The organism is Microlunatus sp. GCM10028923 (genome assembly GCF_042666975.1).
In the GTDB taxonomy this organism is placed as follows: Bacteria; Actinomycetota; Actinomycetes; order Propionibacteriales; family Propionibacteriaceae; genus Microlunatus.
Genome location: NZ_JBHTFF010000021.1, coordinates 1 through 57,106, shown reverse-complemented (window position 1 = coordinate 57,106; position 57,106 = coordinate 1). Strand labels below are relative to the sequence as shown.

Sequence of the window (57,106 nt, the reverse complement as noted above, 5' to 3'; positions counted from 1 at the left end):
CCTGCTCCGGTCCGAACTGGCCAGCCGGCGGGTGTTGTTGATCATCGACGACGTCGGTACGGCGAGCCAGGTGGAGGAACTGCTGCCCGGCACCGGCGACACGGTGACCCTGCTGACCAGCCGGCGCCGGCTCACCGAGATCGCCGGCATCCGCTCCCTTGAGCTCGGCGAACTGGAGCCGGCCGAGGCGGAGGCGCTGATCGAGGAGATCGCGCCGGGCCGGGAAACGGCGGACAGGCAACGGCTGGCGACCGCCTGCGGCCGGCACCCGCTGGCGCTGCGGATCGCGGCGGCCCGGCTCAGCCGGCGACCGGATCTGAGCGTCGCCGAACTGGTGCGCCGGCTCTCCGATCCCGACCAGGCGCTGAACGAGCTCACCCTGGGCGAGACCGCGTTCCGGTCCAGCGCCGACCTCAGTGCCCGGTCCCTCGATGCGGCCGACGCGACCGCGTACCGGGTGCTCGGCGCGCTGGAGGCGACCGAGTTCCCGGGCTGGGTGGTCGAACTGGCCAGCGGCTCCTCCCGTACCGCGGACAACCTGCTGGAGGAGAACCTGCTCCAGCTGGTCAGCCGCGGGCAGGCCGGGACGGCCGAGTTCCGGATGCACGACCTGCTCCGCTGGCACGCCCGCGAGTGGGGCGCCGAGCATCGGCCCGAGACCGTCGAGGGCGTACGGCGAGTGCTGCTCGGCTGGCTGGTGCGGGCCCGCGAGGCCGCCGCCGCTCTGCCGTTCGAATTCCTAGGCGTGGCGTTCCCGATGCCGGACGAGGCCCCGGACCCGCCGGCCGACGCGACCGCCGAGGACTGGTTCGCCGGCGAGCAGGGCCGGCTGATCGACCTGGTCGCGACCGCCCGGCGGTACGGCGCCGACGACCTGGCCTGGCGGCTGGTCTGCACCTGGTCGGCGTACTTCGACCTGCGCGGGCACACCCAACTCTGGCACCACGCGCTGACCGCCGTACTGCCGTCGTCGAACGGCCTGGACGATCCGCTGGGCGAGGCGACCGTGCTGCGCGATCTGGCCCAGATCGATCTGTACCGCGCCGACCTCGATCTGGCCGCGGACAAGTTCCGTCGGAGCCGGTCCCTGTTCCAGCAACTGGACCACCTGCCCGGGGTCGGTGTGACCGAGATCGGGCTGGCCACCACGCACCGGATGATGCGCCGGTTCGACGTCGCCGAGCAGCACGCGAAGGCGGCCCTCGACTGCTTCCGTACGCCCTCGGAAAATCATCTCAAGGCCACCGCGATGAGCGCGATCGCCGCGATCCACATCGCCGCGAATCACAAGGACCAGGCGGAAACCTGGCTGCTCCGGGCCCGCGACCTGGCCGCCCGGATCGGTGATCAACACCGGGTCGCGACGGTACTGCGCCGGCTCGCCGCGCTGCATCACGCACGGGAGGACTACCCGGCCGGCCGGGCCGCGATGACCGAGGCGCTGGCGATCTTCGACGCGCTGAGCGACGACCGGTGCGCCACCCAGACCCGGGTCACGTTCGGCATCGTGCTGACCAAGACCGGCGACCTGGCCACCGCCCGCCGGGAGCTGAACCGGGCCCTGGGCTCCGCCGAGCGGGCCGGAGAGCTGGACGATCAGGCGCTGATCCTGGAGTCGCTCGGCGAGGTCAGCCTGCTCGCCGGACGGCGCAACGAGGCGATCCGGCTGTATCGCCGGGCGGCGCGGCAGTGGCAGGTCTGCGGCCTGCAGTCCGAAGCCGATCGCGCCGAGCGGCGCAGCCTGGACATCTCCTCGGGTGAACGCGGGGCCGTGCAGTAGCTCGCGGGATGTGCCAGAAATGTACGAGGCCGGTCCACATTGAGCCCATGCGGGAGATCCAGGGGGAATCATCGGGTGCACCACGTGCCGACCAGTCCACGGACCTTCCACGTCAGGACTCACAGCACACGTCGGGGGTTGCGGTGATGATCACCGATGCCACACCACGCTCGGCCGAAGAGGCCCTGCGCTGGCAGTTACGGCGGATCGGCAGCTCGGCCTGGGAGGGCTGGGCCCTGCGGTTCCAGCGGCTCGCCTTCGGCTACGCGTCCGAGGCCGGCTGGCGCCGCTGTGACGAGGGTCTCGACTGGTTCAGCGATCATGATCTGATCTCCCAGGGAAGTCCCCCGCGCGGTGCTCTCGCCTGGTTCGAGGTCGGCGGGAAAGTGACCGTCCGCGGCAGCCTCGGCGACGGCGAGGTGATCGGCCCCGGTGTCGAGGGCCGGATCGGCATCGTCCCCCACGACACCCTCGGCCGCTACCTCGGCTGGACCCCCGCCATCTTCCCCTTCGCCCGCTGACCCCTCCGCCGACCCGGCACAACCGCAGGCGTTTCTGCGGCGTGTCGCTGCGCTGGTGCCCGGTCGGCAGGGATCTGGGGGAGACTCGGGTCCGGCCAGGCTGAGGTCCGGCCAGGGCTGAGATCCGGATGGGCTGAGATCCGGATGGGGCCAAGATCCGACTGGACCGAGATCCGATCATGGCGCTGCCCGGCGCGCTCCGCGACCACCGCATCGGCTGACCATGCCCATCCGATGTGCGTCCTCGGCGTCGTGAACTCGCCGCGGAAGAAGATCTCCCAGACGCGCTTCTGGCCGACCTGGCGGGCCAGGTAGGCCGAGCCGAAGCCGGCGTCGAAGGAGCCGACGTCGGCGTCGGTCTGCTTGAACCGGGTGTGCTCGGCGCTGGCCGGGGTCAGGTCGCAGACCAGGTGCGGGCTGTGCCCGCCGCCGGGTGCCCAGCCGTTGACCAACGCGATCACCTCCCTTGGCGGCGCGGCACGCACCAGTGCTGGCTCCGGCGCCAGCCGGCTCAACCCCGTACCTCCGACAGGTCCGCACGCCGTACGCGCGCGGCAAGCGACCGCCGAGACCGCACGCCGAATCAACCCGATTGCAGAGTCTTCTGCCGACGCGGTCACCTACGCCGAGTGGACGCAAAGGACGCCCCGCACTGCGTCGAGAGCGGTCAAAGCGTCCACTCGGCGTAGCCAGCACCGGGGCTGGATTCACGCCGGCGCTTCGGTTCCGCGGTCCGGGGCCGAGGGGTCAGGCCGGGTCGGCTGTCCCCTCGCCAGCTCCGCATCCGCCGGTTCGAGCCCGCTCGTTCCGGGGCCGTGCACGTCGCTGACCTCACGGATCCACGGCTCCTCACCGACCGCCTAGATCCGACCCGCCGCTCCGCACGATCTCGATCGTGCAGGGTGCCTCCGCGTCACTGCCGGGGGTTGACCCTTCGCGGCTGCTGGAAATCACGCGGGCCCGGAGGCGTTGGAGGGTGTCCCCTTTACTCCCCGACCGGCTCAAAGCTCCCCGACTGGCTCCGACCTCCCTGACCCGACCCGACCCAACTCCCGACCCAACCCAACTCCCGACCCAACCCCCGACCCTGCCCAACCTTCCGACCCAACTCCCCGACCCAACTCCCCGGCCCGACCCGGCTCCCCCGGCCCGACCCAACTCCCCGACCGAACCCGCCTCCCCGGCGGCCTACCTCCCCAGGTTCTCGACCTCCCCACCTCCTCACAGTCGTCCACACCTCCCCAACCGCCCGCCGACTCGTCACCTCTGCTGCGACACGCCGCAGAAACGCCTGCTGTTGTGCCGGGTCGGCGTTTCTTGGGGGTGGTGGGTCGGGCGTCGTTAGGGTCGTGGGCATGCGATCCGACGACGAACGCGAGCGGTTGCGGCAGACCTTCGGCGCGGCGGCCGAGCGGTATGACCGGACCCGACCCTCCTACCCCGAGTTGATCTTCGACCGGCTTGCCGAGCTGGGCGGGCTGACGGCCGGGGACCGGGTGTTGGAGATCGGCTGTGGGACCGGTCAGCTGACCCGGTCGCTGGTCGCCCGCGGCTACCGGGTCACGGCGGTCGAGCTGTCCGAGGACCTAGCCGCGGTGGCGCGGCGCAACGTTCCCGACGCCGAGGTGATCACCGGCGACTTCGAGCAGTGGGAGTTGCCGGCCGAACCGTTCGCCGCGGTGGCCGCGGCGACCTCGTTCCACTGGATCGACCCGGCGGTCCAGTTCAGCAAGACGGCGGCGGCGTTGCGGCCGGGTGGCGCGCTGGCGATCATCGGTACTGCGCACGTCGACGGCGGCACCAGCGAGTTCTTCGCCGAGGTCCAGAAATGCTACGAGCGTTGGGATCCCGAGCACACCAGGCCCGACTTCCGGCTGACGAAGGCGGAGTCGATCAAGGACGACTTCGACGTCACGCCGGGAGGATTCTTCGAGCCGGTCGGTACGGCGCGCGAGGTGGTCGAGATCCCGCACGACACCGAGACCTACCTCGACCTGCTGCAGACGTTCTCCGGCCACCTGGCTCTGCCGCCCGAGCGGCTGGACGGTCTGCTCGGCTGCATTCGTGGCCTGATCGACGACCGCTACGACGGCCGGGTGATCAAGGCCAACCTGTTCCGGATGATGGTGGGCCGCAAACGCTGAGGTACGGTCAGCGACTCGGCCACTGCCAGGACGGGCGCTCGAAGCGACCCTGGCCGGCGATCATGGTCTCACCGAGTTCCTTGATCAACTCGATCCGGACCAGATCGTCCGCGTGCTCCGCGATGATCTTGTCCACCAGTCCCGGCGCGTGGCTGACGATGATCACCTGGGACCGTTCTGCCGCGGCCACGATCAGCCGGGCCAGGCTCCGGGTAGAGGTCCGGGTGCAGGCTGACCTCCGGTTCGTTCAGCACCAGCAGCTCCGGCGGCCGGGGCGACAGCAGGGCCGCGACCAGCATCAGGTAGCGCAGCGTGCCGTCGGACAGCTCGGCGACTCCGATCGGCCGCAGCATCCCGGGCTGCCGCAGCGCCAGCGCCAGGTCAGCGTCGCCGGAGACCAGGCTCGACCCGTCGAACGCCTCCGCGATCGTCGCGGCCAGCAGCCGGGAGTCGCCGACCTCCTGGATCGTCGCCAGCGCCGCCGCGACATCGCCGCCGTCATGCCCCAGCACCGGGGTCCGGGTCGGGATCCGGGCCGCCCGCGCCGGTGCCTCCGGGTCCGTCCGCAGCTGGTCGTAGCAGCGCCAGCCGCGCAGCCGTTCGCGTACCGCGGCGATCTCCGGCGACGCTCCCGCGTATTCGCTGAGCAGCGACTCCGAACCGGCCAGGGTCCGGCTCAGTTCCGTCCAGGACCGGCCGTCCCGCATCCGGACCAGCGGCCCGGCCCGGTCGATCAGGGTCGCCGCGGGCCGCAGGATCGGGCCGGACCAGATCGCCTCGGCCTTGATCCTCGGGTCGTACGGGAACGCGCCCGCCTCGGCCGGGGTCGGCAGACCAAGATCAATTCCGTACCCGAAGCTGTCTCCGGCGACACCGAGCCGCAGCCGGACCGGCCCGGTCCGGACGGTGCCCTGGACCGGCACCTCGCCGGACCGCATCCGTTCCGAGATCTTCTCCGGGCCGGCCCAGCGCACCGAGTCGAGCCCGCCGGACCGGGCCAGGCTGCCGATCAGCTGACCGTGCCCGGCGTCGGCGAGCAGCCGGATCGCCCGGTACAGGTTGGATTTCCCGGTCCCGTTGGCCCCGGTGATCACGGTCAACCGACCCAGCTCGACCACCACGTCGCGCAGTGATCGGTAGCCCTCGACGGCCAGCGTGGTGATCATGACGTGCTGATCATGGATTCGGGCCGGGTCGGCGCCCAGAACCGCTTCTTGCCGCGCCGGGTGTCCTCGTAGACGCCGCCACCCTTCCTGATCACCTTCTCGGAGGCGACGTTGTCCTCGTCACAGGTGATCAACACCGGATCGAGGCCGAGTTCGTACGCGATCGGCAGCGCGGCCAGCAGCATCGCGGTGGCGTGACCGCGCCGCCGGGCGGTCGGCCGTACGTCGTAGCCGATGTGGCCGCCCCACTCGAGCAGGTTGGCGTTGAGCCGGTGCCGGATCGCCAACCGACCGAGATATTGATCACCGTCGACGTACCAGAGCGTGGTGCCCGGCACGTAGCCCGCCGGCCGCGGCGAATCCTCCTCCGCGTCTGCGCGAACCTTGATCACGTACTCCGCGAACGCCTCCGGCGCGTGCCAGCGGTCGGCATTGCTGCGGATATCGCTGCCGACCATGGAGTTGTCGCCGGAGTCTCCCCGTCCCTCGGCCTGGAATTCGTTCATGGCCTCGACGAAGGACCGGTGGACTCGGGTCACTGGCGCGATCAGTTCAGGCATCCGCCCATTCTGGTACGCCCCACTGACGCTCGGCGACCGGTTAAGCCGCCCGCATGGGGTCGGCGGGTGCCAGCTCGGGAATCGTCGCGCGGACCGACGGCCGCATCAGCCACGCGGCGACGGCGATGAGCAGCACCCAGCCGAGGAGCTCGGCAGCCAGGTGATCAACGGGCCGCAACGGCACCGACTGCAGCAGGTACACCCGAACACTGTTGATCGCGCCGTGGGCCAGCACCGGCGGCCAGACCGAGCCGGAGCGCAACCGCAGGGCGAACAACAGCGGCGCCCAGGCCCCCATTCCGAGGAAGTAGATCACCTTCTCGCCCACGGTCTGGTCGGCGAGCGTGCCGAGGACCGGAAGATGCCAGATCATCCACACCGGGACGAAGATCAGCGAGAGTCGCCAGAAGCCCCAGTGCGCGGCGCGGTCGACCAACCAGCCGCGCCAGCCGAACTCCTCGCCGATCGCGAACACGGACTGCATCGCGAACACCAGGACCAGAATCGGCAGCAGGCCGACGATCTGGCCGACCGGCGCCAACTGCGCCGTCCCGGTGGCGAGGGCGAAGATCAACTCGGCGGCCGCGACCGCGGCGATGATCCCGACACCGATGGAACCCCAGCGCAGGACTCCGGCTCGGCGAACGGCGAACACGTCCCGGAACCGGCCCGGTCGCAGCACCCGGAACATGATCAACGCGACGATGAACGGCGTGTACTGCAGCACCGGCACCACGGCGTTGAGCAGGTCGGCCGGGATCAGCCCGGTGATCATCGGGATCCCGAGCAGATTCACCACCACGACGGTCAGTCCGAGGTACGCCGCGACCTCAGTCCAGCGGGCCCGGCCGCCCGCCCTCGTCATTCCCGCACTCGACGCCCTGCCCGCATCGGCCTCTGCCATGCCGCAACCGTAGACCTGCGAGCACCCTGTCGGTGGTGATCTCCGACACCTCGGTCGTCGGGCCGGCTCTACGGCTCGGCCCGACGGCTCCGAAGGCTCTCGGTTCAGGCAGAAGGTGCTTCCTGAAGGGCACGGACCTCGACCCGGCTGCGCAGGGCCTTCGAGGCCTGCTTGGTCCACTCGATCGCGACGTCGTCGTTCTCGGCCTCGATGATCCAGAACCCGCCGAGGTACTCCTTCGCCTCGACGAACGGGCCCGGGGTGAGGACGGGGCTGTCGCCGGAGTAGTCCACCGTGGTAGCGGTCGAGGGCGGCTGCAGGCCGCCGGCGGTCACGAAGGCCCCCGCCTCCTCGAGCGCGGTGTTGAACGCACCGACCGCGGCGAACAGCTCCTGCAGCTCCGCGGGGTCGATGTCGGCCATCGTCGGCTCTTCTTCGGAGTCGTGCGGAAGGCTCAGGAAGTACTGCGTCATGATCGTCTCCTTGTTGTCCAACTGGTGTGAGCATCGCGTCCGGGGACGCGCCCTCTGATACCGGAAACGTTAGGCGGGAACGGATCGGCGCCGCATCAGTCATTGTGACTGGTGTCCGAGCCCCGATGACTGACTCAGACCAGGCTGCTCAGTTCGGCGCGGGCGGTGACGCCGAGCTTCGGGTACGCCTTGTAGAGGTGATGGCCGACCGTTCGCGGGCTCAGGAACAGCTGGGCGGCGATCTCCTTGTTGGTCCGACCGGCCCCGGCGAGCCGGACCACCTGCAGTTCCTGCGGCGTCAGCAGGTCGAGCGGTCCGTTGCTCCGCGGCTCGTCGTCCCGCTGGCCGAAGGCGGCCAGTTCGCCGCGCGCCCGCTCCGCCCACAGCTTCGCGCCGAGCCGGTCGAACGCCGACACGGCCGCCCCGAGCTGCGCCTTGGCTTCCGTACGACGACGCCGGCGGCGCAGCCATTCGCCGTAGACCAGCTGCGTCCGGGCGCGCTCGTACGGACCGCCGCTGCGCTCGTGGATCCGCAACGCCTCGGCATACAAGGGCCAGGCGTTGGCGTCGTCGGCGAGCAGGGCCCGGCAGCGCAGCAGCAGCGCCGTGGCCACCGGCCGGTCGACGTGCTCGGCCCAGTCCCGCAACCGTGCCATCGGCTCGTCGGCGCGATCAGGCCGACCGCTGCGTACGGCGGCCTCCACCAGGTCCGGCAGGGCCCGGATCAGGAACGGGTCCTGACCGCCGGGGCTGCGCGAGACGCGGTCGAGCCCGTCGAGAGCAGCCGAGAACCGCCGGGCGGACAGCTCGAGCATGCCGAGCCCCCACTCGGCGATCGCGGCATTGACCCGGTGCCGGGTGCGGGCCTGCGGCAGGATCTGTTCCGCGAGCCCACGGCAGCGTTCCTCGTCACCCGCCACGGCGTGCAGCCACACCTCGAGCGAGCGGTTCGCCAGGCGCTCGGTCACGTTCCCGAGTTCGTCGCTCACCGACGCACCTTCGGCGGCGCACGCGCGGGCGTCGGTGAACTCGCCGCGGAACAACCGGGCCGTTGCGAGCAGGTTCAAGGTGTACGGAATCCAGGCGGCAGCTCCGGTCGCACGCACCTCGGCCAGCAGGTCCTCGACCTGGCCGACCACCAGCTCGTCGTCGGCGATCATGAGCCCGCCGATGCCGGCGGTGATCCGCCACATCAGGTCCTGGGTGCCGCCGGGAGCCGCCGGATAGAGCTCCCGGATCCGGTCGGCGGCCCGTTGCGGCCGGCCGTCGTACAGCTCCACCCACCCGAGCAGGGCCGCAACCACGGGCGCCCAACCCGGCGGCGCAGCGAACTCCTGCATCAGTTCGGCCGCCCGCTGCAGCAGGTCGTGGGCCGCCGCGTGCCGGGCGGCGTGCACGGCCTCGTACAGATTGAGGGCGGCCCGTTCCGGATCGGCGTCTCGCACCAGCGCGGCGGCCTCGAGCGTGAGCTCCGCGTCGACCCGGGGATCGGTGCGCTCGTACTCCACGGCGCCTCGGGTGTAGCTGGCCGCTGCCCGTACGCCGGGATCGGTGGTCAGGGACATCGCCTCGGCCGCCAGCCGGGCCGCGCGGTCGGCCTGGCCGGCATCGAACGCGGCCTGGCTGGCCTGGGCGAGCCGCCTGGCCTTCAGTTCCCGGTCGGCGCTGAGCCGCCCGGCGCGGTCGTACGCGGCGGCCACGGCGATCGCGCCGCCCCGGTGCAGGGCGCGTTCCGCCACGCGTTCGAGTTCGACGGCCACCGACTCGTCGGGGGCGGTCGTCGCGGCGGCCAGGTGCCAGGCCCGCCGGTCGGCATCGGCGTCGGCGCGCAGCCCGTCGGCGTACGCGCGGTGCACCTCGATCCGCCGGTGCAGCGGCGCGTCCTGGTAGGCAGCTGCCCGGACCAGCGGGTGCCGGAAGGCGATCCGGCCGTTGATCTTGATCATCCGGCTGCGCTCGGCGGGGGCCAGGTCGTCGGCGGCACCGCCGAGAGCCTCGATCACGTACAAGATCGTTTCGAGAGGAGCGGCGGTGTCCGTGGCCGCCACCAGGAGGGCGCGTTGGGTGGGTTCGGGCAGGTCGACGATCTGACGACGGAACGTGTCCTGGACGCGGCGCGGTACCGGCAGCGGACCGACCGGGTCGGACGCGTCGGCGTCACCGGCCGCGAGGCGCGACGAGCCGAGCTCGATGATCGCCAGCGGATTGCCGGCGGACTCCGCGAGCACCCGGCTCCGTACCGGTTCGACGAGACCCCGAGCATGATCATCAAGCAGTCGGGCGGCGTCGGGCGCGGCCAGACCGGACAGCTCGACGACCTCGACTCCGGTGGTCTCGACCGGCATCGGCGTCTCGCGCATCGCGAACAGCAGGGCGATCGGGTCGGCCACGAAGCGACGGGCCGCGAACAGCAGTGCCTCCGCCGAACCCTGGTCGAGCCATTGCAGGTCGTCGATCACGCACAGCAGCGGGGCGTCCTCGGCCACTTCGGCGAGCAGCGACAAGGTCCCGGCCGCGATCAGGAACCGGTTGGTGTCCTCTCCTCCGGCCAGCCCGAACGCGCACCGCAGCGCCGCCGCCTGGGGCGCCGGAAGGGCGTCCAACCGGTCGAAGTGAGGAAACAGGAGCTGGTGCAGTCCGCCGTACGCCAACGCGGCGTCGGATTCCACGCCGGTCGCCCGGACCACCTGCATCCCGCCGGTCCTGGCGATCGACACCGCGTGGTCGAGCAGCGCCGACTTCCCCATTCCGGCCGAACCCCGCAGCCCCAGCGCACCGCTGCGTTCCTCGCGCGCGTCCGCCAGCAGGCGCTCCACCCGTGACTGTTCCGACCCCCGTCCCACCAGCGACATGCGGTCACAGTAAACGAGCAGGGTCCGGGCGGAGGCATGCCCCCGCGACCCCGTGACTAGGGTCGGCCCAGTGAGAATCGGCCTCGGTCACGACATCCACCGGCTCGTCCCGGGGCGCCCGCTGGTGCTCGGCGGCGTGCCGATCGAGGCGGACGTGGGCTTCGACACCCACTCCGACGGTGATGTGCTGTGCCATGCCCTGGTGGACGCGCTGGCCGGGGCGCTCGCGGACGGCGACCTCGGCACCCACTACCCGGAGGACGACCCGGCCGCCGACGACGCCCGCAGCCTCGACTTCGTGATCGAGTTCGCCGAGGTGGTGGCCGCCGCCGGCTACCGGGTCGAGTCGGTGGACAGCTTCGTCGTGCTGGGTACGATCCGGCTCCGGCCGCACCTGGACCGGATGAAGATCAACATCGCGAGCGCGCTGGGCCTGGACCCGGGCCGGGTGTCGGTGAAGGCCAGGTCGAACGACGGGATCGGCCCCGAAGGCGAGGGTACGGCGGCCAGCGCGTCCGCCGTCGTCCTGCTCCGGGAGCCGGCCGAACCCGGCTGATTTGCCCGCCTGCAAGGGATGTGAGAATCTGGAGTTGCCTGACTGGCACCGGACGAGGTGCGTCGTACCCGGCCAGCGACAAGACGACGCAAGAAAGCCTGTCATGTCATGGGTCATCTTGATCATCTCGGGAGTCCTGGAAGCCGTCTGGGCCACCGCCCTCGGTAAGTCCGAAGGATTCTCCAAGCCGATACCGACCGTCACCTTCGTGGTCGGACTCCTGCTGTCGATGGCTGGTCTGGCCTTCGCCATGCGCGACCTGCCGACCGGCACCGCGTACGCGGTCTGGGTCGGCATCGGCGCCTCGCTCACCGTCACCTACGCCATGATCACCGGCGCCGAGCCGTTCTCGGTGCTGAAGTTGATCTTCATCCTGGGCATCGTGGCGTGTGTGATCGGGCTCAAGCTGCTGCACTGAGCCCGCGGCAGGTGCGGCGTCAGCCGTGGCTGATGTAGGCCTCCAGCTGCTCGGTGTTGTCCTGCAGTTCCCGCATCCGCACCTTGACCACGTCGCCGATGCTGATGATGCCGAGCAGCCGGCCGTCCTTGACCACCGGCAGGTGGCGGATTCGCCGGTCGGTCATCACCGCGTTCAGCCGGTCCACCGCGTCGTCGAGGGCGCAGGTGGCGACGTTGGTGGTCATGATCTCTGCGACCGGGCGGTCCAGCAGCCCACCGCCGAGGTCGTTCAGCCGCCGCACCACGTCCCGTTCGGACACGATGCCGACGATCCCATCCGGTGCCAGCACCACCATGGCCCCGATGTTGTGCTCGGCGAGCCGAGCCAGCAGCTCGGCCACGGTCGCGGACGGACCGATGGTGGCGACCGCGGCGCCCTTGCCCCGCAGGATGTCGGATACACGCATGGCAACCTCCTCGATGTGAGCCGTGTCACACAGGTTACGGCGTCGGGCCTGTCGGCGGAACCCCTTCCGGCGGCTCCCCGGATTCCCCCGCGGGCACGGCTCACATTTCGGGGTACGGCAGCGTCTACCGGGCATGGATCTCCAACTGAACGACAAGATCGTCATCGTGACCGGCGCCTCGAAGGGCATCGGGCTGGCCACCGCCCGGAGGTTCGCCGCCGAAGGAGCCCAGGTGGTGGCCGTCTCCCGGACCCCGAGTTCCGCGCTGGCGGAGTCGGGCCCACAGATCCGGCACCTCGCGGTCGACCTGGCGTCGCCCGACGGGCCGGCCGAACTGGTCGACGCGGTGGCTCGTGAGCACGGCCGGATCGACGTCGTGATCAACAACGCCGGCGGGCCGCCGCCCGGCACCCGGATGCCGGTGTTCGGCTTCCTGGACCGGACCGACCGGGACTGGCAGGCCATGATCGACTTCAACCTGCTGTCCGTGGTCCGGCTCTGCCGCGCGGCGATCCCGGTCATGATCAACAGCGGCGGTGGCGCGATCGTCAACGTGAGCTCGACGCACGCTCTCGTACCGTCGGCGATCAACGTCGACTACGGCGCCGCCAAGGCCGCCCTGCGCAACCTGACCCAGGCCCTGGCCGAGGAGTTCGGGCCGCAGGGCATCCGGATCAACACGGTGACGCCGGGGCCGGTGCTGACGCCGTGGTGGACCGATCCCGGTGGCGCCGCCGACGTGCTGGCGGAGCAGACCGGGCGCACCCGCGATGCCGTGATCGCCGAGCTGGCACCCGAACTGATGTCCCTCACCACCGGCCGGCTGGCCCACGCCGAGGAGATCGCCGACGGGATCGCGCTGCTCGCTTCGCCCCGCTCGGGCAGCACGGTCGGTGCCGAGCTGGTGATCGACGGCGGGCTGGTGAAGACCGTCTGAGCTAGCCCTGTTCCTTGATCACCACGACGCCGCCCGGCTCGACAGTGACCTGGCCGGCATGGCGCTGCCCGGTGAGCAGGTCGGTGCCGGTCGCGGTGAGGTTGCGCGGGGCGTCGTCGTGGTTGATCCCGAACAGGTAGCCCTGCTCGCCCTGCCGGCGGCGGACCACCTGGAGTCCGTCGTCGGCCGCGGCAACCACCGGTACGTCGGCCCGGCCGAGCAGGTCGTCGACGAGGGCCTGAAGATCATCGTCGGTGGGCCGGGTGGCCAGGTAGTTCGCGGCGCCGGCGCCGAGCTCGAGCCGGGTGTACGCGGGCGTACCGGCGAGCGGTCCGTCGACGTAGTGCGCGACCCCGGTCGCCGTGGTGGTCTGCAGCAGCTCGGTCCAGGATCCGCCCGTCCAGCCGTTGTCCAGCGGTTGGGTTTCGCCTTCCAGCAAAGGGAAGAACTCCTCGCCGCGGATCCCGAGCAGGTCCCGGTAGGCGCCGGGGTAACCACCGGTGATCACCCGGCCGGTCTGGTCCGCGATGCCGGAGAAGTAGGTGATCAGGACCTCAGCGCCGGACTCGACGGCCGCGGCCAGGCGCTCCGCGAGCCCGTCGTAGGCGAGGTGCAGCATCGGCAGGATGATCAGCCGGTAGCCGTCCAGCGAGGCGTCCGGCCGGACCACGTCGACCACCCGGTGCCGCCGGGTGCAGGCCCGGTGCAGCACCGACGGCAGCTCGAGCGGATCCAGCTCGACGGTCGGCTTGCCCCAGGAGCGCAGCGCCCACTGCGAGGCGTAGTCCATGATCATCGCGATCCCGGGCCGTTCCACCGTGCTGCCGCGCAGTTCGGCCAGCGACCGCAGGTGATCACCCAGCCGGACCACCTCGCGCCACACCTTGGTGTCGGTGCCGGCGTGCGGCAGCATCGCCGAGTGGTACTGCTCGGCCCCGGCCGTCGACTGCCGCCACTGGAAGAACATCGCGCCGTCCGCGCCGCGGGCGACGTGGCTCAGGCTGTCCCGGATCAGCTCGCCCGGTGCCTTGGCCCGGTTCCGCGGCTGCCAGTTCACCGCGCTGGTGGAGTGTTCCATCAGCAGCCACGGCCGGCCCCGGCTGACCCCGCGGGCCTGGTCGGCGGACAGGGCCAGCGACCAGTGCCGGTGCGGATCGTCCGCCGTCGTGTAGTGATCGTTCGCGACCAGGTCCACCTCGTCGGCCCAGGCCGCGTAGTCGACCGGGGCCAGGGTCGGCTTCACCATGAAGTTGGTGGTGATCGGGACATCCGGGGTCAGCCGGCGCAACAGCCCTCGTTCCAGCCGGAAATGATCAAGGAGCACGTCCGAGGAGAACCGGTGATAGTCGAGCACCAGGGCCGGGTTGTGGTTGCCGCTGATCGCCCGCGGCAGCGGTACGTCGGCGAACTGCAGGTAGTGATGGCCCCAGAACGCTGTGCCCCAGGCCTGGTTGAGGGCTTCGATGTCGCCGTAGCGCTGCTCCAGCCAGCGCCCGAACGCCGCCGCGCACGCGTCGCAGTAGCAGCGCCCGTTCTCGTTGCCGATTTCGTTGCTGACGTGCCACAGCCGTAGCGCCGGATGATCACCGTACCGGTTCGCCAGCGCCTCGACGATCTTGGTCGCCCGCTCCCGGAAGATCACCGAGCTCGGGCACCAGCCGAGTCGCGCACCGGGTCCGTTGCGGCGCCCGTTCGCGTCGACGGTGAGGACCTCGGGATAGCGGCGCAGCAGCCACGGCGGCGGGCCGGCGGTCGGCGTCGCCAGCGCTGCACCGATCCCGGCGCCGGCCAGCCCGTCCAGCACCCGGTCCAGCCAGCCGAACTCGAAGCTGTCCTGATCGACCTCGAGCAGGCTCCAGGCGAAGATGCCGACGCTGACCACCGAGACACCGGCCTCGGTCATCAGCCGCAGGTCCTCGGCCCACACCTCCTCGGGCCACTGCTCGGGGTTGTAATCGCCGCCGTAGCCGAGCCCGTCGGCCAGCCAGCGGAACGTCCGCGGCGCCGTCAGGTCCGCCGCGTGGCTGGTGAAATCCCGAGGTGCGTTCACTGGGACTCGTCGATCCACTGCCAGGTGGCGGGCAGCGCCTCGGCCAGCGGCGGCAGGTCCGGATGCCACTTCCGCTCCCACTCCAGCGACTGCGCCCAGGCCGGGTCGATCACGGCCATCAGATCGGCCATCGGATAGTCACCGGTGCCCGGGAACACCGGCCGGTACTCCTGCCGCGAATCCGTGTCCTTCACTTGTACGTAAGCGATCCAGGGCCGCAGCAGCTCGATCGTCTCGGCCGGGGTCTCGCCGGCCCGCCAGGAATGTGCGGCGTCCCAGATCACGCGTACCGGATGATCACCGAGCCGGTCGTCGACCGCCCGCAGCAGGCGCGCCAGCCGGGCGCCCGCCGAGTGCGAGTCGTGCAGTTCGACGAAGATCGAGACGCCGAGCTCCTGGGCCAGCGCGGCGGCCGGCTCGAGCCGGTCCAGCGCGGCCAGCTCGCCCGCGGTCAGTTCCGCGGCCCCGTCCCGGTCCGGATCGCCGGGGAACACCCGTACCCCGTCGGCACCGAGCGCAGCGGCCAGCCTGAGGTGAGCGGCAAGATCATCGTCGACGTCCTCCTGCCCGCAGATCCGGACGTAGGAGGCGACGCACAGGACGTGCAGACCGGCCGCCGCCAGTTCACTCCGCATCGCGGCACGATGATCATCGTCGAGCTCGGTATGGACGACTTCGTCGATCGCGGACCGCAACTCGACCCCGGTGCACCCCGACTCCGTCGCCAGGCTGATCACCTCCGGCAGGGTCGCCCCGGAACAACCAAGCGTCGAGAACGCACGCATCGCCATGATGGCTGATCCTAAACTGCTGCCAGTTCCGGTCTGGATGCGGGCCGGTTCGGAACGGCTGGCACAATCGAGTCGTGACCGAACCGAGCGAGACCGACGTCCTCGTCGTCGGCGCCGGTCCGGCCGGCTCGGCGGCCGCCGCCTGGGCGGCCCGGCAGGGCCTCGACGTGGTCCTCGCCGATGCGGCGGTTTTCCCCCGTGACAAGGCCTGCGGCGACGGATTGACGCCGCGCGCGATGGCCGAACTGGACAAGCTGGGCCTGGGCGACTGGGCCCGCGGCCACGTGACCAATCGGGGGTTGCGGGCGCACGGTTTCGGGCAGGTGCTGGAGCTGCCGTGGCCCGGCGGCTCGCTGCCCGGCTTCGGCTCGGCGGTGCCCCGGACCGAGCTGGACGCGCGGATCCGGCAGGCCGCACTGGACGCCGGCGCGGTCCCCGTCGACGGTGCCCGCGCGGTCGACGCCACCCGGACCGGCAGCCGGGTGTCGGACGTGATCTTCACCCGGGCCGACCAGTCCACCTGGACGATCCGCTGCCGCAGGCTGGTCGTCGCGGACGGCGTCCGGTCCCCGCTCGGCCGGGTGCTCGGCCGGACCTGGCACCGCGAGACGGCCTACGGCGTCGCCGGCCGCAGCTACGTGGACAGCGGCCGCGACGACGACTGGATCTCCTCCCACCTGGAGCTGCGCGGCGAACGCGGCGAGCTGCTGTCCGGCTACGGCTGGATCTTCCCGCTCGGCGGCGGCCGGGTGAACCTCGGCGTCGGCACCCTGGCCACCGCGAAGCACCCGGCCAACCTCCAGCTCCGGCCGCTGATGGAGTTCTACGCGCGGCAGCGGCGGGACGAGTGGCAACTGGGCGACCGGCTGGCCGAGCCGAAGTCGGCGATGCTCCCGATGGGCGGCGCGGTGTCCGGCGTCGCCGGCTCCAACTGGGCCCTGATCGGCGACGCCGCCGCCTGCGTGAATCCCTTGAACGGCGAGGGAATCGACTACGGACTGGAGACCGGACGGCTGGTGGCCGACCTGCTGTCCGCCGAAACTGATCTTGCCGAGGCGTGGCCGGCGTTGCTCCGTGATCATTACGGGAAGCCGTTCTCGATCGCCCGCCGGCTGGCCGGCCTGATCACGGTCCCGGGTCTGCTGGCCCGGCTCGGGCCGATCGGGATGCGGTCCCGGTTCCTGATGACGATCGCGCTCCGGGTGATGGGCAACCTGATCACCGACGAAGATCACGACCTGGTCGCCCGGCTCTGGCGGCAGGCCGGCCGGCTGTCCTCCCGGTTCGACCCCCGGCCACCGTTCGCCCCAGCCTGAACCAGGCAGCAGGACGGCGACCGATCAGGGCCACCAGGCCTGGGGAAGGTTCTTCCGAATGGTTCGGTCCTTGGTCATCAGCGGTGTATCGGTGGCTGCGGCCTGCGCGGCGATCAGCCGATCGAAGGGATCGCGCGTCCAATCAAGCGTCGCGGCAACCTCGCAGATCAGTGCCGACGGTGGATCACTGATCACCAGTTCCAGCTTCGGAGCAAGCTCGTCGATGACAGCCTTTGCCGGCGCGTTGATCTTGCCAGCCTCGTACAAGAACTGAAGCTCAAGCGACACGAAGGGCGACAGCACCAGTGTGTCCCTGTCCAACCGTCGGCGGACCTTTTCGGGAAGAAGGCGTTCCGGATCCTTGCCGAGCCAGAGCACAACGTGCGTGTCCAGGATCGTCACGGCCGCCACTCACTGGACCAATCAACATGCACCAACTCTTCAGGGTCACCATCGAACAAATCCGGATGGGGAGTGAGCCGTGACAGTTTGCTCACATCGTCGGCCACCACGATCCGCAGTCGCCGACCAGCCCGCTCGATCTCGAGCGGCATTCCGGTGTCCAGGACCTCATCGAGCAGCCGATAGACGTTCTGCCGGAGTTCCGATGCGCTGACGGCCATGATGACCTCCTCACGTACGTACCCCCAGGATAACACGTACGTGCGGGTGACCTCAGGGGACGATGATCAACTTTCCGCGGGTGTGGCCGGAGCGGCTGAGGTCGAAGGCCTCGCCAACCTGGTCGAGGCCGAATGTTCCAGAGATCTCCACGGTCAGCTGTCCGGCCTCGGCCAGGGCGGCCAGGCGGGCGGTCTCGGCGCCGTCGGGCCGGACCCAGACCACCGAACCGCCGTGTTCCGCCACCGAGGCATCGGCGATGGAGGCGTGCCGGCCGCCCTTCCGCAGTACGGCAAGCGTCGTGTCGAGCTGACCGCCCACGAAGTCGGCCACGGCGTCGACGCCGTCCGGGGCCAGCGCGCGCACCCGGTCGGCCAGCCCGTCGCCGTACTCGACCGGCTCGGCGCCGAGGTCCTTCAGGAAGTCGTGGTTGCGGGCGGAGGCGGTGCCGATCACCCGGGCCCCGCGGGCGACGGCGATCTGGACGCCGAGGCTGCCGACGCCGCCGGCCGCACCGTGGATCAGTACGGTCTCGCCGTCGGTGAGCTCGATCCGGTCCAGCGACCGCAGCGCCGTACCGCCGGCGAGGGGCAGCCCGCCGGCCTGCTCCCAGGACACCGAGGCCGGCTTCCGTGCCACGTACGCGGCCGGCACCGCGACCTGCTCGGCGAAGGTCCCGGCGTGCACGACGTCCTTCCGCGCATAGGCCAGCACCTCGTCACCCGGCGCGAACTCCGGCGTGTCCGGCCCGACCGCGATCACCGTACCTGCTACGTCCCAACCGGGGATGACCGGGAAAACCGTCTCCAGCAAGGGATCCAGGCCACCGGCGAGCACCTTCCAGTCGACCGGGTTCACGCCCGCGGCGTGCACCTTGATCAACACCGAACTCGGCGCGACCTTCGGCGGATCCACCTCGCGAACCTCGAGGGTCGAGTTGTCCTGGCTGTAGGCCGAGTAGGTGACGGCGCGCATGGGCTTCCTTCCTGGTTGTTCGTGACTCAGGAAGAGACACCGCCGAGCCCGCCGGTATTCCCGGCCTGTCAGATCCCGGTCTTGCCGTACCCCTCGGGCATCCGGAACGGGCAATAGAGATCCATCTGCGGCGACACCCTGGCCTGCGCCACCCGGAGTGCCTCGATCGGCGACGCCGAACCGAGCTTGATGCTCTCCTGGGCGGCGAACATGGCCTCCCACCAGACCTGGCTGACCGGGAACGGCGGCCGCGAGGTGGAGTACGCCAACTGGTCGATGAAGAACTTCGCGTCGCCGAACGCCGGATCGCCGAGCAGGTCCCGGTACGTCGGCAGCTCACCCGTCTGCGGGATCATGATCGACTGTCCCGCCCGACCGGCGTAGAACTTCATGAAGTCCCAGGCCGCCTTCGACTTCGACGAGCCCTTCGGCATCACCAGCGAGAACCCGCCGGACCAGGTGTAGATCGGGTCGTTCGGGTCGAACACCGGCAGGTGGGTGTAGCCGAGCTCAAGATCGGGAGCGTACTTCTTGACCGAGGTCCGGTAGTTGTTCGTCTGGATCACGAAGCCTTGCTGCTGGCCCAGGAACGAGGTCTGCGCCGGCGGATGGTTCGGCGGCTCGTAGGTCGCCTTGAACGCGTCCACCCGGTTGTAGTCCTTCTCCCGGGTCCACTGGTCCAGATAGACGTACGCATCCAAGATCGGCTGCGCGGTCAGATCCACCCCGCAGGTCTCGTCGTCGAAGAAGCTCGCGCCGTTGCCCAGCGAGTAGAGGTAGCCGGAGCCCTGGTCGGACCACGGGATCAGACCGAGCTGGGCGTAGTTGCCCCGGCTGTCGGTCTTGATCAACTGGTCGCTCAGTTCGTCCAACCGGGCGACCGTGGGCGCACCGTTCGCCGGGTCCAGTTCGTCCAGGTCGATCCCGGACTCCCGGAGCACCTTCTTGTTGTAATAGAGAACTCGGGTGTCGGTGGAGGTCGGCAGCCCGTACGTCTTCCCGTTCAGCTTCAGCTCGTTCATCGCGAACGGCAGGTACTGCTCCCGCAGGTCGTCGTCCTCGTACTTCTCGATCAGGTCGTCGATCGGTTCCAGCAGGCCGAGCGCCGCGTACTGCGCGCCGCTGAAGCGGTCCATCCACCACAGGTCGGGCGCGGTACCGGCCCGCACCGCGGTGATCACCTGCGTCGCGTCGCCGGTCCCCGACGACGGCACGTTGTTCACCGTGATCTTGACGTCCGGGTTCTCCTTCCGGAACGCCTCGACCACCTCGGTCTCGTACTGCCGGGTGCTGCCGCCGACACCCCAGACCAGGATCTCGTTCTCCCCGCGCTCCGGCCGGGTGCAGCCGGTCAGGGCGCCGCCACCGGCCACCGCGACACCGGCCGCGCCGGCACTGGTCAGGAATCCTCGCCGATTCATCATGTGAAGCCTCTCGATCATTTGAAGCCACCGAGGGAGATCCCGCGGATGAAGTACCGCTGGAACACGAAGAACAAGATCACCAACGGCAAGATCACCAGGAACGAGGCCGCCATCAGCTGGTTGAACTGGATGTCCTCGGACTCGGTCTGCCGGAAGCTCTGCATGCCGATGGACAGCGTCTGGACGTTCTCGTCCTGCAGGTAGATCAACGGACCCATGAAGTCGTTCCAGGCACCCACGGCGGCGAAGATCGCCACCGCGGTCAGGGCGGGCAGCGCGTTCGGGAAGACCAGCCGCCAGGCGATCTTCCACTCCCCCGCCCCGTCCACCCGGGCCGCGTTGAGCATGTCCCGCGGGATCTGCAACAGGAACTGCCGCAGCAGGAAGGTGTAGAAGGCGCCCGCGAACAGATGCGGTACGACCAGCGGCGCCCAGGTGTTGACCCAGCCGAGGTTGGCGTACAGGTCGAACATCGGGATCAGCGTCACCGGGAACGGCAGGAACATCGTGGCGATCACGATGTAGAAGACCTTGTCCCGGCCGCGCCACTCCAGGCAGCCGAAGCCGTACGCGACGACGAAGCTGGACACCACCGAGAAGACGACCGACATGATCGTGATCGCCGCGGTGTTCACGAAGAAGCGGGCGAACGGCATCGCGTTGACCGCATCCACGAAGTTCTGCCAGCGCAGCTCGGTCGGGAAGAACGTCGGCGGGTACTGGGCCAGCTCGGCCTCGCCCTTCAGAGCCGAGATGATCATCCAGTAGAGCGGCAGCAGGAACAGGCAGCTCAACCCGATCATCAGCACCCGCGCGAGAAGCGAGCTGTACCAGCGTTGCCGGCTGCCGTCCTTGGCCAGTCCCGTCTGCCGTCGGCCCTGGGTGATCTCCCGGCCCTCGTCGTAGCCGGGGCCGGTCTGCGTGGTCAGAGTCATGATCGCCTCCTCAGCCTGCGGCCGTGTCGTAGTTCACGAAACGCCGGGACAGCCAATAGACCAGGCCGGCCAGCAGCATCCCGACGATGAAGAGCACCACGGCCATCGCCGACGCATAACCGAGCGAGGCGTATTTGAAGGCGTTCTGGTACAGATACATCATGTAGAACAGGGTTCCGTTGTCCGGCGCTCCGGTGCCGTTGGTCAGCACGTAGGCCTCGGTGAACACCTGCAGCGCGCCGGAGATCCCGGTGATCAAGTTGAACAAGATCGCCGGGCTGAGCAGCGGCAGCGTGATCGACCAGAACTGTCGCAGCGGCCCGGCCCCGTCCACCCGCGCCGCCTCGTACAAGGTCTTCGGGATGTTGTTCAGCCCGGCCAGGAAGATCAACGCGGCGTTGCCGGCGCCCAGCTGCAGCATCAGCACGATCACGATCTTGGCCGAGATCGGCTCGCCGAGCAGGTTCACGCTCTCCCGGCCCAACGCGTTGTTCAGCAGGCTGAACAGGCCGAACTGCGGGTTCACGAAGACCACGAAGATGAAGCTCAGCGCGAAGGCCGGCACCAGCGACGGGATGTACAGCGCGGTCCGGTAGACGGCGACCTCGCGGACGTTGCGGTTCATCGCCAGGGCCAGCAAGATCGCGACGACGAGCCCGATCGGCACCGCCAGCCCGGCGTAGAAGATCGTGTTGAACGAGGACGTCCTGATCAACGGATCGGTGAAGATCGTCAGGTAGTTGCCCAGGCCGACGAACGTCGGCGCGAGCATCCCCGAGTAGCGGGTCAGGCTGATGATGATCGAATAGACGAGCGGGTACGCGACGAAGACGGTCACCCCGATCAGCCAGGGCGAGATGAACAGCAGGCCCATCCGCAGATTGCGCTTGTCCCGTGCGCTCCACGGTCTTCGGGACCGCGCCGCAGGGCGGTCCCGTGGTCCTTCAACCCCGGCCTCGGGCCCGGCCGTGGGCATGGCAATATCTGTCGGATTCGACATCGAATTCCTCTCCTGGGGCGGGTGTGGCCGAAGAGAGTCCACTTCCTGATCACGGGCGTGCGTTCCGCAGCAACGACCGATAGCGTGAAATTACTCCATCACTTGGAGTTTGTCGACACAAGGCCCTGACAAGACCGACAGAGACGAGGTCAACAGATCGTGTCCAATCCCCTCAGAGTCGCGGTGCTGAGCTTCTGGCACGTGCACGCAGGCGACTACTCCCGTTCCACCCAGGCGCACCCCGACACGGAGCTCGTCGCGGTCTACGACGACGATGCCGAACGCGGCGCGGCCGGCGCGAAGGACTTCGGTGCCGAGTTCACCGATGACCTGGACGCCCTGCTGGCGCGGGACGACATCGACGCCGTCACCGTCACCACCGAGACCAGCCGGCACCGCGACGTGATGGTCGCCGCGGCCCGGGCCGGCAAGCACATCTTCACCGAGAAGCTGCTCGCACCGACCGTCGCCGAAGCCGAAGAGATCATCGCCGCCGCCGACGAGAACGGCGTGAAGCTGATCGTCTCGCTGCCCCGGCTGTACCACGGCTACACGGCCAAGATCAACGAGATCGTGGCCTCCGGGGTGCTCGGCGAGCTCACCTACGGCCGGGTCCGGCTGTCCCACGACGGGGCGGTCAAGAACTGGCTGCCGGACCGCTTCTACGATCCGGAGACCGCGATCGGCGGTGCACTGACCGACCTCGGCTGCCACCCGGTCTACCTGACCCAGCTGTTCCTCGGCGACGATCCGGACACGGTCAGCGCCACCTACCGTTCGATCACCAAGCGGCCGGTCGATGATCATGCCGTGGTCACCATCGGCTACCCGAACCAGCGGATCGGCGTGATCGAGGCCGGCTTCGCCAGCCGGAACCCGTTCAGCATCGAGCTGTTCGGCACCGAGGGCGCCCTGGTCTACAACGACGCCGAGAACGTCGTCCGGGTCTCCGGCGCCGACCGGGACTGGACCAGCCACGAGGTGCCCGAGCACGGCCAGGACGCCTACGGACAATGGGTCGACCACATCCGCAACGGCACCCGGGCCGACGACAACCTGGCCCGCGCCGTCGAGCTGACCCGCCTGGTCGTCGCGGCCAACGAAGCGGCCGGCACCGGCCAGTCCGTTTCCTACACTCACTGATCTCACTGAGGAGCCTTCCAGCATGAGCAAGATCAAGGTCGGCCTGATCGGGGCCGGCGGCATCGCCTCCGCCCACATCCGCGGTTACGCCACCCACAGCGACAAGATCACCATCACGGCGGTCGCCGACGCCGTACCGGAGACGTTGGCCAAGCGGGCCGAGGAACTGTCCGCGGAGTCGTACGCCGACTACCACGACATGATCAACTCGGCCGACATCGACGCGGTGGACATCTGCCTGCCGCACCACCTGCACGCCGACGCGATCCTCACCGCGGCCAAGGCCGGCAAGCACATCCTGTGCGAGAAGCCGCTCTGCCTGAACGCCGACGAGGCGCGTCAGGTGCTGGACGCGGTCGCGTCCGCCGGGGTCACCCTGATGAGCGGCCACAACCAGCTGTTCATGCCGGCCGTGGCGAAGGCGAAGGAACTGATCGAGTCCGGCGCCCTCGGCAAGGTGTACGAGGTCCGGACCACCGACAGCTTCTACAACAACTTCGACCCGGCCAACATGGGCTGGCGGGCCAGCAGCAAGACCAGCGGCGGCGGCGAGCTGATCGACACCGGCTACCACCCGACCTACCTGATGCTGCACCTGGCCGGCGGTGTCCCGGTCGAGGCGACCGCGATGCTCTCGACGCACCGGCTGACCTTCGCGGAGGGCGAGGACTCCGCCCAGGTGTTGATCAGGTTCGACAACGGCGTGGTCGGCCAGCTGGTGACCAGCTGGGCGTACACCCCGGCCTCGATCACCGAGCGGTTCTCCGTGGTCGGCGAGCTCGGCTCCCTGTACGGGACCAAGTCCGAGCTGTCGTACACGCTGCGCTCCGGCGAGTCGAAGACCGAGGAGTTCGAGGAGGTCGACACCTTCACCGCGGAGATCAGCCACTTCGCCGATTCCTTGATCAACAAGACCCGCCCGCTGCACACTGAGAAGGAAGGCATCGAGGCCCTCGGCATCATCCTCGCCGCCTACGAGGGCGCCAAGACCAAGACGATCGCCCCGGTGATCCAGGTCTAACCCTCCCCTGCACCACCCGTCGCCGAGTGTGACGTTACCTACCGCGGAAATCGAGTTCGCGGGTCCGTAACGTCACACTCGGCGATCCTGGTTCCGGGTCAGTCGGAGGTGCGGGTCATCGCGTAGGTGTAGCCGCCGCCGGGCCAGGTCCAGGCGCCGTCGATCCGGTTCCGGTCCGTGCCCGAAGCCTCCCCGCCGAAGGTCCAGGTGCCGCGCAGGAACTGGGCCAAGGATTGAATCGTCATGGCGAGGTTGACCAGGGCCCGAACCGAAATTCATCGGTCGAAGTAGGGTGACCTGCATGGCGAATCCGCTCATTCTTCCGTACGGCGACACGGCTCCGGTCATCGATGCCGAGGCCTGGGTCGCGCCGAACGCGACGATCGTCGGCGAGGTGACGATCGAGGCTGCGGCCAGCGTCTTCTACGGTGCCGTGGTGCGTGGCGACATGGCCGAGATCCGGCTCGGTGCGGGCAGCAATCTCCAGGACAACGTGGTGGTGCACACCGACACGGGGCATCCGTCGATCATCGGGTCGGGCGTCAGCGTCGGGCATGCGGCGGTGGTGCACGGCTGCACCATCGAGGATGACACGCTGATCGGGATGCACGCCACGGTGCTGAACGGTGCCGTGGTCGGCCGGAACTCGCTGGTGGCTGCGGGCACGGTGGTGCTGGAGGGCACGGTGATCCCGCCCCGGTCGCTGGTCGCCGGGGTGCCCGGCAAGGTGCGTCGCGAGCTGACCGACGCCGAGGTGAGCAAGGTGATCGACAACGCCAAGCACTACCTCGACCTGTCCGCCGGCCATCGCGCGCTGGGATCATGATCATGGACGACGTACCCTGGCTCGACGAGCGTGAACGCGACTGCTGGGTCGCCCTGGTCAACATCGCGATGCGACTGGAGAGCACGCTGGATACCCAGCTCAGCAAGGATTCCGGCCTGCGCATGGTCGACTACTACGTGATCGCCATGCTCTCCGAGAGCCGTGACCTGACCCTGACGATGGGCGAGCTCGCCGCCCGCAGCAACTCCTCGCCGTCCCGGATGTCGCACGTGGTGAAGCGGCTGGAGGCACGCGGCTGGGTCCGCCGGTCACCGTCCGAGGTGGACGGCCGCGGCACCCTGGCCACCCTCACCGATCTTGGGCTGCAGACCATCGAGACGGCGGCACCGGAACATGTCCGGCACGTCCGCCGGCTGGTCTTCGACGCGCTCGATCCGGAGGACCTCGGTCCGTTGACCGCCGGGCTGACCAAGATCGCCGAACGGGTCACCCCGCCGCTGGCGCGGCGCTCGGTGGCCGATTCCCAGGCAACCGAACCGGCCTGACCTCAGGGCGCGCTGACCTCAGGGAGCGGTGGCGGTCGCCAGTACGCGGCGCAGGCTGCCCCAGTGCCGAAGGGACTCGACACCCTCGTCGTGGAAGGACCGCAGCGCGGGGTCGTCGCCCGGTTCGAGCGCAGCGGCTTCCTCCCACATCGCCCGCTCCGCCCCCTGCCACTCGGGCCGTTCGACCACCGTGACGTCGTCGAAGCCGGCCCGGGCCAGCTCGGCGGCGAGCTGCAGCCGGGCCAACCGGGCATACCGCTCCGTCGCCGGTTCACCGCGCGGCTCCCAGCAGGTCAGCACCACCCGGCCGCCGGGGACGAGGATCCGCCGCAGCTCCGCGAAGGCGGCCTCCGGCGGGTCCGCGAACTGGATCGAGTCGATGCAGACGATGCCGTCGACCGAACCGTCGGCCAGCCCGGTGGCGGCGAACTCGCCGACCCGGAAGTCGGCCTCCCGGCCGAGCCGATCGGCCAGCGCCGTGGCCTGCTCGATCGCGACGGCGGAGTGGTCGACCCCGACCTGCTTCGCTCCGGTACGGGAGGCGATCTCCAGCCCGTAACCACCGCGGCCGCAGGCCAGGTCGAGCAGCGTCCGGCCGGGCGCCAGCCGCAGTTCGTCGGTCACCTCGGCCAGCCCGTCCCAGGTGAGCAGACTGGTCGACGGCAGCCCCGGCGGCAAGCCGAGGTGCCGGCGCTGGATCTCGTCCACCAGCGGGGATTCCGCCATGTTGGCGTACCAGGTGTCGAAGTAGCGGGCGCGCTCGGTGGTCATTTCGTCAACCTACCGCGGGCCGCTCCCGTTGCCGCTAGGATCCGGAGATAGTTCGGATCCGTACGATCTCGGGGAGTTGATCATGCTGACGCGACGGACCTTGATCACCGGCGGCGTCGGCGCCGCGACGGCGATGGCCCTCGGCGCCGAGCCGGCCCAGGCCCGGCCACGACTGCCGGACGAGTACCTGGTCAGCACGGCGCCCGGCTTCCAGCCCGAGGGCATCGCCGGCGGGCCCGGCGGCCGGTTCTGGGTGGGCAGCCTGACCACCGGCGATGTCGTCGTCGGCGACCGCCGGTCGGCCCGGATGCGGCCGTTCGCCGCCGGCGCCGAGGCGGGTCGGGGTAAGGCGCTCGGGTTGTCCTGGCACCGCGGCCGGCTCTGGGTGACCCGGCCGGACGGCCTCGACCTGTACGACCTCCGCGGCCGGCTGGTCCAGCAGGTGCAGGTGCCGGACGGCACCCCGTCGTTGAACGACCTGGCCTTCACCCGCGACGCGGTCTACGTCACCGACGACGCCAACGCTGTCGTCCACCGCGCCCCGCTGTCCGGCCCGCGCTGCGGCGAGCTGCGGCCCTGGTTCGTCGCGACCGACTGGCATCCGGAGTTCCAGACCGGCTGGTGGTTCCTGAACGGGATCGTGACCAGCCGGGATCCCGACCTGCTGCTGGTGTCCAGCCAGGGACTGGGCAGCCTGATCCGGCTCGATCCGGCCACCGGCGCCGCGGCGTTCGTCGAGGTCGAGGGCGCTGCCGACGGCTTCTTCGGGCCGGACGGGATGCGGCTGTCCGGACGCCGGCTCGCCGCGGTGCTCAACTACCGGGCACCGGCCGGTCGGCAGGGCGTCTACTTCGTCGAGCTGAACCGCGACCTGACCGCCGGCCGACAACTCCCGCAGGTGCTGGACGCCGGCCTGGACTCGCCGACGACGCTCGAGCTGGACCAGGGCCGGATCCTGGTCGTCAACAGCCAACTCGATCATGCTCCGGGCACTCCGCCGTACACGGTGACGGCCTTCCCGGATCCGCGTTCCTGATCAACAGGCCTGGTCCGCGGCCTCCTCGAGCCGGCCGATCAGCCAGGTCAGCCGGCGCTGAGTTTCCTTGATCGACTTCGGGTCCTGCCGCTCGGTCCAGTGCCGTGCAACGGCCCGCTCGGCCCGCCGGTGCAGGCGCCGGCCGGTTGCGGTCATCGTGATCAACGCGCTCCGGCCGTCCTCGACCGGCCGCCGCTCGATCAGGTCCTTGCGTTCCAGCGAGGCCAGCAGCCCGGACAGGGTCGACCGGGTGATCCCGAGCCGTCGACCGATCGCCCCATGGGTCCGGGGACCAGCGGTGATCAACAGGCTGGTCACGGCATACTCGCTCGGAGTCAGCCCGAGCGGTTGCAGGATCACCCGGAGCAGCGCTCCGACCCGCTCGTGGGCGACCAGCACGTCGAACAGGATCCCGATCGCCACCTCGTCGCCCGGATCTTCAACCATGCTTGCGATCCTAGTGTCGTCATGAACTGCTAAAGTCGGGTGGCTCCGGAAGGAGCACACGATGGACATCGGCGTCGTCCTGCAGACCACTCCCCCGTCGTCCCGCGTTGTTGATCTTGCCGTGCGGGCGGACGGTTACGGGTTCAGCCACGTCTGGACCTTCGACAGCCACATCCTGTGGCCGGAACCGTACCCGATCCTCAGTCAGATCCTGGACCGCACCGAGCGGGTCGTGGTCGGCCCGATGGTGACGAACCCGGAGACCCGGGACTGGACCGTGACGGCCAGCCTGTTCGCCACCCTCAACGAGATGTACGGCAACCGGACGATCTGCGGCATCGGTCGCGGCGACTCGGCGGTCCGGGTCACCAACGGCCGGCCCAGCACGCTGGCCACGCTGCGCGATTCGGTCGAGGTGATCCGCAGCCTGGCCGCCGGCGAGGAGATCGACTACCGGGGATCGACGATCCGCTTTCCCTGGGTCGACGGCAGCAGCCTGGACGTCTGGATCGCCGCGTACGGACCACGGGCGCTGGCCCTGACCGGCGAGGTGGCGGACGGTTTCATCCTGCAGGTCGCGGATCCGAGCATCGCCGCCTGGACGATCGCCGAGGTCCGGGCCGCTGCCGCCGCGGCCGGCCGCGATCCGGAGTCGCTCACGATCTGCGTCGCGGCGCCGGCGTACGTCACCGAGGACGATCCGGCCGCCCGGGCCCACGCCCGTGATCAACTTCGCTGGTTCGGCGGCATGGTCGGCAACCACGCGGCCGACATCGTCGAGCGCTACGGAGAGTCGGCGCCGGTGCCGCGGGAGCTGACCGAGTTCATCGCCGGGCGGGTGGGCTACGACTACAGCACCCATGGCCGGGCCGAGAACGATCATGTCGGCTTCGTCGCCGACGAGGTGCTGGACCGGTTCTGCCTGATCGGCCCGGTCGATGATCACGTACGCCGATTGAAGGGGCTGGCCGAGCTCGGGGTGGATCAGTTCGCGATCTACCTGCAGCACGACGCCAACGACGAGACGCTGCGCCGCTACGGCGAGGAGATCCTGCCCCGGCTCGCCTAGTGTCGTGCGTCACTAGTGTCAGGTCGGTGTCAGGCCGATGACAGGCTCCGCTCGGAGGGTGGTTCCACGAACGACGACGCATCCGAGTGAGAGGGACGACACGATCATGAGCACAACGAACGCAGCCACCGTGCAGGGCCACGTCGAGGACGGTTGGGGCAAGGTCGCCGACGCGTTCCGGGCGAACTTCAGCGGCGATCCCGGCGAGGTCGGCGCGGCCTGCGCCGTGTACCACGACGGCCGGCCGGTGGTCGACCTCTGGGGCGGGCTCAGCGACAGCGCGACCCAGCGGCCGTGGAACGAGGACACCATCGCCCTGGTCGCCTCCACCACCAAGGGGGCCACCGCGATCTGCGCCCACCTGCTGGCCCAGCGGGGGCAGCTGGACCTGGACGCCCCCGTGGTCGAGTACTGGCCCGAGTTCGGCGCGGCCGGCAAGGAGGAGATCCCGGTCCGCTGGCTGCTCTCGCACCAGGCCGGACTGCCGATCGTCGACGGTCCGCTGACCTTCGAGGACGCCTGTGCCTGGGATCCGGTGATCAAGGCGCTGGAGGCGCAGCGGCCGCTGTGGCAGCCGGGCACCGAGCACGTCTACCACAGCATGACCTACGGCTATCTGGTCGGCGAGGTGGTGCGGCGGATCTCCGGGAAGTCGCTCGGCACGTTCTTCGCCGACGAGATCGTCGCCCCGCTCGGCCTGAACGCCTGGATCGGACTGCCCGAGGAGCAGGAGCCGCGGGTGGCCACGATCGGGTACGCGAAGCCGTTCACCCTCGAGGAGATGACCGAGGGCATGATCGCGACCATGGGTCTGGACGCGGAGACGGTGACCCGGTGGATCCAGGCGCTCTGGAGCGAGGACTCGGTGCAGGCCAAGGCCGCTTCGGTCGGCGGTGCGCTCGATGATCAGTCCGTCTTCGAGTCCCGGGCCTACCGGGCGGCGGAGTTCCCGGCTGCCAACCTGCACACGGACGCGCGGTCGGTCGCCCGGATGTACGCGGCCACGGTGAGCGACGTCGACGGCTTCCGGCTGCTCGAGCCGGCGACGGTGGAGCGGGCGACCGAGGTGCAGACCGACAAGACCCGGATGTACGGGCTGCCGGCGGACCTGGACATCCCGGCGAACCGGTCCTTCAACATGTCCCTCGGGTTCTGGAGGTCCTGCCCGCCGATGCCGCTGACCGGGCCGAAGGCGTTCGGGCATCCGGGTTCGGGCGGGTCGGTCGGGTTCGCCGACCCCGAACTGGGGATCGGGTTCTGCTACCTGACCAACCTGTGGTCGTTCCGGATCGGCGAGCCGCGGGCGTCGAGCCTCGCCGAGGCGGTCCTAGCCAGCCTCTGACCGGTGCACCGGCCGTGGCCCCTCCGGCCACGGCCGGGCCCGTTCCAGCTGGGCGGCGACGGAGATGATCATGGCGTCGGCACCGTACCGACCGGTCAGCATGATCCCGATCGGCAGCGTCCGGCCGTCCCGTTCGATCCGGTGCAGCGGCAGGCTGATCGATGGGCGGCCGGTGACGTTGGCCAGGTTGGTCCACGGCGTGTACGCGTACTGGGCTTCGAATTCGGCGACCGGATCATGATCATTCCTCAAGCCCCCGATCGGCATCGGCGGCTGCGCCAGGGTCGGGGTCAGGATGAGGTCGTACGACTGCCAGGCAGCGGCCACCTCGCGGGTGATCAACTGCGCCGTCTGCACGGCCTGGGCGTAGCGCAACCCGCTGACCCCGCGACCGACCTCGCGCAGGTGCCGGGTCAGCGGTGTCAGCCGGTCCTCCGCCCCGGCCGGAACCGGGGCGCCGAGGGCGCCGATCGACCAGAGCGCCTCGAACGCGTACAGGCCCCGCTGCTGCGACTCGGCCGTGAGCGGCGCGGGCCCGGCGTCCACCCGGTGCCCGAGCTCGGTCAGCAGTTCCGCCGTCCGTTCGGCCGCCTCCCGGCAGGCCGGATCGACCTCGCCCGGCGTTCCGTAGAAGGGATCCAGGACCAGCCCGATCCGCAGCGACTCCGGCTCGACGTCGCACGCGGCGAGGAACGGACCTCCCGGCGGGGCGACGAACGCGTCACCCGGCCAGTCGTGGGCGAGCAGATCCAGCGCCAGCGCGGTGTCGCGGACATCCCGGGTCACCACCCCGTGGGTGCTCAGCCCGGCCGCCTCCGCACCGTACGGCCCCGGGCTGACCCGCCCCCGGGACGGCTTCAGCCCGACCAGCCCGCAGCAGGAGGCCGGGATCCGGATCGATCCGCCGCCGTCACTGGCATGTGCGATCGGTACCAGCCCGGCGGCCACCGCGGCCGCCGCACCGCCGCTGGACCCGCCGGCCGACCGGCCCAGATCCCAAGGGGTACGGGCCGGCGGCGCCACGTCCGGCTCGGTGTACGGCGGCAGCCCGAACTCGGGCGTATTGGTCTTGCCGATCATGATCGTTCCGGCCTCCCGGAGCAGGGTGACCACCCCGTCGTCGACCGGTGCCGGATCCGCCGGCAGCGCCGCGCTACCGCGCCGGATCGGCACTCCGGCGACCTGGGTCAGATCCTTGATCGGACAGGGAACCCCCGCCAGCGGCGGCAGCTCCTCGCCCGCCCGGAGCCGCCGCTCCAGCTCGGCCGCCTGGGCCAGCGCGAGCTCCGGCGTCAGCGTCACGAACGCCCCCACCTCCGGCCCCAGCCGCTCGGCCCGCTTCAGGGTGTCCTCGACGAGTTCGGTCGGCGACACCGCCCCGGTTCGGACGGCCTCGGCGGTTCCACGTGCGCTCAGCATCACAGCCCCACGCTAACCGGGCCCACCGATCGGTGGTGACGGGTGCCCACCAGCCGTCGAGCTAGCCGGCGAACAGGTCGCGGATGTCGTCGGCCGACAGTCCGGCCGCGGACATGGTGTCGCCGCCCAGCACGGCATCGAAGAGCTCGGCCTTGCGCTCCTTGAGCGCCATCACCTTCTCCTCGATGGTGTCCCGGGCGACCATCCGGTACACCATGACGTTCCGGGTCTGGCCGATCCGATGCGCGCGGTCGACGGCCTGCGCCTCGGCGGCCGGGTTCCACCACGGGTCGAGTACGAAGCAGTAGTCGGCCTGGGTCAGGTTGAGGCCGAAGCCGCCGGCCTTCAGGCTGATCAGGAAGACCGGCACCTCGCCCGAGGTGAACCGCTCGATCTCGGCCGCGCGCTTCCGGGTGCTGCCGTCCAGGTAGCCGTACCCGATCCCGTCGCCGTCCAGCCGGTCCTTGATCAACTTCAGGAAGCCGGTGAACTGGCTGAACACGAGCGCCCGGTGGCCCTCGGCGATCACCTCGGACAGTTGCTCGATCAGCAGATCGATCTTGCTCGAACCGACGTCGGCGTACTCGGGGTCGACCAGTCCCGGATCCAGACTGAGCTGGCGCAGCTTGGTGATCGAACTCAAGATCGTGAACCGGTTGGAGTCGAGGTCGTCGACCAGGCCGAGCACCTTCTGCCGTTCCCGTTGCAGATGGGTCTGGTAGATCCGCAGCTGTTTCGGCTGCAGCACCACGTCCAGCACCTGTTCGATCTTCGGCGGCAGGTCGAGGGCCACCGACTCCTTGGTCCGGCGCAGCATCAGCGGACGGATCCGGCGGCGCAGCCGGCCCAGCCGCTCCGGATCCTCGCCCCGCTCGATCGGCCGCCGGTAGTACTCGGCGAACCGGTCCGGGTGCGGGAACAGCCCGGGCGCCACGATCGACAGCAGCGCCCAGAGATCCATCAGGCTGTTCTCCAGCGGCGTGCCCGTGATCGCCAGCTTCACCGGGCAGCGGACCCGGCGCGCCGCGGCATAGGTCCGGGCCCGGTGGTTCTTCACGAACTGCGCCTCGTCCAAGATCATTCCGGACCAGCCCGCTTCGGCGTACGCCTCGGCGTCGATCCGCAGCAGCGTGTAGCTGGTGATCACCAGGTCGGCGCCGGCGATCGTCTCGGTCAGCGGCGTCCGGCTCTTGCCCTCGGTCTTCTCCACCGCGACCACCCGCAGGCCGGGCGCGAACGTGGCCGCCTCGCGAGCCCAGTTGCCGACCACGCTGGTCGGCGCGACCACCAGCCACGGACCATGATCACGATCTTCGGCCTGCTGCCGGGCCCGGCAGATCAGCGCCAGTGCCTGCATGGTCTTGCCGAGACCCATGTCGTCGGCCAGGATCCCGCCGAGTCCGTTCCGCCACAGGGTGGTCAGCCAGCGATAGCCCTCCAGCTGGTACGGCCTCATGGTGGCCTCGAGCTCCGCCGGCGGCTCGCTGTCCCCCTCCGCCACGGTGGTCAGCTCACGCACCGCCGTCGCCCACCGGTCGGACTGGTCCAGCACCACCCCGAGCCCGACCAGCTCCTCCCAGACGCTCACCGCCAGCCGGCTGACCCGGATCGTGCCCGGGTCGTCGTCGGCGTCGATGATCGCCCGCGCCTCGTCGATCAACTCGGCCAGCCGGGTGAACTCTGGCCGGTCCAGCTCGACGTAGACGCCGGTCTCCAAGATCAGGAACTCGTCGCCGCGGGCCAGGCCGGCGAAGAGCTCCTCGAACGGGACCTGTTCGCCGTCGATCGACACGTCGATCCGCAGGTCGAACCAGTCCGAGGTCTCCGACGTGGTCTCCAGCTTGACCAGCGGGTCCGCCTCGGAGCGGCGGTAGTCGAGCCGGTCGCCCTCGATGATCACCGCGACGCCGGCCTGCTCCAGTTCGTCGATCACCTCGGCCGAGAAGATCGCGGCCGCCATCCCGGTCAGCTCGACCGTCGGCGCAGGCAGGAGCTTTCCCTTGCGCAGCGCGAGTTCCGGGATGCTCTCGTACGGCAGCGGCAGCCCGCCCGCGATCCGCGCCTCCGCGGCCGGATCGCGCACCGTCGGAGTCCGTACCGGCTCGTCGAAGTCGAACCGCTGCGCCGCACTCGCAGCCGGGTAGACCCAACGCCACTGGAGCCGGAGCCGGTGCCCCGGCTCGTAGCGGACGGTCAGCTCCGGCGTCGGCGGCGCCACCTCGGGCAACTCGACCGAACCGTCGCTGGAGACGATCTGCGCCTTCCGCCGCACCTGCGGATAGAACTCGCCGGTGAACCGACCCTCGTCCGCGGCCGGGATGTCGACGCTGCGCCGCTCGATGATCAACTGGCGCAGTTCCCGCGGCAGCGGCTCGGCCAGCCGATACAGCCTGATCCCGCCGTCATGGCTGAACAGTCCGTGGGCCGGCTCGCCGAGCAGCCCGATCCGCTCCGGCGCCAACGCCAGGCCGCCGATCATGATCACCGGGCCGAGCAGGATCGAGCCGTCCAGCAGCCGCCGGGCGTCCAGCCGCACCGCGGCATGATCAACTCCGACCTCGATCGGGTCCCGGCCCTCGATCAGGCCGAGCCCGAGTTCCGGCGCCGCCTCCAGCAGCGACCAGACCCGTGGAGCGACCGTGTCGAAGGAGATCCACGGCGAGCGTCCGTACACGTACCGCGCCATCGGCCCGCAGGCGAACCTGAACTGGAGCAGCAGATCCTGCTGTGGTTGGGGATAGCCGAGATGCCGGGCGTCAAGATCATCCCAGGAGATCCCGCCGCGGACCCAGCCACCTTTCGCCGTGCGCCGCACCGGCCGGGCCCGCAGGCTCGGCGTCTCGGTGCCGGTGATGTTCCCCTGCCCGCGATAGGTGGTCCGATGGTGCACCTCGAACTCGATCCCGAGCGCCGTGCCGACGTCGGACGGAGTCGGGTCCGGGGCCGTGCTGAGCCGGGTCAGCACCTGCTCCCACTCGGGCCGATCCAGGCTCCGGACCAGCCCGTCCAGACCGCGGGCAGTGATCAACACCGCGACCGCGTGCTTGCAGTCCCGGGCCACCGGGCAGGAGCAGCGCCCGAACGGGATCGTGCCGCGACGCGGATCCGAGTCGTTCAACCCGACCACGGTCCGGTACGTGTGCCCGCCGCTGCCCCGGACCGACGCCGTCAGCGTCTTGGTCGCCGAGTCGAACTCCACCCCGGACACGTTCCCGCGGCGCGCGTACACCATCCCCCGCGCGTACGTCTCGTGGCCGGCCATGGCGATGACGGCGTCGTTCGACAACGCCCCCTGCCACCCGTTCGGCCCACTCACCGCACCGAGCGTAGTTCCTCCCGCTGACGACGTGGTGCCGCCTGATCAGGCGCTGGCCGGCAGGCTGCGACGGAGGCGGGCGACATCGTGCGCCAATTGCTCGGCGATGGCGGCTGGATCATCGTTGCGTTGTGTGGCCAGACCTTGCCGGACCCACCCCCGGACCAGGACCGAAGCAGGCACTCCGGCAAGATCAGCGGCCGCGTTCACGGCCTGAACCTCGTCGGGGGTCAGCCGAATCGAGTACACGGCGGACCTGGCTCGGCCCGGCCTGGTGACCTTGGTTCCTGCCTTCAACGGCGCGTCCGGATTCTCCTCTGCGGCAAGGCCCTCCGACCGCACCAACTCCTCCGCCTTGCTGACCTTCGATTTCGCCATCACACCTGCTGCTCGCCGCGGGTCCAGTCGATCTGCACAGTGTGCCCGCCGCCGTCCGCCCGATCGAGCACGCCCGTAACTCACTTGCGTTCGGCACCGGAAGCACGATGTGCTGCAGCCATGCCGCCTTCGCGCCGCTCCGCGTGCTCCGGAGCCTGGCGGCGGCCCGATGTCTGGGGAGTCCCGGTCCTGCTCGGACTGGCGATGTTGGCCAACGCCGCGATGGTGCCGCTGGTGCCGTACGCGCTGGCCACTCGGCTCGGCTGGCCGTTGTGGTGGGTGGGCGCCTATTCGTTCGCCGTCATGGTGATCACGATCGCGGTGAACCACAGGCTGTCGTCGGTGATCGACGCGACGAAGCGGCGATCCCTTCTGTGCCTGGTGTGCGGACTGGGCCAGGCTGCCGCCGCCCTGGCCGGCATCGGCGCACTCAACGGGCTGGTCTGGCTGCTCGTCCTCACGGCGCTCGGCACTGCCGTCGGCGGCGCTGCGGCACCGCTCTACTACACGCTCGGCCGGATGATCACCGAGGCCGAGCATCGCGATCCCAGCCGGGTGAACTCCGCCCTTCGGGTGATCACCTCCGCGGCCTGGATGGCCGGGCCGGCGATCAGCTTCGCCGTCGTCGGCGGCCATGGGATCGCGACCGGATTCACGGTGATCGCCGCGATGGCCGGGGCCGGTGCGTTGGCCGTACTGGCCGCCTCGTCCTGGCTCGACCGGCGTTCCCAGCGTGCCGCAGAGATCGCCGCTGCGGGATCGGTGGCTGACGACTCGGACGGTTCGCGTTCCACTGAGCGTGTGCTTCGGCACCTGCCGGCCGTCGCGGTCGTGCTGTTGTTCTCCTTCGCCCACATCGCGACCGCGACGTCACTGCCCTTGCTCCTCGTACGCCGGTTCGCGATCCCGGAGTCGATGACCGGACTGCTGCTGGGTCTCAAGGCGGCCGTCGAGATGGCGGCGATCCTCGCCAGCCCCTTCCTTGCCCTCCGATTCGGGCCACGAGTCACGTTGACGATCGCCGGGGCGGTCGCCGCGCTGGCGTACGGCACGTATCTGCTCGGCGCGGGTACGGCGGCCGCCGTGGCCGGGTCGATCCTCGAGGGCGCCTATTACGGCGTATTCGCCGCGACGGCCCTGACCTGGGTTCAGGCGAGACCCGGACTGCGGCTGGGGAAGGCGACCGGCCTCTACATGAACGGGATCTATGCCGGTGTCCTGATCGGGGCCCCGCTGAGCGGGCTCGTCGCGACCTACAACCTCGGCTGGATCGCCGGCCTGTCCCTGCTTGCGGCCGCCACCGCTGTCGCGTCGTTGCACGCCGCCCGTCGCACCGAGCTCAACCGGTCGTGATCAGCCGCTCCAGCGTGGCGTGCGCGCCGTTGTCGATCAGGGAATCGAGGGCCTCCGTGTAGGCGGCGACGAACCGCTCGTCGTCGATCAGGTCACCGAACAGTTCCCGGTCGGCGATGAAGGCGGTCTTGTCCTCGCGCTGGGTCCGGGCCGCGGCGGTCAGCTGATCGGCGAGTCGGTCGACGACGGTGATCGGCTCACCCTTCTCGTCGACCCCCTCGGCGTAACGGGCCCAGCTGGCGACGATCGCCGCCGACAGCCGGACCGGGCCGCCGGACTCCAGGTTGGCCTTGATCACCGGGACCAGCCACTTCGGGATCCGGTCCGAGGACTCGGCCGCGAGCCGCGCGACGGTGTCCTTGACCTCGGCGTTGGAGAACCGTTCGATCAAGGTCTTGGTGTAGTCGTCAAGATCGATTCCGGGCACCGGCCGCAGGGTCGGGATCGCTTCGGTGTTCATGTAGTTCAGCAGGAACGTGGCGAACACCGGGTCCTGCGCCGCCTCGTGCGCATAGGTGTACCCGGCCAGGTGTCCGAAGTAGGCGATGCCCTGGTGGCTGGCGTTGAGCAGCCGCAGCTTCATCAGCTCGTACGGCTCCACGTCCTCGACCAGCTGCACCTCGCCGCGGTCGTATTCGGGCCGGCCGGCGGCGAAGTGGTCCTCCAGAACCCATTGGAAGAAGGGTTCCGCGACGACCGGCCAGCCGTCCCGGACGCCGAACTGCTCGGCGATCTCGGCCCGGTCGGTGTCGGTGGTGACCGGCGTGATCCGGTCCACCATCGAGTTCGGGAACCGCACCTCGGCGGCGATCCACTCGGCCAGCTCCGGATCCTTGGCGCGGGCGAAGGTCGTGTACGCGTCCCGGGCGACGTGGCCGTTGCCCTGGATGTTGTCGCAGGACATGATCGTCACCGGACCCGTGCCGCGGTCCCGGCGCCGGCGCAGCGCCTCGGTGATCAGGCCGAAGGTGGTCTGCGGCACCGCGTCCGGAGCAAGATCGGCAACCACCGCAGGGGTGGAGAGGTCGAAGTCACCGGTCACCGGCGAGATGTTGTAGCCGCCCTCGGTCACGGTCAGCGAGATGATCTTGGTGTCCGGGTGGGCCAGCCGTTCGAGCACCGCCTCCGGATTGTCCGGCGCATACAGGTAGTCGATGATCGAACCGATCACCCGGGCGTCGCGGCGGCCGTCGGGATGCTTCTCGACCAGCGTGTAGAGCCCGCCCTGCTCGGTCAGCACATCGCGCATCCGCTGGTCCCCGGGCAGCAGCCCGACGCCGCAGATCGCGTACTCCCGGGCCAGGCCCTGCCGCAGCAGCCGGTCGATCACCAGCGCCTGGTGTGCCCGGTGGAACCCGCCGACGCCGACATGGACGATGCCCGCGACCAGCCCCGAGCGGTCGTACTCCGGCCGGGCCACGGCCTCGGTCGCCTCGGCCAGCAGCGCGCTGGCTGCCGGTTCCTCGATCCTCATCTACCTGCCTCCTCAGCCGTACGTCCTCGACCCACCATCTTGCTGCATCCGCTCCGCCGCCGTGCCATGGGCCAGACTGGGCGCCATGGCTCAGCGGCGACGACTCGGCTCCGTGCTGTGCGGCCTGCTGCTGCTCCTTCCGGCAGCCTGTACGGCGACCCGGCCGGCTCCGGTCTGGACGGCCGTCGACACGCTGCCGGCCGGGTTCGCGGCGGAGACCCTGGCCGACGGGCCGGACGGCCTGATCATCGGCGGCCGCGCGACCGACCCGGCCCGGCCGATGCTGCTGGTCGAGCAGGACGGCGGGGTCCGCGAGGTGCCGCTGAGTCCCGAGTCCGGCTACGGCCACACGGCGGCTCTGTTGTCGGTCGCTGTCGCCGGCGACGAGGTGTACGCGTTCGGCGGTGACCGCGGCGGCGCCCACGCCAACGTCCGGTGGAGCGTGTGGTCCGGAACCACGGCCGGGGTTCGCGAGCACGAACAGATCTTCTGGGTCTTCGGCGGCCAGGACGCCGGCTCGCTGACCGCGATGGTGGCCCGGCCGGCCGGGCCGATGATCATCGGCAACTGGGGATCGCCGCGTGGGTTGGACATCACGGCCTGGACGGCCCGCAAGAACACCTGGACCAGGGTCGACTCACGCGGCTCGGCGCTGGCCAGCACGGCGCGCGAACTGCTGTCCGAGCGAGCGGCCGCAAGGCTCGGTGACCGGGTGATCATCGCCGGCAGTGCCCTGCAGCTGGACGAGAGTCTGCTCAGCCGCGGCGCGACCTGGGTCCAGGACCGGGCGGGCGCGGACTGGCGGCGGGTCGACCTGCCGACCGCCGGTACGGCGAGCACCGCGCTCAAGCTCGCCTGCGCGGACGAGTGCCTGGTCGCCGGGGTGGTCGACGGCAAGGTCGCCGGCTGGCTCGGCGACGGCGCGAACTGGCGCCGGATCGAGCTGCCCGACCTCGCCGTCGACGCCGGCACGGCCGTCCTGCGCGCGTTCCGGGTCGACGCGGGCTGGCGGATCGCGGTCGGCGACGGCGCGGTCACCACCGTGATCGGCCCGGACACCGACCTGATCAAGGGCCCGGCCGGCCGGTTGATCGATGCCGCCGGCGGCGCCCAGGCCCGGCTGCTGGTCGAGGATCCGGACGGGGTTCGCCGCCTCCACCAACTCGCCTGATCCGGCCGGACGCCGCCCTGCCACCTCAGCGCGCCCTCTCTTCATCGCGCGCGCCGCCCGCACGGCCGCCGCCTCCCGCCACCCTCAGCCCCGGCCCACCGAACTCCCCGCCCGGACTGCCACCCAGCTCTCGTCACCATTTGGGAAAGGGCTTGCCCGTTGGTATCGCACGATACTACGATCGCGCTCATGTCAGTCACCGATGACGGAGCGCGGTTGTCGCTGGAGCAGCCGATCTCGCGCGGGGACCGGGTCCGGGACGCGCTGCAGGAGGCGATCCTGAACGGCACCCTCAAGCAGGGCAGTCCTCTGGTCGAGCGCGAATTGTCGGCCCGGCTCGGGGTGTCCAAGACCCCGATCCGGGAGGCGCTCAAGCAACTCCGGTCGAGCGGCCTGGTGGTCGCGAACTCGTACCAGGGGATGAGCGTGCGGACGCTCGACGCCGCCACCGTCCGGGACGTCTCCGGCGCCCGCGCGGCGGTCGAGCCGGCGGCGGTCCGGATGGCGGTGGAACTGCGCGAGCCCGGGCCGCAGCCCTCGGCCCGGCGTGCCCTGGCCGAGGCTCAGGCCTTGCTGGCGGCCGACCAGCCGGCCCAGCTCGGCTTGATCAACCGCCGGTTCCACCGTGATCTCTACGCGGCGTGCGGCAACGAGCTCATGATCGACTTCCTGGACAAGCTGCAGGCGATGAACGCGTTCATCGCGACCGCGGGCTGGCGTGCGGACGCCACCCCGTCCGACTCCGAGTGGGACGAGCACACCGCCGTCCTGGACGCGTTCGAGGCCGGCGATGCCGATCAGGCGGCCGGTCTGCTCCGTGATCACATCGAGCGGTCCGCGGCCGGCGTCCTGCGGGCCCTCGAGCAGAGCGACCTGTCATGACCATGATCACCGGCGTCCGGCTGACCCCGGTCGCGATCCCCCGTTCGACCGGCCTGGTCTGCGGCCACGTGATCGTCGAACTGGACACGACCGACGGGGTCACCGGGCTCGGCGAGATGTCGGACTTCCAGCACCTGCCGCGGTTCCACGTCGACGTCCCCGAGCTGGAGCGCACCCTGACCGAACTGCTGGCCGGGCTGCCGGTCGGCGTCGAGGGCGCGAACGAGGCGGAGCGCCGGCTGGCCGAGTCGTTCCCGCTGGCCGGTTCGCTGTACGACAAGACGTCGGTGATCAGGTGCGGTGTCGATCTTGCTCTCTGGGACGTCCGCGGCAAGCTGGCCGGGCTGTCCGTCAGCGACCTGCTCGGCGGCGCGGTCCGCGAGTCACTGCCGGTGGCGTACCCGATCTTCCGGCAGCAGTCGCCGGACGACATCGACGCCAATCTTGATCTTGTGGCCGACCGGCTGGACCGGGGCTTCACGCTGTTCCGGGTGTACGTGGGTCGCCGGCTGGACCTGGACGAGGCGTTCCTGCGCCGGCTCCGGGACCGGTTCGGTGACCGGGTGGCGGTGAAGTCGCTGGACTTCTCCAACCTGCTGGACGCCCGGACCGCCGCGCGGTTCGTCGAACGCACCCGGGAGGTCGGCTACCAGTTGGTCGAGGCGCCCGCGTACGAACGCGACACCGAGGGGCTGGCCTTCGTCCGCAGCCGCACCCTGGTCCCGGTCAGCGAGCACGTCCATGATCGACGGTGGGCGATCGAGCTCGCGGCAGCCCGGGCCGTCGACGTGTTCAACCTCGGCCTGTTCACGCTGGGCGGGATCACCCCGGCGCGATCGATGGCCGCGATCGCCGAGGCGGCCGGGCTGCGCTGCCTGATCGGGACCACCCAGGAACTCGCCATCGGCACGGCGGCCGCGGCCCAGTTCGGCGTCGCGACCATGATCGCCGACGAGCCCGCCGATCCGGTCGGGCCGCTGCTCTACACGACCGATGTCGTCACCACGGAACTCGACTACTCCTCCGGCGAACTGCACCCGCCGACCGGTCCCGGCCTCGGCGTCACCCTCGATCCGGAACGGCTCGCCGCCGCCCGCGGACCGCTGCGCTGGACCGACACGGCCGTCACCGACGTGGTGGACCGCACCGGGAAGAAGAGTCGATCATGAGGTTCGCCGGACGCCGGGTGCTGGTCACCGGAGCGGCTCGCAACATCGGCCTCGACATCGCCCGGCGGTTCCTGGCCGAGGGCGCCGCGGTGGCGGTCAACGATCGCGATCCCGACGACGTACGGGCCGCCGTCGACGGCCTGGCCACCGACGGTGGCACCGTGCTCGCCGCACCGGCCGACGTGGCCGACCCGGCCGCGATCGAGTCCATGATCGATGCAGTGGCCGGCGGGCTCGGCGGGCTGGACGTGTTGATCAACAACGCGGCCGTGCAGTACGTGGGCCGGGTCCCGTTCGCCGAGGTCAGCCTGGCCGACTGGGACGCGACGTTCACGGTCAACGCCCGGGGTACCTTCCTCTGCACGGCGGCCGCGGCCAAGATCATGCCGCCCGGCTCGTCGGTGATCAACGTGTCCTCGATCGGCGCGACCAAGGCGCACCGGCGGGCGCTGGCGTACGACAGCACAAAGGGCGCCATCGAGGCGTTCACCCGGGCCGCCGCGCTGGAGCTGGCCCCGCAGGGCATCCGGGTCAACGCGGTCGCACCGGGCGCGGTGATCACCGACATGAACCGGGACCGGGAGGACCAGCTGCGGGACCGGCACCGGGCCCAGATCCCGCTCGGCCGGGCAGCGACCGGCGCCGACATCGCCGCCGCCGTGAGCTTCCTGGCGTCCGCCGACGCCGGCTACATCACCGGGCACGTCCTCGCCGTGGACGGCGGGCTCGGCATCCAGGCGAGGCAACCGTCCGAGGAGGCACACCCGTGAACCTGCAAGCGTTCGCCGGCATCACGACCATGATCATCAGCCCCTACGCGGAGGACGGGACGGTGGCGGCCGGGGTCGCGACCGAGCTGTCCCGGCGGGCCGACGCGGCGGGCATCGACGTGATCGCCGCCCTCGGCAACACGGCCGAGATGCAACAGCTCGACGCGGGCGAACGGACGATCATGCTCCGTGCCGTCGCGGCGGGCCGGCAGCAGGCGCAGTTGCTGGCCGGGGTGATCGGCAGCGTCGGCGACGTGATCAAGACGGCGACGGAGGCGGCCGGGCTGGGCTACCACGCGATCATGGTGCACGAGCCGGCCGACCCGTTCGGCGACAGCGCCGACGTGGCCCGCTACTACGAACGGATCGCCGACCGGTCGCCGCTGCCGGCGGTGCTCTACCTCCGGTCGCCGCGGCTCGCGATCGGTGAGCTCGGCCGGCTGGCCGGTCATCCGGGTATCGCGGCCGTGAAGTACGCCCGGGACGATCTGCTCGGGCTGTCCACACTGCTGAGCGGCCCCGCCGGTACGGACTGTGTCTGGGTCAACGGGCTGGCCGAGTCGCGGGTGCCGGCGTTCGCCGCGCTCGGGATCACCGGCTTCACGACCGGGATCGGCAACGTCCGGCCCGAGCTCTGCGTCGCCGTCCGTGACGCGGTGATCAACAACGACCTGCCCCGGCTGTACGCGCTGCTTGACCTGGTCCGACCGGTCGAGGTGCTGCGCGCCGCCGGCAACAACCGGTGCAACGTCTCCGTACTCAAGGAACTGCTCCGCCTCGACGGCCTCCCGGCCGGCGACGTCCGGCCGCCGCACGCACCGCTGGACGACGCGGCCCGGAGCCGGCTGCAGGACGCCTGGCGCGCCTGGACCCCCGACCGGTTGGGGTCCCTCGGCGTGGCCGTACCCACCCACTGAGAAAGACGAGGTCGACGATGACAACTCCCCTGACCCGGCGCACCGCCCTGCTGCTCGGCGCCGGTGCCCTGACCGCGGCCGCCGGCTGCAACCGGTTCGGCGGCGGCTCCGCCACAGCGGACGGCACGGCCGTGAACATGGTCTGGTGGGGCGACGCGCAGCGCGCCGAGGTGACCGAGGCCGCGCTCGAGCTCTACCGCAAGGCCAATCCCGAGCTCAAGATCACCACCGAGTTCCAGTCCGGCAGCGCCTACGACGACAAGCTGGCGGTACGGTTCGGCGGCGGCAACCCGCCCGACCTGCTGGCGGTCCGCCGCGAATCCCTGCGTGACTTCGCCGATCGCGGCTCGCTGCTCGATCTGGCCACCCAGCAGGACTTGATCAAGACCGACGACATCCCGGCCGGCGTCCTCAACGCCGGCAAGGTCGGCGATTCCCTGTACGGCGTGCCGGGTGGCGTCACCTCGATGGGCTGGGCGCTCAACAAGGCCGTCTTCGACCAGTACGGCATCGATCTTCCGGACGGCAGGTCATGGAGCTGGGACGACCTCGCCGAGCTGGCCGCGGAGTTCGCCAAGGCCAGCAACAAGAAGGCCTACGGCGTCGACTACTCGCTGGACGACCTGCTCACGCTCGGCATCTTCGTCCGGCAGCACGGCGAGGACCTGTGGACGGCGGACAGCAAGCTCGCGGTCTCGGCCGAGGTGGTGACGGCCTGGTTCCAGCAGGCTGTCGATCTTCGGGCCAAAGGAGCGATGCCGCCGCCGGGCTGGGCCGAGTCGCTCGGCCCGTCGGCCGACCAGTCGCCGATCGCCCGCGGGCTGGTGGCCACCCAGGCGATCCCGTCCAACAGCTACGCCACCTTCAACCGGGCCGCGAAGCAGACCCTCGACATGGTGTGGTTCCCCGGCGAATCGCAGGCCACCCGGCGCGGCATGGCGATCATCCCGGGCCTGTTCTGGTCGGTCACCGCGCAGTCGAAGGCGCCGGACCAGACGGTCGCCCTGCTCGACTTCCTGATCAACGACGTCGAGGCCAACAAGACGATGGGCGTCACCCGCGGCAACCCGGCCAGCACCGTGGTGGCCGGCGCCGTCAGCGGCGTGCTGGAGCCGGATGATCAGTTCGCGAACGACTACGTGGTCGAACTGTCCAAGGAGAAGCTGGTCGACCCGGTCCCGGATCCGCTCGGCACCACCGAACTGCACGACCTGCTGTCCACGCTCGCGGACGAGGTGAGCTTCGGCAAGACGACGCCCAAGGATGCCGGCACGGAGTTCACCACCCAGGGCGCCGAGATTCTCGGGAAACGCTGATCATGGCAGCAGCTTCCGCCAAGCAGGACTGGGCCGGCTACGTCTTTCTGATCCCCTGGTTCGGCGGGATGCTGCTCACGATCGTCCCCTTCGGCGCCTCGTTGTATCTCGCCTTCACCGACTACAACCTGCTCAACGCGCCGCAGTGGGTCGGCCTGGCCAACTTCGAGCAGCTGGCCGTCGACGAACGACTGCACCATTCCTTGATCGTCACGTTCGTCTACACCTTCACCTCGGTGCCGTTGTCGCTGGCGGCCGCGCTGGCCGTCGCCCTGCTGCTCAACCAGGGCCTGGCCGGCCTGCCGATCTATCGGGCTGTCTACTATCTGCCGTCGCTGCTCGGCAGCAGTGTCGCGGTGGTGATGTTGTGGCGGGCGATCTTCGGCCGGGACGGCGTGATCAACCAGCTGCTCGGCTTCTTCGGCATCGCCGGTCCGGCCTGGGTGACCGACCCGGACTACGCGCTCAGCGTGTTGATCACCTTGAACGTGTGGACGTTCGGCGCGCCGATGGTGATCTTCCTGGCCGCGCTGCGCCAGGTGCCCGCGATGTACTACGAGGCCGCCGCCGTCGACGGCGCCTCGAAGGTGCGGCAGTTCTGGTCCGTGACCGTACCGTTGATCAGTCCGGTGATCTTCTTCAACCTGGTGCTGTCGCTGATCGGCTCGCTGCAGACCTTCACCCAGGGGTACGTGATGAGCAACGGGTCCGGCGGCCCGGCGAACTCCACCCTGTTCTACAACCTGTACCTCTACATCCAGGGGTTCAACCAGTTCAACATGGGTTACGCCTCCGCGATGGCCTGGCTGCTGTTGATCATCGTCGCGGCGTTCACCGCGGTGAACTTCCTGGCCCAGCGGTACTGGGTCTTCTACGAGGACAAGTGATCGTCGATCATGGTGACGCTCAATCTGCCCAAGGCCCGGCCGGTGCTGGCCGGCCGTCCGACGCCGATCCCGGGTCGGACCGACCGGCGCCGGTCGGCCGCCTGGTCCCGGTTCGCCCGGCACCTGCTGCTCTGCGCGATCGGCGCCGTGCTGCTCTACCCGCTGCTCTGGCTGATCTCCAGTTCGATCAAGCCGGACACCCTGATCTTCACCGACCTGTCGCTGTGGCCGAAGGAGTTCGACTTCTCCCACTACGCCGAGGGCTGGAACGCGCTGGAGTTCGGCTTCGAGAACTACCTGTTCAACTCGGCGCTGATCGTCGTACTCAGCATTGCCGGCAACCTGATCTCCTGCTCGATGGCCGCGTACGCCTTCTCCCGGCTCGAGTTCCGCGGCCGGAAGCTGTTCTTCGCCCTGACCCTCGGCACCCTGATGCTGCCCGGGCACGTGCTGCTGATCCCGCAATACATCCTGTTCTCGCAACTGGGTTGGCTGAACACGTACCTGCCGCTGATCGTGCCCAACTTCCTGGCCACGAACGCGTTCTTCATCTTCCTCATGGTGCAGTTCATGCGCTCGCTGCCGCGGGAACTGGATGACGCGGCCCGGATGGACGGCTGTGGCCCGTTCCGGATCTTCTGGCGGATCACGGTGCCGCTCTGCACGCCGGCGTTCGCGACGACGGCGATCTTCACCTTCATCTCGACCTGGAACGAGTTCTTCTCGCCGCTGCTCTACCTGACCGACGCCGAGCTGTACACGGTGCCGCTGGCACTGCGGCAGTTCATGGACACCGAGGGGCAGAGTTCGTGGGGTCAGATGTTCGCGATGTCGGTGGTCTCGCTGGCCCCGGTGATCGGTTTCTTCATCGCCGGACAAAGATATCTGGTACGGGGCATCGCGACGACGGGCCTGAAGTGAACGACTCCGATCCGACGCAGGAGGAGCAAGGATGACCACCGCCGATCTCACTCACGACTACTCACCCTGGAGTTTCTACGGCCGGGCGACCGACGAGGAGAAGAAACTCCAGTTCGAACACCAACAGCAGCTGCTGGAGCAGCATCCGGGCTGGCAACTCGGCGAGGAGGTGTTCCTCAGCCCGCTCGCGGCGGTCCAGTGCGAGACGCTGCGAATGGGCAAGCGGAGCTACGTGGCGGCCCACGCCTACCTCTCGCACGAGGTCGTCCTGGGCGAGTTCTGCACCGTGAACGCCTTCACCGTGGTCCGCGGCAAGATCACCATGGGCGACGCGGTCCGGATCGGCGCGCACACCTCGATCCTCGGCTTCAACCACACGATGTCGGACCCGGACACCTGGGTGTTCCGGCAGCCGACCACCGCCAAGGGCATCACGATCGGCACCGACGTCTGGATCGGGTCGCACGTGGTGATCCTCGACGGGGTGACGATCGGTGACCGGGCCATGATCGCGGCAGGAGCGGTGGTGACCAGGGACGTGCCGGCCGGAGCGGTGGTCGGCGGCAACCCGGCCAAGGTGATCAAGTGGCGGGTGCCGGCGCTCGCCCAGGCGCCGAAGGATGATCTTGGTACGGCGCTGACCGAGCTCGTGGCCCGGGCCAAGGAGCAGGGTCCGGCCGTGCTCGCGTCCTACTGGGACGAGGAGCGGCAGCGCTACGTCGACCCGATGGCCGGCCGGCTGACCGTACGGGCCGACTGCGACGCGATCGAGATCGCGCAGTACCTGACCGGCAGCACCCCGCCGCCGTGGACCGCGGAGCAGGCCGTCGAACGGCTCTCCCGGCTACAGGACCGGGAGTCCGGGCTGGTTCCCGATCTTGCTGCGGACGGCACGCCGGAGCCGGCGCCGACCGACGTGGTGGCCGGCGGCAGCTACGAGATCCTCTGCGTCGGCTACGCCCTCGACGTGCTCGGCGCGGCGTTCCCGCATCCGATCAAGGCCGTGTCCGGACTCGCGCCGGACCGGCTGACCGCACTGCTGGACGGGCTGAACTGGACCGGTAACCCGTGGGGCTCGGGGCACATGATCGACGGGATCGGCACCGCACTGCTCTGGGATCTGCGGCATCCCGAGGCCGACCATGATCAGGCGAAGCTGCTGCTGGACACGGTGATCGGCTGGATGGTGCGCAACGCGGACCCGGCGACCGGGATGTGGGGGCGGGCCGACACGTCGACGCTGCTGCTCGTGGTGAACGGGTTCTATCGCGCGTCCCGCGGCACGTTCGCCCAGTTCGGGCTGCCGGTGGCGTATCCGGAGCGGGTGATCGACACCGTGCTGCAGCACGTCCGGGACCGCAGCCTGTTCACCCCGGAACGGCAGAACGCCTGCAACGTGCTCGACGTCGCCCACCCGCTCTGGCTCGCCGCCCGGCAGACCAGCCACCGCTCCGACGAGATCGCGTCGGTGGCCCGGACCCTGCTCGGCGACGCCCTGGGCAACTGGGTCGATGATCGAGGCTTCGCCTTCCTGGCCGCGCGGCCGGAGAACGCCGGCCTGCCCAAGGCCGTGCCCGGCCTGCAGGGCACCGAGATGTGGCTGGCGATCATCTGGCTGCTGGCCGACCTGTCCGGCATGAGCGACGCGGTCGGCTACCGGCCGCGCGGCGTGCACCGCCCCGAACCCGCCCTCCGGCTCGACCGGATTCCCTGAGGAGCCCTGTGATCATCCGCATCGCCCACCAGCCCGACCCGTCTCCTCGGCTGAGGTACGGACTCGACCTGATCCTGGCCGCCCTCCGGGAGACCGGATCGCTCCCTGAGCTTGTCGAAGGGCAAGATCCGAGGTCCTTCGACGGGCTCAGGACACAGAGCGGCGAGCGGATGATCTTCGTCGGCAACCGCTCCAGTTCCGTGATCACGGAGCTGGAGCGGGACGACGTGCTGCTGTACACCACCCCGGAGCCGCGGGACGACGGCTTCTACGTCTCGTCGCTGCCCGGCGACGTCACGGTGATCACCGGCGGCAACGACACCGGCGTGCTCTACGGGTGCCAGGAACTGGCCCGGGCGATCCGCCGGGAGGGCGGGCTGCCGCATGATCTCGATCATGGCGAGAACCCGGACCTGGTGCTGCGCGGCCCGGCGATCGGGTTGCAGAAGACGACGCTGGAGCCGCCGCGGCAGACGTACGAATATCCGATCACACCCGACCGGTTCCCCTGGTTCTATGATCGCGAGCACTGGCTCGAAGTGCTGGACACCCTGTGTGCACAGCGATCCAACGTGATCTACCTGTGGAGCGGGCACCCCTTCGCCTCATTCGTCCGGCTGCCGGACTATCCGGAGGCGCAGGAGGTCACCGACGCGGAGCTGGTGCAGAACCGGGAGCTGCTGCACTGGCTCACCACCGAGGCCGATCGGCGCGGCATCTGGGTGGTGTTGAAGTTCTACAACATCCACATCCCGTTGCCGTTCGCCGAGCATCACCAGATCCCGCTGCGCCAGCCGAAGCCGACCCCGCTGGTCGCCGGCTACACCCGGGCCGCGATCGCGGCGTTCGCCTCCGAGTACACCGGCATCGGTCTGTACGTGTGCCTGGGCGAGGTGTTGCAGGGCGACATCTACGGCGCCGAGTGGTTCACCGACGTGATCTTGGCCGGGGTGGACGACGCGGTCGCCGCCCGGCGGGCCGTGGACCCGACCGCCGAGGCGCCGCCGGTGATCGTCCGCAACCACGCGATCGACCTGAAACCCGTTCTGGAGAAGGCTCTTCCGCGGTATCCACGGCTGTTCACCGAGGCGAAGTACAACGGCGAGTCGCTGACCACCCGGAGCCCGCGGGGCGCCTGGCAGGAGCGGCACCGCTACCTGGCGTCGCTCGGCAGCATCCACATCGTCAACGTGCACATCCTGGCCAACCTCGAGCCGTTCCGGTACGGCGCCGTGTCCTTCATCCAGCGCTGCGTGCAGGCCATGAAGCACCGGCTGGACGCCGGCGGCCTGCACCTGTATCCCTTGTTCTACTGGGAATGGCCGCACTCGCCGGACCGGGTCGAGCCGCGGCTGCGGCAGCTGGACCGGGACTGGCTCTGGTACGAGGCGTGGCACCGCTACGCCTGGCGGGCCGACCGGGATCCGGAGGCCGAGCGGTCCTATTGGGTCGGGCGGCTGGCGGAACAGTTCGGCAGCCCGGAGGCCGGCGTCGCGGCACTGGACGCGTACGAGGCGATCGGCCGGATCGCCCCGCAGCTGGTGCGCCGATTCGGGATCACCGAGGGCAACCGGCAGACCCTGAGCCTCGGCATGCAGCTGAGCCAGCTGACCAACGCGGCACGGTTCCGGCCCTGGGCCGATCTCTGGGATTCCCATGCCCCGCAGGGCGAACGGCTCGATCTCTACGTGGCCCGGGAGGTCGCCGGCGAGCCGCATGTCGGCGAGACCCCGCCGAGCGTGATCGAGGACGTGCAGCGATTGGCCCGCGAGGCCGAGGCCGCGATCGCCCGCGGCCGGTCGGCCGTGATCACCGACGCCGAAGAGTTCGACCGGCTGGGCAGTGATGTTGCGGCGTTGGCGCTGTTGGCCCGGTTCTATGCGCTCCGGGTCTCCGCGGCGATCGACATCATGATCCACCGGGAGACGCGCGGTGGTGATCATGCCGATGTCGGCCGGCTCAAGATCGCCGTGGACAAGGTCGCGGACAGCGTGCTGGCGTACCGGGAACTGGTGGAGCTGACCGACCGGACGTACCACTACGCGAACAGCATGCAGACCCCGCAGCGGAAGATCCCCTTCCCCAACGGGGAGACCTACGGTCACTGGCGGCAGTGCCTGCCCGAGTACGAGACCGAGCTTGATCGACTCCGCCGGAACGTCGACCTGCTGGACCGGGGTGAGCTGCCGGCCGCCCTGCGGCAGTTGGACCTGCGGCCGGATCCGTACCGGGCGGCGGAGTTCGAGCTGCACACGCCCGAAGCCGAGACCTTCACGATTGCCAAGGGAATCTCGGTCTTCGCGGACAGCGACGGCAACATCCGGCAGCTCGCCGAGGAACTCGACGGCCTGCGCGGGATCAGGATCCCGCGGCGTTCGGGCTATGCCGGCGAGTTCGCGGTCGAGTTCACCCTGCCCGAGCCCGCGACGATCTTGGTCGGCTACTTCATGGACCCGGAGCCGGTCTGGCTGCAGGTGCCGAACCTGGAGACCGACACCCACGCCGACGCCCGCGGAGGCCTGGAACCCGTGCTGCGCAACGGGATCGGGGTGGACTTCCTGCCCAAGATCAACGTGCACGCGTTCCGCTACGAGGCCGGCCGGCACACCCTCGCCCTCGGCCGAGGTGCCTACGTCGTCGCCGGTGTCGTCGCCGCCGATCAAGAACTCGTTCCGCGGCAGGTAGAGCACACCGAATCCACGCCGGACTCGCTGGACTGGCTGTACGAGGATCCGGACGGCGCGTCCACGGCCTGATCGGCGGTCTGCGAGGATCAGTGCATGGCCAGTGCCACGCCGACTGCCGGTGACCTGGCAGGCCCGTTCCGGTTCCTGAGCTGGCTCGCCCGCTCGCAGGCACGGCGGATCGCCCTGGCCGCCTTGTTCGGCATCACCTGGATGGCCGGCCTGGCCGTGCCGCCCTGGGTGCTGTCCCGCGCGGTTGATCAAGGACTGGTCGCCCGCGATCCCAACGCTCTGGTCGGGTGGGCACTGATCCTGCTGGCCGCGGCCGTCCTGATCGCCCTGTTGTCGATCGCCCGTCACCGCACGATGACCAAGATCAGGATGGACGCGTCGTTCCGCTGCGTCGACATCACCGTCCGGCACACGTCCCGGCTGGGTGCCTCGCTGGCCCGTGGGGTGGGCGCCGGCGAGGTGGTCACGGTCGGCATCGCCGACGTGCAGGTCGTCGCGCAGGCGCTGACGGTCACCGGTCCGGGCGTCGGTGCCGTGGTCGCGTACCTCCTGGTCGCGGTGGTGCTGTTCGCCACCTCACCGGTGCTGGCGGCCGTGGTGCTCGCCGGGGTCCCGTTGCTCGCGCTCGCCGTCGGTCCCCTGCTGCGACGGATCGAGCGCACCGGCGGTGAATACCGCACGCACCAGGGGCGGTTGACGACCCGGCTGGTCGACGTCCTCGGTGGGCTCCGGGTCCTCAACGGCCTCGGCGGGAAACCGTTCGTCGCCGAGCGGTACGAGCAGCAGTCGCAGGACCTGATCCGGCACGGCTACCGGGTGGCGGGGCCGACGAGCTGGGTCGGTGCGTTGTCGGTCGGCCTGCCGGCTCTGTTCCTGGCCGCCGTGGTGTGGCTGTCCGCGCGGATGGCGGCCACCGGGGAGATCAGCATCGGCGAGGTCGTCGCCGTCTATGGCTATGTTGCGATGCTGGTCATCCCGGTGGCGTCCTTGATCGAAGGCGGCGGTGATCTTGCTCGGGCCCGGGTGGCCGGTCAGCGCATCATCGACGTGCTCGACCTGCCGATCCTCCGGCTCCCGAACGGCGCCTCGGTGGACCTCCCGGCGGCCGGCGGCCCGCTGATCGATCCTCGCTCGGGAGTGATCATCCGGCCCGGCCTGCTGACGGCCCTGGTGGCTGCCCGGCCGACCGAGGCCGGTGCGGTGATCGAACGGCTCGGACACCTGAGCACCGATCCCGCGGCCGGCGTGACCTGGGCCGGGGTGCCGATCGCCGAGGTCGACCGGGATGCGCTGCGGAGCCGGTTGACCGTGGCCGACAACGACGCCGAGCTGTTCGCCGGCACTGTGCGGGACGTCGTCGCCGGGCGGCTGGAGCCCGACGACCGGCGGATCCAGGCTGCGCTGCGGGCGGCCGTGGCTGAGGACATCGTGGACGCCCTGCCCGACGGCCTGGACTCCATGATCGCGGCCGGCGGAACTGATCTTTCCGGCGGTCAGCGACAGCGGATCCGGTTGGCCCGCGCACTCTATCCCGAACCGGAGCTCCTGCTCGCCGTCGAAGCGACCTCGGCCGTCGACGCGAACACCGAGGCCGCGATGATCGACCGGCTGCGCGACTTCCGGAGCACGGCGACCACGGTGATCACCACCACCTCGCCCCTCGTCCTGGACCGGTCGGACGAGGTCGTCGTCCTCGTCGACGGCCGGGTGACGTCGGTCGGCCGGCATGCCGACCTGGTACGGAGCGACGCCGCCTATCGCGAGCTGGTGTCCCGCATCCAGGGCGACGATGATCATCGGGCCGGCAATGAGTAAGCAACTCCCGGTGGCCTCACCGGCCGAGGTCCGTGCCGCGGCAAGGCGTGACCTGGGCGCGGACCGCCGGGCCGTCGTGATCATCGTCGTGGTCAACGCGCTGGCGGCTGCCGCCGGACTGATCGGCCCGTGGCTGCTCGGCCGGATCATCGACACGATCCAGGCCGGCGGCAGCGAGGCGCTCGGCACCGTGGACCGGCTGGCCCTGGTGGCCCTGCTCTGCACCGCCGCGCAGACGGTGCTGGCCTGGTGGGCGCTCAAGATCGGTTACCGGTTCGGCGAGCGTACGGCCGCCCGGGTGCGCGAGCGATTCCTGAAGCGTGCCCTGGCGTTGCCGGCGCGGGTGGCCGACCAGTTGCCGTTCGGCGATCTGATCGCCCGGGGCAGCACCGATGCCTCACTGGTCGCCTCGGTGTTGCGGTTCGCGGTGCCCGAGGTGCTCGTGGCGGTGGTGCACGCGCTGTTCCTGATCATCGCGGTGATCATCCTGAACCCGCTGCTCGGGCTGTGCGGCCTGGTCTGTCTGATCGGGGTCGGAACCGCCCTGCGCTGGTATCTGCGCCGGGCCAGACCCGCCTATCTGTCCGTTGCGGCCACCGGTGCGGAGCTTGCCGACGTCGTCGCCAGTACGGCGCAGGGCTCCCGTACCGTCGAACTGCTCGGGCTGGAGCAGCGCCGGGCCCAAGTGGCCGAGGTAGCGATCACGAACGCCCGGTCGGCGCGACTGGCGGCCCTGCGGTTGCGCTCGGTCCTGTTCCCCTGGTCGGACGTGTCGCTGGCGCTTCCCGTCGTCGGCGTCCTGCTCGTCGGCGGCGCGCTCTATCTGGGTGACCTGGTCAGCCTCGGCGCCGTCGTGACCGCCACCGTGTTCCTGCGCCAGTTGGTCGGGCCGCTGGACACGCTGATGCTCTGGATCGAACAGCTCCAGGGTGCCGGCGCCTCGTACGCCCGCGTCGAGGGTCTGACCGACGTGACCGGCACAGCGCCCCGGCCTGACGGCCCGGCCAAGATCATCGGCGAGGCGTCCCGCGGTGATCGACTTCGGGTGGACAACGCCCACTACAGCTACACCGGTGCGCGGGAGGTGCTGCGCGGGATCGACCTCACCGTACAGTCCGGCGAACGGCTGGCCATCGTCGGAACCTCCGGTGCCGGCAAGTCCACCCTGGCCCGGCTGCTCGCCGGCCTCGACCGCCCGCACACCGGGTCCGTGACCATCGACGGCACGCCCGTGGCCGACCTGCCGCCCGAGCAACTGCGGGAGCACGTCGTCCTGATCACCCAAGATCATCACGTCTTCCACGACACCGTCCGCGACAACCTCCGGATCGCGAAACCGAACGCCACCGACGACGAGTTGCGCGCCGCGCTGGCGGCCGTCGGCGCCGAGTGGGGTACGGACCTGCCCCACGGCCTGGACACCGAACTCGGCCGCGACTTCGACCTCGACGACGCGGGCGCCCAGCAGCTGTCGCTGGCCAGAGTGGTGCTCGCCGACCCACACACGCTGATCCTCGACGAGGCCACCGCGCTCCTGGATCCCAAGACAGCAAGGCGAACCGAGCAGTCGTTGGCCGCCGTGCTCCACGATCGCACCGTGATCGCGATCGCGCACCGGCTGCAGACGGCGCACGACTCCGACCGGATCGCCGTCATGGAGGCCGGCGAGCTGGTCGAGCTCGGAACCCATGACGAACTCGTCAGCGCCGACGGTGTCTACGGTGAACTCTGGCGGACCTGGCACGCGGAACCCGACGACCCGACGACCTAGCGGGTTCGAAGATCGACCGCGAGCGCCGTGACGTTTCGCTCCACCTCGGCACGCCACCAGGACTCCTCGCGGCGGGCGGGCAGGATCGCCCACCAGAGCAGGGCGGACCAGCCGAGGATGACCGTACGGAGCCGATCGAACTGCTCGATCCCCGGCACCGGCAGCCCGAGTCGTTGACGTTCCTGGGTGAGCAGCATGATCAGGTCCGGGGTCTCCGGTAGGCCCGAGGTCAGTTGGGCGTAGCCCGCGTCCCAGGCCCAATGCGCGGTCCGCGGGATCGGATCGATGAGGCGCCAGGGCCCGTCGGGCGTCGGCGCGAGGGCGTTCCAGAAGTGGACGTCGCCGTGACCCTTCAGATGTCCGCCGAGTGATCGCAACCAGTCCTCGTCGGTACCGATCCTGGCCAGCACGTCGGAGGCGGGTCCGGGGCAGCCGGCGTCGATCGCCTGCTGCGCGTAGGTGATCATGAAGTCCGCGTCGATCGGGTAGGTCGCCAGCTCCAACTCGGTCGCCTCCTGCTGGAACCGGGCCGCCGCGCGCATGACGTCGCGAGCGATGTCGTGGCGGTCCGAGCGCCCGCGATGCGGCAGGTCCGCCAGCAACAACCAGGGCCGCTCGAGCTCGGTCAGGACGCCGTGGGCCAAGACCTCGGCCACGATGTCGGAAGCGCGTGCGCTGATCGCCGGCATCCAGATCGCCTCGAGTTCATCGGCGAGCTTGAGAATGCAGGGCGCGCCGGAGGCGAGCAGGCGGGTACGGAAGATCCGAGCCTGTCCCGGCGGCTCCGCCCTCAACTCGCCGACCAGGCGTCCGATCACCGGGTCACCCCGGAGCGTCGCGAGGATCATCGAGGGATCCGAGTCAGCCATCCGGCCACGATCCCTCAGCCGAGCGGGCCAGTCGAGCGAATTTCTCTGCGGAGCCGGCACGGTTGGCAGGTCCGACCTCGACGGCGATCGCACGAAATACCTCGCAATCGGGCCGATCCGGCCCGATCCCCGTCGATTTCGGTCACTATCCCCGACCCGCCTCCAATCCGCGCGGCACCGACACACCCGAGCTTGTCGAAGGGCAGGCCGCGATCCGGCATGGCCCTTCGACAGGCTCAGGGGGATTGATCAGGTCGAGGACCGGGGGTGCGGGCGACCGACCCGGCACGAAGATCACGAGTGCCGGAACGGTTCGCGAGAGACCTGTCTGCACGAGCAGCGTTAGGCAACACGTTCCCTGAGCTTGTCGAAGGGCAAGGCCCGATCCGACTGGGCCCCTCGACAGACTCAGGGCCGCTGAGGGTTGATCAGGTGGTGGACCGGAGGATTAAGCGACCAGACCGCACCAAGATCACGAGTGCCGGTTCGAGAGAGATCTGGCTGCGCCACCAAACGCTTGGCAACACGTTCCCTGAGCTTGCCGAAGGGCAAGGCCCGATCCGACCTGGCCCTTCGACAGGCTCAGGGCACTGACGGTTGATCAGATCGCGGACCAGAGGTGCGAGCGACCAGCCCGGCACCAAGATCACGAGTACCGGAACGATTCACGAGAAGGACCTGGCTGCGCGACCAACCACCAGGCACACGTTCCCTGAGCCTGTCGAAGGCAAGGCACGATCCGGTTTGGCCCTTCGACAGGCTCAGGGCACAGGGGTTGGTCAGGAAGCAGCCCAGAGGGCGTGGGCGACTGGTCCGGCACCAAGATCATGAGTGCCGGTACGGTTCGTCAGGAAGACGTGGCCATGGGGTGATCGGAAGATCATCGTGGTCGGATCAGGTTTTCGTCGCCGCCAACCACCGTGAGTGACGGCGCGATGTTCCGTCCTCGACAGCGGAATGAGCTTCTCGACCCGAGTCTGGCCGGGCGGACCATTCCGTCGGTACGGATCCGTGTGATCAAGATCAAGATTCCGGGTCGCGGTCGACCACGGGAACACACTCCCTGGACAGCGCAACATCGCCTGATCACGATGCCGGTCCGGGATCTCATAGTCATCCACCGGCGGCGGCGCATCATTCAGATCAATCACCGGACGCACCACGACACGATCATGACCCAGCCACTCACCAACCACACTCTTCAGAGTCGGCCCGACCTCGGGCACCCGGCAGACACCCTCACCCTGACTGAGGTCTTCGGCGGAGATGTGCACCACCACGGTCGAGGTCGGCACCAGCAGACGCGGATCCAACTTCTCGACCAGCCGCTGCACCGCAGCCTCGAAGATCGCTGACTCCACATCCACTTGAATCGGACGATCCCGCAACGCCGGATGGACGTCGGACTCCTCGATCGTCAGCTCGGGTTCGTCGTCAGGGGTCAGGGCGGCGACGGCCTCGGCGAGCTCGTCGTCGAACAGTTCCGGCTGCCGACGCTTCGCCCGCAATCGCGTGATCGCCGCAGCATCGCCCAACAATCCGAACGCCTCAGCACGCCGCTCATCCGCAGTGCCCTCGGACAGACAATCGGCAAGCTCCTGGACCCGCGCATACAACCGCTCTGCCGCCAGCGGCTCAAGTCGACCAAAGACGCCCTTCAGCCCGTTGTCATCGGTCTGCGACTTCCACACCCCGACCTGCCGCCGCCGCTCCTCATACTCCGCCCGAGCGCGATCACCATCGATCCGCAGAATCGTCGCCTCGACCGCATCGAAGAGCTTCCCGGGCGGCTGGGTCCCGGCGAACCATGCCACCGCACGATCCACCTCACCGGCCTGATCTTGGGAGAGCCGGTGCGTCATACGGGCGACCCGGAGCGCCTGCCACTCCTCGAGCTCACAGCGCATGACTTTCGCCCAAAGCAGGGGCAGTCGGTGACGAAGATCAAGAACATCACCCAGGAACAGCATCCCGGAACCGGTGCTCTTTCCCAGCTTGGCGAACAACTCCACCATCGCCAGATCATTGACCGCCGGTGTCCCCTCGCCACCCGGCCGGACCGCCCGCGCCAACCCCGGTCCGGTCTCCATGATCGACTCCGCCGGATGGGCATCCGCCCAGGCTGCGACCCAGACCAGGAGTTCGTTCGCGACCGCGATCCGGGCACGCTTCAACCCGTCCACGGCCTTCAGGATGTCGCGGCTGCCGTACCCGACAGCCTTCGACTCCAACGATT

Annotated in this window: 48 protein-coding genes, 2 pseudogenes and 1 riboswitch (1 of these 51 cut by a window edge); of the genes and pseudogenes, 27 read left to right on the top strand and 23 right to left on the bottom strand. The window is 69.8% G+C overall.

Annotated features, from left to right (window positions below):
• Positions 1-1,780, top strand: partial view of a tetratricopeptide repeat protein gene (locus ACFQU4_RS34680; RefSeq protein ID WP_377501120.1) — the 3' portion only. Its footprint begins 1,217 nt before the window's first position; 1,780 of the gene's 2,997 nt are visible here — the last part of the coding sequence; its start codon lies beyond the left edge, outside the window; it ends in the stop codon at positions 1,778-1,780.
• A 146-nt stretch (positions 1,781-1,926) separates the two neighbouring features.
• Positions 1,927-2,301, top strand: a complete 375-nt coding sequence (locus ACFQU4_RS34675; protein WP_377501118.1) for a hypothetical protein — start codon at positions 1,927-1,929, stop codon at positions 2,299-2,301.
• 216 nt (positions 2,302-2,517) lie between these two features.
• Here the strand turns inward: ACFQU4_RS34675 and ACFQU4_RS34670 are convergent.
• Positions 2,518-2,771: pseudogene (locus ACFQU4_RS34670) on the bottom strand (enoyl-CoA hydratase-related protein); the annotation flags it as partial.
• Between the two features lie 885 nt (positions 2,772-3,656).
• On the opposite strand from ACFQU4_RS34670, the gene ACFQU4_RS34665 reads away from it, so the two are divergent.
• Positions 3,657-4,445, top strand: coding sequence for a class I SAM-dependent methyltransferase (locus ACFQU4_RS34665; RefSeq protein WP_377501116.1), 789 nt, complete (start codon positions 3,657-3,659; stop codon positions 4,443-4,445).
• 68 nt (positions 4,446-4,513) lie between these two features.
• Here the strand turns inward: ACFQU4_RS34665 and ACFQU4_RS34660 are convergent, their stop codons facing one another.
• The 5 genes from ACFQU4_RS34660 to ACFQU4_RS34640 form a co-directional block, all read right to left on the bottom strand.
• Complete coding sequence (locus ACFQU4_RS34660; RefSeq protein ID WP_377501114.1) at positions 4,514-5,611, bottom strand: AAA family ATPase; 1,098 nt, start codon at positions 5,609-5,611, stop codon at positions 4,514-4,516.
• The gene (locus ACFQU4_RS34655; protein ID WP_377501112.1) at positions 5,608-6,171 is read right to left on the bottom strand and encodes a GNAT family N-acetyltransferase; all 564 of its coding nucleotides are present in this window, start codon (positions 6,169-6,171) and stop codon (positions 5,608-5,610) included. The genes ACFQU4_RS34660 and ACFQU4_RS34655 overlap by 4 nt, the downstream gene beginning before the upstream one ends.
• A gap of 40 nt (positions 6,172-6,211) precedes the next feature.
• Positions 6,212-7,075 carry a CPBP family intramembrane glutamic endopeptidase gene (locus tag ACFQU4_RS34650; RefSeq protein WP_377501110.1) on the bottom strand — a complete coding sequence of 288 codons (864 nt, stop codon included), beginning with the start codon at positions 7,073-7,075 and terminating at the stop codon, positions 6,212-6,214.
• Positions 7,076-7,179: 104 nt separating this feature from the next.
• Complete coding sequence (locus tag ACFQU4_RS34645; RefSeq protein WP_377501108.1) at positions 7,180-7,548, bottom strand: YciI family protein; 369 nt, start codon at positions 7,546-7,548, stop codon at positions 7,180-7,182.
• Positions 7,549-7,682: 134 nt separating this feature from the next.
• Entirely contained in the window at positions 7,683-10,421 is a 2,739-nt protein-coding gene (locus ACFQU4_RS34640) for an AAA family ATPase (protein WP_377501278.1), read from the bottom strand.
• Between the two features lie 49 nt (positions 10,422-10,470).
• On the opposite strand from ACFQU4_RS34640, the gene ispF reads away from it, so the two are divergent.
• Positions 10,471-10,956, top strand: a complete 486-nt coding sequence (ispF, locus tag ACFQU4_RS34635; RefSeq protein ID WP_377501106.1) for a 2-C-methyl-D-erythritol 2,4-cyclodiphosphate synthase — start codon at positions 10,471-10,473, stop codon at positions 10,954-10,956.
• A gap of 31 nt (positions 10,957-10,987) precedes the next feature.
• A riboswitch (guanidine-III (ykkC-III) riboswitch) is annotated at positions 10,988-11,049 on the top strand.
• A gap of 10 nt (positions 11,050-11,059) precedes the next feature.
• Positions 11,060-11,374 (top strand): DMT family transporter, encoded by a 315-nt coding sequence (locus ACFQU4_RS34630; RefSeq protein WP_377501104.1) that lies wholly within the window; start codon positions 11,060-11,062, stop codon positions 11,372-11,374.
• A gap of 19 nt (positions 11,375-11,393) precedes the next feature.
• Here ACFQU4_RS34630 and ACFQU4_RS34625 read toward each other — a convergent pair whose 3' ends face one another.
• On the bottom strand, positions 11,394-11,822 hold the full coding sequence (locus tag ACFQU4_RS34625) for a CBS domain-containing protein (RefSeq protein ID WP_377501102.1): 429 nt from the start codon (positions 11,820-11,822) through the stop codon (positions 11,394-11,396).
• Between the two features lie 133 nt (positions 11,823-11,955).
• Here ACFQU4_RS34625 and ACFQU4_RS34620 point away from each other — a divergent pair, with 133 nt between their 5' ends.
• Positions 11,956-12,759, top strand: a complete 804-nt coding sequence (locus tag ACFQU4_RS34620; RefSeq protein WP_377501100.1) for an SDR family NAD(P)-dependent oxidoreductase — start codon at positions 11,956-11,958, stop codon at positions 12,757-12,759.
• 1 nt (position 12,760) lies between these two features.
• Here ACFQU4_RS34620 and ACFQU4_RS34615 read toward each other — a convergent pair whose 3' ends face one another.
• On the bottom strand, positions 12,761-14,809 hold the full coding sequence (locus ACFQU4_RS34615) for a beta-galactosidase (RefSeq protein ID WP_377501098.1): 2,049 nt from the start codon (positions 14,807-14,809) through the stop codon (positions 12,761-12,763).
• Positions 14,806-15,600 (bottom strand): sugar phosphate isomerase/epimerase family protein, encoded by a 795-nt coding sequence (locus ACFQU4_RS34610; protein WP_377501096.1) that lies wholly within the window; start codon positions 15,598-15,600, stop codon positions 14,806-14,808. The genes ACFQU4_RS34615 and ACFQU4_RS34610 overlap by 4 nt, the downstream gene beginning before the upstream one ends.
• A 74-nt stretch (positions 15,601-15,674) precedes the next feature.
• On the opposite strand from ACFQU4_RS34610, the gene ACFQU4_RS34605 reads away from it, so the two are divergent.
• Complete coding sequence (locus ACFQU4_RS34605) at positions 15,675-16,916, top strand: geranylgeranyl reductase family protein (protein WP_377501094.1); 1,242 nt, start codon at positions 15,675-15,677, stop codon at positions 16,914-16,916.
• Positions 16,917-16,940: 24 nt separating this feature from the next.
• Here ACFQU4_RS34605 and ACFQU4_RS34600 read toward each other — a convergent pair whose 3' ends face one another.
• The 6 genes from ACFQU4_RS34600 to ACFQU4_RS34575 form a co-directional block, all read right to left on the bottom strand.
• On the bottom strand, positions 16,941-17,318 hold the full coding sequence (locus tag ACFQU4_RS34600) for a type II toxin-antitoxin system VapC family toxin (RefSeq protein ID WP_377501091.1): 378 nt from the start codon (positions 17,316-17,318) through the stop codon (positions 16,941-16,943).
• Positions 17,315-17,539: a type II toxin-antitoxin system Phd/YefM family antitoxin gene (locus tag ACFQU4_RS34595; protein ID WP_377501088.1), complete on the bottom strand. Its 225-nt coding sequence runs from the start codon at positions 17,537-17,539 to the stop codon at positions 17,315-17,317. Before ACFQU4_RS34595 ends, ACFQU4_RS34600 begins: the two co-directional genes overlap by 4 nt.
• Positions 17,540-17,591: 52 nt before the next feature.
• Positions 17,592-18,512, bottom strand: a complete 921-nt coding sequence (locus tag ACFQU4_RS34590; protein WP_377501085.1) for an NADP-dependent oxidoreductase — start codon at positions 18,510-18,512, stop codon at positions 17,592-17,594.
• Between the two features lie 68 nt (positions 18,513-18,580).
• Positions 18,581-19,936 (bottom strand): ABC transporter substrate-binding protein, encoded by a 1,356-nt coding sequence (locus ACFQU4_RS34585; protein WP_377501082.1) that lies wholly within the window; start codon positions 19,934-19,936, stop codon positions 18,581-18,583.
• Positions 19,937-19,950: 14 nt separating this feature from the next.
• Positions 19,951-20,871, bottom strand: a complete 921-nt coding sequence (locus ACFQU4_RS34580) for a carbohydrate ABC transporter permease (RefSeq protein WP_377501079.1) — start codon at positions 20,869-20,871, stop codon at positions 19,951-19,953.
• Positions 20,872-20,881: 10 nt separating this feature from the next.
• Positions 20,882-21,745, bottom strand: a complete 864-nt coding sequence (locus ACFQU4_RS34575) for a carbohydrate ABC transporter permease (protein ID WP_377501076.1) — start codon at positions 21,743-21,745, stop codon at positions 20,882-20,884.
• Positions 21,746-22,030: 285 nt separating this feature from the next.
• Here ACFQU4_RS34575 and ACFQU4_RS34570 point away from each other — a divergent pair, with 285 nt between their 5' ends.
• Positions 22,031-23,014: a Gfo/Idh/MocA family protein gene (locus ACFQU4_RS34570; RefSeq protein WP_377501073.1), complete on the top strand. Its 984-nt coding sequence runs from the start codon at positions 22,031-22,033 to the stop codon at positions 23,012-23,014.
• Between the two features lie 22 nt (positions 23,015-23,036).
• Positions 23,037-24,035, top strand: a complete 999-nt coding sequence (locus tag ACFQU4_RS34565) for a Gfo/Idh/MocA family protein (protein ID WP_377501070.1) — start codon at positions 23,037-23,039, stop codon at positions 24,033-24,035.
• A gap of 98 nt (positions 24,036-24,133) precedes the next feature.
• On the opposite strand, the gene ACFQU4_RS34560 is transcribed toward ACFQU4_RS34565, so the two are convergent.
• Positions 24,134-24,280: a hypothetical protein gene (locus ACFQU4_RS34560; RefSeq protein ID WP_377501067.1), complete on the bottom strand. Its 147-nt coding sequence runs from the start codon at positions 24,278-24,280 to the stop codon at positions 24,134-24,136.
• 56 nt (positions 24,281-24,336) lie between these two features.
• Between ACFQU4_RS34560 and ACFQU4_RS34555 the strand changes: the two genes are divergently transcribed.
• The gene (locus ACFQU4_RS34555; RefSeq protein ID WP_377501064.1) at positions 24,337-24,861 is read left to right on the top strand and encodes a gamma carbonic anhydrase family protein; all 525 of its coding nucleotides are present in this window, start codon (positions 24,337-24,339) and stop codon (positions 24,859-24,861) included.
• Positions 24,858-25,367: a MarR family winged helix-turn-helix transcriptional regulator gene (locus ACFQU4_RS34550; protein ID WP_377501061.1), complete on the top strand. Its 510-nt coding sequence runs from the start codon at positions 24,858-24,860 to the stop codon at positions 25,365-25,367. The genes ACFQU4_RS34555 and ACFQU4_RS34550 overlap by 4 nt, the downstream gene beginning before the upstream one ends.
• A gap of 18 nt (positions 25,368-25,385) precedes the next feature.
• Here ACFQU4_RS34550 and ACFQU4_RS34545 read toward each other — a convergent pair whose 3' ends face one another.
• Positions 25,386-26,138, bottom strand: coding sequence for a class I SAM-dependent methyltransferase (locus ACFQU4_RS34545; protein WP_377501059.1), 753 nt, complete (start codon positions 26,136-26,138; stop codon positions 25,386-25,388).
• Positions 26,139-26,220: 82 nt separating this feature from the next.
• On the opposite strand from ACFQU4_RS34545, the gene ACFQU4_RS34540 reads away from it, so the two are divergent.
• Positions 26,221-27,174 carry a hypothetical protein gene (locus ACFQU4_RS34540; protein WP_377501057.1) on the top strand — a complete coding sequence of 318 codons (954 nt, stop codon included), beginning with the start codon at positions 26,221-26,223 and terminating at the stop codon, positions 27,172-27,174.
• Here the strand turns inward: ACFQU4_RS34540 and ACFQU4_RS34535 are convergent, their stop codons facing one another.
• Complete coding sequence (locus ACFQU4_RS34535; protein ID WP_377501055.1) at positions 27,175-27,621, bottom strand: MarR family winged helix-turn-helix transcriptional regulator; 447 nt, start codon at positions 27,619-27,621, stop codon at positions 27,175-27,177.
• 61 nt (positions 27,622-27,682) lie between these two features.
• Here ACFQU4_RS34535 and ACFQU4_RS34530 point away from each other — a divergent pair, with 61 nt between their 5' ends.
• Both ACFQU4_RS34530 and ACFQU4_RS34525 read left to right on the top strand, forming a co-directional pair.
• Complete coding sequence (locus ACFQU4_RS34530; RefSeq protein WP_377501053.1) at positions 27,683-28,690, top strand: TIGR03842 family LLM class F420-dependent oxidoreductase; 1,008 nt, start codon at positions 27,683-27,685, stop codon at positions 28,688-28,690.
• Positions 28,691-28,796: 106 nt separating this feature from the next.
• Positions 28,797-30,032, top strand: coding sequence for a serine hydrolase domain-containing protein (locus ACFQU4_RS34525; protein WP_377501051.1), 1,236 nt, complete (start codon positions 28,797-28,799; stop codon positions 30,030-30,032).
• Here the strand turns inward: ACFQU4_RS34525 and ACFQU4_RS34520 are convergent.
• Together ACFQU4_RS34520 and ACFQU4_RS34515 are read right to left on the bottom strand one after the other, a co-directional pair.
• Positions 30,018-31,451: an amidase gene (locus ACFQU4_RS34520; RefSeq protein ID WP_377501049.1), complete on the bottom strand. Its 1,434-nt coding sequence runs from the start codon at positions 31,449-31,451 to the stop codon at positions 30,018-30,020. The two genes, ACFQU4_RS34525 and ACFQU4_RS34520, sit on opposite strands and share 15 nt — an antisense overlap.
• A 61-nt stretch (positions 31,452-31,512) precedes the next feature.
• Positions 31,513-34,767, bottom strand: coding sequence for an SNF2-related protein (locus ACFQU4_RS34515; RefSeq protein ID WP_377501047.1), 3,255 nt, complete (start codon positions 34,765-34,767; stop codon positions 31,513-31,515).
• A 498-nt stretch (positions 34,768-35,265) separates the two neighbouring features.
• Here ACFQU4_RS34515 and ACFQU4_RS34510 point away from each other — a divergent pair, with 498 nt between their 5' ends.
• Positions 35,266-36,498: an MFS transporter gene (locus tag ACFQU4_RS34510; RefSeq protein ID WP_377501044.1), complete on the top strand. Its 1,233-nt coding sequence runs from the start codon at positions 35,266-35,268 to the stop codon at positions 36,496-36,498.
• Here ACFQU4_RS34510 and ACFQU4_RS34505 read toward each other — a convergent pair.
• Positions 36,485-37,972, bottom strand: a complete 1,488-nt coding sequence (locus ACFQU4_RS34505) for a mannitol dehydrogenase family protein (RefSeq protein WP_377501042.1) — start codon at positions 37,970-37,972, stop codon at positions 36,485-36,487. The two genes, ACFQU4_RS34510 and ACFQU4_RS34505, sit on opposite strands and share 14 nt — an antisense overlap.
• An 85-nt stretch (positions 37,973-38,057) precedes the next feature.
• On the opposite strand from ACFQU4_RS34505, the gene ACFQU4_RS34500 reads away from it, so the two are divergent.
• The 12 genes and pseudogenes from ACFQU4_RS34500 (at position 38,058) to ACFQU4_RS34445 (ending at position 54,001) form a co-directional block, all read left to right on the top strand.
• Entirely contained in the window at positions 38,058-39,143 is a 1,086-nt protein-coding gene (locus tag ACFQU4_RS34500; protein ID WP_377501040.1) for a hypothetical protein, read from the top strand.
• A 189-nt stretch (positions 39,144-39,332) separates the two neighbouring features.
• Positions 39,333-40,025: a GntR family transcriptional regulator gene (locus ACFQU4_RS34495; protein ID WP_377501038.1), complete on the top strand. Its 693-nt coding sequence runs from the start codon at positions 39,333-39,335 to the stop codon at positions 40,023-40,025.
• Complete coding sequence (locus ACFQU4_RS34490) at positions 40,022-41,194, top strand: mandelate racemase/muconate lactonizing enzyme family protein (protein WP_377501035.1); 1,173 nt, start codon at positions 40,022-40,024, stop codon at positions 41,192-41,194. Before ACFQU4_RS34495 ends, ACFQU4_RS34490 begins: the two co-directional genes overlap by 4 nt.
• Positions 41,191-41,964 carry an SDR family NAD(P)-dependent oxidoreductase gene (locus ACFQU4_RS34485; RefSeq protein ID WP_377501033.1) on the top strand — a complete coding sequence of 258 codons (774 nt, stop codon included), beginning with the start codon at positions 41,191-41,193 and terminating at the stop codon, positions 41,962-41,964. The genes ACFQU4_RS34490 and ACFQU4_RS34485 overlap by 4 nt, the downstream gene beginning before the upstream one ends.
• Positions 41,961-42,881: a dihydrodipicolinate synthase family protein gene (locus tag ACFQU4_RS34480; RefSeq protein WP_377501030.1), complete on the top strand. Its 921-nt coding sequence runs from the start codon at positions 41,961-41,963 to the stop codon at positions 42,879-42,881. Before ACFQU4_RS34485 ends, ACFQU4_RS34480 begins: the two co-directional genes overlap by 4 nt.
• Positions 42,882-42,898: 17 nt before the next feature.
• A complete protein-coding gene (locus ACFQU4_RS34475; protein ID WP_377501028.1) occupies positions 42,899-44,197 on the top strand; it encodes an ABC transporter substrate-binding protein in 1,299 nt (432 codons plus the stop codon).
• Positions 44,198-44,199: 2 nt separating this feature from the next.
• Positions 44,200-45,084, top strand: coding sequence for a carbohydrate ABC transporter permease (locus tag ACFQU4_RS34470; RefSeq protein ID WP_377501026.1), 885 nt, complete (start codon positions 44,200-44,202; stop codon positions 45,082-45,084).
• A 9-nt stretch (positions 45,085-45,093) separates the two neighbouring features.
• Positions 45,094-46,005 carry a carbohydrate ABC transporter permease gene (locus ACFQU4_RS34465; RefSeq protein WP_377501024.1) on the top strand — a complete coding sequence of 304 codons (912 nt, stop codon included), beginning with the start codon at positions 45,094-45,096 and terminating at the stop codon, positions 46,003-46,005.
• A 424-nt stretch (positions 46,006-46,429) separates the two neighbouring features.
• A pseudogene (locus ACFQU4_RS34460) lies at positions 46,430-46,606 on the top strand (DapH/DapD/GlmU-related protein); the annotation flags it as partial.
• A 1,121-nt stretch (positions 46,607-47,727) separates the two neighbouring features.
• Positions 47,728-50,475: a hypothetical protein gene (locus ACFQU4_RS34455; RefSeq protein WP_377501022.1), complete on the top strand. Its 2,748-nt coding sequence runs from the start codon at positions 47,728-47,730 to the stop codon at positions 50,473-50,475.
• Between the two features lie 24 nt (positions 50,476-50,499).
• Positions 50,500-52,230, top strand: a complete 1,731-nt coding sequence (locus ACFQU4_RS34450; RefSeq protein WP_377501020.1) for an ABC transporter ATP-binding protein — start codon at positions 50,500-50,502, stop codon at positions 52,228-52,230.
• A complete protein-coding gene (locus tag ACFQU4_RS34445; RefSeq protein WP_377501018.1) occupies positions 52,223-54,001 on the top strand; it encodes an ABC transporter ATP-binding protein in 1,779 nt (592 codons plus the stop codon). The genes ACFQU4_RS34450 and ACFQU4_RS34445 overlap by 8 nt, the downstream gene beginning before the upstream one ends.
• Here the strand turns inward: ACFQU4_RS34445 and ACFQU4_RS34440 are convergent.
• Both ACFQU4_RS34440 and ACFQU4_RS34435 read right to left on the bottom strand, forming a co-directional pair.
• Positions 53,998-54,870 (bottom strand): hypothetical protein, encoded by an 873-nt coding sequence (locus ACFQU4_RS34440; RefSeq protein WP_377501016.1) that lies wholly within the window; start codon positions 54,868-54,870, stop codon positions 53,998-54,000. The two genes, ACFQU4_RS34445 and ACFQU4_RS34440, sit on opposite strands and share 4 nt — an antisense overlap.
• A 779-nt stretch (positions 54,871-55,649) precedes the next feature.
• Positions 55,650-56,885, bottom strand: coding sequence for a DUF222 domain-containing protein (locus tag ACFQU4_RS34435; RefSeq protein WP_377501014.1), 1,236 nt, complete (start codon positions 56,883-56,885; stop codon positions 55,650-55,652).
• Between the last annotated feature and the right edge of the window lie 221 nt (positions 56,886-57,106).

Coding starts and splice junctions, on each gene's coding strand:
- ACFQU4_RS34675 (WP_377501118.1), top strand. CDS start 1,927: ATGATCACCGATGCCACACCACGCTCGGCCGAAGAGGCCCTGCGCTGG.
- ACFQU4_RS34665 (WP_377501116.1), top strand. CDS start 3,657: ATGCGATCCGACGACGAACGCGAGCGGTTGCGGCAGACCTTCGGCGCG.
- ACFQU4_RS34660 (WP_377501114.1), bottom strand. CDS start 5,611: ATGATCACCACGCTGGCCGTCGAGGGCTACCGATCACTGCGCGACGTG.
- ACFQU4_RS34655 (WP_377501112.1), bottom strand. CDS start 6,171: ATGCCTGAACTGATCGCGCCAGTGACCCGAGTCCACCGGTCCTTCGTC.
- ACFQU4_RS34650 (WP_377501110.1), bottom strand. CDS start 7,075: ATGGCAGAGGCCGATGCGGGCAGGGCGTCGAGTGCGGGAATGACGAGG.
- ACFQU4_RS34645 (WP_377501108.1), bottom strand. CDS start 7,548: ATGACGCAGTACTTCCTGAGCCTTCCGCACGACTCCGAAGAAGAGCCG.
- ACFQU4_RS34630 (WP_377501104.1), top strand. CDS start 11,060: ATGTCATGGGTCATCTTGATCATCTCGGGAGTCCTGGAAGCCGTCTGG.
- ACFQU4_RS34625 (WP_377501102.1), bottom strand. CDS start 11,822: ATGCGTGTATCCGACATCCTGCGGGGCAAGGGCGCCGCGGTCGCCACC.
- ACFQU4_RS34620 (WP_377501100.1), top strand. CDS start 11,956: ATGGATCTCCAACTGAACGACAAGATCGTCATCGTGACCGGCGCCTCG.
- ACFQU4_RS34610 (WP_377501096.1), bottom strand. CDS start 15,600: ATGGCGATGCGTGCGTTCTCGACGCTTGGTTGTTCCGGGGCGACCCTG.
- ACFQU4_RS34595 (WP_377501088.1), bottom strand. CDS start 17,539: ATGGCCGTCAGCGCATCGGAACTCCGGCAGAACGTCTATCGGCTGCTC.
- ACFQU4_RS34590 (WP_377501085.1), bottom strand. CDS start 18,512: ATGCGCGCCGTCACCTACTCGGCCTACAGCCAGGACAACTCGACCCTC.
- ACFQU4_RS34585 (WP_377501082.1), bottom strand. CDS start 19,936: ATGATGAATCGGCGAGGATTCCTGACCAGTGCCGGCGCGGCCGGTGTC.
- ACFQU4_RS34580 (WP_377501079.1), bottom strand. CDS start 20,871: ATGACTCTGACCACGCAGACCGGCCCCGGCTACGACGAGGGCCGGGAG.
- ACFQU4_RS34575 (WP_377501076.1), bottom strand. CDS start 21,745: ATGGGCCTGCTGTTCATCTCGCCCTGGCTGATCGGGGTGACCGTCTTC.
- ACFQU4_RS34565 (WP_377501070.1), top strand. CDS start 23,037: ATGAGCAAGATCAAGGTCGGCCTGATCGGGGCCGGCGGCATCGCCTCC.
- ACFQU4_RS34560 (WP_377501067.1), bottom strand. CDS start 24,280: ATGACGATTCAATCCTTGGCCCAGTTCCTGCGCGGCACCTGGACCTTC.
- ACFQU4_RS34555 (WP_377501064.1), top strand. CDS start 24,337: ATGGCGAATCCGCTCATTCTTCCGTACGGCGACACGGCTCCGGTCATC.
- ACFQU4_RS34550 (WP_377501061.1), top strand. CDS start 24,858: ATGATCATGGACGACGTACCCTGGCTCGACGAGCGTGAACGCGACTGC.
- ACFQU4_RS34545 (WP_377501059.1), bottom strand. CDS start 26,138: ATGACCACCGAGCGCGCCCGCTACTTCGACACCTGGTACGCCAACATG.
- ACFQU4_RS34540 (WP_377501057.1), top strand. CDS start 26,221: ATGCTGACGCGACGGACCTTGATCACCGGCGGCGTCGGCGCCGCGACG.
- ACFQU4_RS34535 (WP_377501055.1), bottom strand. CDS start 27,621: ATGGTTGAAGATCCGGGCGACGAGGTGGCGATCGGGATCCTGTTCGAC.
- ACFQU4_RS34530 (WP_377501053.1), top strand. CDS start 27,683: ATGGACATCGGCGTCGTCCTGCAGACCACTCCCCCGTCGTCCCGCGTT.
- ACFQU4_RS34525 (WP_377501051.1), top strand. CDS start 28,797: ATGAGCACAACGAACGCAGCCACCGTGCAGGGCCACGTCGAGGACGGT.
- ACFQU4_RS34520 (WP_377501049.1), bottom strand. CDS start 31,451: ATGCTGAGCGCACGTGGAACCGCCGAGGCCGTCCGAACCGGGGCGGTG.
- ACFQU4_RS34510 (WP_377501044.1), top strand. CDS start 35,266: ATGCCGCCTTCGCGCCGCTCCGCGTGCTCCGGAGCCTGGCGGCGGCCC.
- ACFQU4_RS34505 (WP_377501042.1), bottom strand. CDS start 37,972: ATGAGGATCGAGGAACCGGCAGCCAGCGCGCTGCTGGCCGAGGCGACC.
- ACFQU4_RS34500 (WP_377501040.1), top strand. CDS start 38,058: ATGGCTCAGCGGCGACGACTCGGCTCCGTGCTGTGCGGCCTGCTGCTG.
- ACFQU4_RS34495 (WP_377501038.1), top strand. CDS start 39,333: ATGTCAGTCACCGATGACGGAGCGCGGTTGTCGCTGGAGCAGCCGATC.
- ACFQU4_RS34490 (WP_377501035.1), top strand. CDS start 40,022: ATGACCATGATCACCGGCGTCCGGCTGACCCCGGTCGCGATCCCCCGT.
- ACFQU4_RS34485 (WP_377501033.1), top strand. CDS start 41,191: ATGAGGTTCGCCGGACGCCGGGTGCTGGTCACCGGAGCGGCTCGCAAC.
- ACFQU4_RS34475 (WP_377501028.1), top strand. CDS start 42,899: ATGACAACTCCCCTGACCCGGCGCACCGCCCTGCTGCTCGGCGCCGGT.
- ACFQU4_RS34470 (WP_377501026.1), top strand. CDS start 44,200: ATGGCAGCAGCTTCCGCCAAGCAGGACTGGGCCGGCTACGTCTTTCTG.
- ACFQU4_RS34465 (WP_377501024.1), top strand. CDS start 45,094: ATGGTGACGCTCAATCTGCCCAAGGCCCGGCCGGTGCTGGCCGGCCGT.
- ACFQU4_RS34450 (WP_377501020.1), top strand. CDS start 50,500: ATGGCCAGTGCCACGCCGACTGCCGGTGACCTGGCAGGCCCGTTCCGG.
- ACFQU4_RS34445 (WP_377501018.1), top strand. CDS start 52,223: ATGAGTAAGCAACTCCCGGTGGCCTCACCGGCCGAGGTCCGTGCCGCG.
- ACFQU4_RS34440 (WP_377501016.1), bottom strand. CDS start 54,870: ATGGCTGACTCGGATCCCTCGATGATCCTCGCGACGCTCCGGGGTGAC.
- ACFQU4_RS34435 (WP_377501014.1), bottom strand. CDS start 56,885: ATGGTGGAGTTGTTCGCCAAGCTGGGAAAGAGCACCGGTTCCGGGATG.